Source organism: Peptoniphilus senegalensis JC140 (assembly GCF_000321025.1).
Classification (GTDB): domain Bacteria; phylum Bacillota; class Clostridia; order Tissierellales; family Peptoniphilaceae; genus Peptoniphilus_A; species Peptoniphilus_A senegalensis.
Genome location: NZ_HE610718.1, coordinates 390,021 through 447,691, shown reverse-complemented (window position 1 = coordinate 447,691; position 57,671 = coordinate 390,021). Strand labels below are relative to the sequence as shown.

At 33.0% G+C, this 57,671-nt stretch carries 57 protein-coding genes and 1 other annotated feature (1 of these 58 only partly in view); of the genes, 42 read left to right on the top strand and 15 right to left on the bottom strand.

Features of this window, described 5'->3' with window-relative positions; genetic code table 11:
- The 4 genes in view from trkA to PTSHG_RS06410 are tightly spaced (at most 4 nt apart) and all read left to right on the top strand, a layout consistent with a single transcriptional unit that may run on beyond the window.
- Nucleotides 1–1,184, top strand: the 3' portion of a protein-coding gene (gene trkA / locus PTSHG_RS06425; protein ID WP_019108069.1) for a Trk system potassium transporter TrkA. It extends 217 nt beyond the left edge of the window; 1,184 of the gene's 1,401 nt are visible here — the last part of the coding sequence; the start codon falls outside the window, past its left edge; its stop codon occupies nucleotides 1,182–1,184.
- Nucleotides 1,174–2,628 carry a TrkH family potassium uptake protein gene (locus tag PTSHG_RS06420; RefSeq protein WP_019108068.1) on the top strand — a complete coding sequence of 485 codons (1,455 nt, stop codon included), beginning with the start codon at nucleotides 1,174–1,176 and terminating at the stop codon, nucleotides 2,626–2,628. Before trkA ends, PTSHG_RS06420 begins: the two co-directional genes overlap by 11 nt.
- Nucleotides 2,628–3,995 (top strand): NAD-binding protein, encoded by a 1,368-nt coding sequence (locus PTSHG_RS06415; RefSeq protein WP_019108067.1) that lies wholly within the window; start codon nucleotides 2,628–2,630, stop codon nucleotides 3,993–3,995. The genes PTSHG_RS06420 and PTSHG_RS06415 overlap by 1 nt, the downstream gene beginning before the upstream one ends.
- A 4-nt stretch (nucleotides 3,996–3,999) precedes the next feature.
- Nucleotides 4,000–4,671, top strand: coding sequence for a uracil-DNA glycosylase (locus PTSHG_RS06410; protein WP_026088857.1), 672 nt, complete (start codon nucleotides 4,000–4,002; stop codon nucleotides 4,669–4,671).
- On the opposite strand, the gene mnmH is transcribed toward PTSHG_RS06410, so the two are convergent.
- Nucleotides 4,664–5,680 (bottom strand): tRNA 2-selenouridine(34) synthase MnmH, encoded by a 1,017-nt coding sequence (gene mnmH, locus PTSHG_RS06405; protein ID WP_019108065.1) that lies wholly within the window; start codon nucleotides 5,678–5,680, stop codon nucleotides 4,664–4,666. The two genes, PTSHG_RS06410 and mnmH, sit on opposite strands and share 8 nt — an antisense overlap.
- Nucleotides 5,681–5,819: 139 nt before the next feature.
- Here mnmH and PTSHG_RS06400 point away from each other — a divergent pair, with 139 nt between their 5' ends.
- Complete coding sequence (locus PTSHG_RS06400) at nucleotides 5,820–6,578, top strand: alpha/beta hydrolase family protein (protein ID WP_238318744.1); 759 nt, start codon at nucleotides 5,820–5,822, stop codon at nucleotides 6,576–6,578.
- Between the two features lie 84 nt (nucleotides 6,579–6,662).
- On the opposite strand, the gene rd is transcribed toward PTSHG_RS06400, so the two are convergent.
- The gene (gene rd, locus PTSHG_RS06395) at nucleotides 6,663–6,824 is read right to left on the bottom strand and encodes a rubredoxin (protein ID WP_019108063.1); all 162 of its coding nucleotides are present in this window, start codon (nucleotides 6,822–6,824) and stop codon (nucleotides 6,663–6,665) included.
- Between the two features lie 146 nt (nucleotides 6,825–6,970).
- Between rd and PTSHG_RS06390 the strand changes: the two genes are divergently transcribed.
- Nucleotides 6,971–7,396, top strand: coding sequence for an ATP-binding protein (locus PTSHG_RS06390; protein WP_019108062.1), 426 nt, complete (start codon nucleotides 6,971–6,973; stop codon nucleotides 7,394–7,396).
- Between the two features lie 211 nt (nucleotides 7,397–7,607).
- Here PTSHG_RS06390 and pepD read toward each other — a convergent pair whose 3' ends face one another.
- The gene (gene pepD / locus PTSHG_RS06385; RefSeq protein ID WP_019108061.1) at nucleotides 7,608–8,999 is read right to left on the bottom strand and encodes a beta-Ala-His dipeptidase; all 1,392 of its coding nucleotides are present in this window, start codon (nucleotides 8,997–8,999) and stop codon (nucleotides 7,608–7,610) included.
- A gap of 7 nt (nucleotides 9,000–9,006) precedes the next feature.
- Entirely contained in the window at nucleotides 9,007–10,233 is a 1,227-nt protein-coding gene (gene tyrS / locus PTSHG_RS06380; protein ID WP_019108060.1) for a tyrosine--tRNA ligase, read from the bottom strand.
- Between the two features lie 203 nt (nucleotides 10,234–10,436).
- Here tyrS and PTSHG_RS06375 point away from each other — a divergent pair, with 203 nt between their 5' ends.
- From PTSHG_RS06375 to PTSHG_RS06320, 12 genes are all read left to right on the top strand, one after another.
- The gene (locus PTSHG_RS06375; RefSeq protein WP_019108059.1) at nucleotides 10,437–11,624 is read left to right on the top strand and encodes an NAD(P)H-hydrate dehydratase; all 1,188 of its coding nucleotides are present in this window, start codon (nucleotides 10,437–10,439) and stop codon (nucleotides 11,622–11,624) included.
- 137 nt (nucleotides 11,625–11,761) lie between these two features.
- Nucleotides 11,762–12,019, top strand: coding sequence for a hypothetical protein (locus tag PTSHG_RS06370; protein ID WP_019108058.1), 258 nt, complete (start codon nucleotides 11,762–11,764; stop codon nucleotides 12,017–12,019).
- Nucleotides 12,020–12,064: 45 nt separating this feature from the next.
- Nucleotides 12,065–12,337, top strand: a complete 273-nt coding sequence (locus PTSHG_RS06365) for a hypothetical protein (protein ID WP_019108057.1) — start codon at nucleotides 12,065–12,067, stop codon at nucleotides 12,335–12,337.
- 134 nt (nucleotides 12,338–12,471) lie between these two features.
- Nucleotides 12,472–12,819 (top strand): type II toxin-antitoxin system PemK/MazF family toxin, encoded by a 348-nt coding sequence (locus tag PTSHG_RS06360; protein WP_019108056.1) that lies wholly within the window; start codon nucleotides 12,472–12,474, stop codon nucleotides 12,817–12,819.
- Between the two features lie 144 nt (nucleotides 12,820–12,963).
- Entirely contained in the window at nucleotides 12,964–13,716 is a 753-nt protein-coding gene (locus PTSHG_RS06355; protein ID WP_019108055.1) for a WecB/TagA/CpsF family glycosyltransferase, read from the top strand.
- A gap of 11 nt (nucleotides 13,717–13,727) precedes the next feature.
- On the top strand, nucleotides 13,728–15,677 hold the full coding sequence (tkt, locus tag PTSHG_RS06350) for a transketolase (protein WP_019108054.1): 1,950 nt from the start codon (nucleotides 13,728–13,730) through the stop codon (nucleotides 15,675–15,677).
- Between the two features lie 173 nt (nucleotides 15,678–15,850).
- Nucleotides 15,851–16,930, top strand: coding sequence for a hypothetical protein (locus PTSHG_RS06345; protein ID WP_019108053.1), 1,080 nt, complete (start codon nucleotides 15,851–15,853; stop codon nucleotides 16,928–16,930).
- A gap of 2 nt (nucleotides 16,931–16,932) precedes the next feature.
- Nucleotides 16,933–17,811 (top strand): mechanosensitive ion channel family protein, encoded by an 879-nt coding sequence (locus tag PTSHG_RS06340; RefSeq protein WP_019108052.1) that lies wholly within the window; start codon nucleotides 16,933–16,935, stop codon nucleotides 17,809–17,811.
- Nucleotides 17,798–18,022 carry a DUF951 domain-containing protein gene (locus PTSHG_RS06335; RefSeq protein ID WP_019108051.1) on the top strand — a complete coding sequence of 75 codons (225 nt, stop codon included), beginning with the start codon at nucleotides 17,798–17,800 and terminating at the stop codon, nucleotides 18,020–18,022. The genes PTSHG_RS06340 and PTSHG_RS06335 overlap by 14 nt, the downstream gene beginning before the upstream one ends.
- A gap of 1 nt (nucleotide 18,023) precedes the next feature.
- Entirely contained in the window at nucleotides 18,024–19,232 is a 1,209-nt protein-coding gene (gene ilvA / locus PTSHG_RS06330) for a threonine ammonia-lyase (RefSeq protein ID WP_019108050.1), read from the top strand.
- A gap of 193 nt (nucleotides 19,233–19,425) precedes the next feature.
- Nucleotides 19,426–19,869 carry an Hsp20 family protein gene (locus tag PTSHG_RS06325; RefSeq protein ID WP_019108049.1) on the top strand — a complete coding sequence of 148 codons (444 nt, stop codon included), beginning with the start codon at nucleotides 19,426–19,428 and terminating at the stop codon, nucleotides 19,867–19,869.
- Nucleotides 19,870–20,073: 204 nt separating this feature from the next.
- Nucleotides 20,074–20,304 (top strand) — a binding site (T-box leader).
- An 89-nt stretch (nucleotides 20,305–20,393) separates the two neighbouring features.
- Nucleotides 20,394–22,190: a homoserine O-acetyltransferase/O-succinyltransferase family protein gene (locus tag PTSHG_RS06320; protein WP_019108048.1), complete on the top strand. Its 1,797-nt coding sequence runs from the start codon at nucleotides 20,394–20,396 to the stop codon at nucleotides 22,188–22,190.
- Between the two features lie 55 nt (nucleotides 22,191–22,245).
- Here the strand turns inward: PTSHG_RS06320 and gap are convergent, their stop codons facing one another.
- Nucleotides 22,246–23,265: a type I glyceraldehyde-3-phosphate dehydrogenase gene (gap, locus tag PTSHG_RS06315; protein ID WP_019108047.1), complete on the bottom strand. Its 1,020-nt coding sequence runs from the start codon at nucleotides 23,263–23,265 to the stop codon at nucleotides 22,246–22,248.
- A 106-nt stretch (nucleotides 23,266–23,371) separates the two neighbouring features.
- On the opposite strand from gap, the gene PTSHG_RS06310 reads away from it, so the two are divergent.
- The 3 genes from PTSHG_RS06310 to PTSHG_RS06300 all read left to right on the top strand — a co-directional run bounded on the left by PTSHG_RS06310 (nucleotide 23,372) and on the right by PTSHG_RS06300 (nucleotide 26,405).
- Entirely contained in the window at nucleotides 23,372–23,962 is a 591-nt protein-coding gene (locus PTSHG_RS06310) for a hydrolase (RefSeq protein WP_019108046.1), read from the top strand.
- 90 nt (nucleotides 23,963–24,052) lie between these two features.
- Entirely contained in the window at nucleotides 24,053–24,277 is a 225-nt protein-coding gene (locus PTSHG_RS06305; RefSeq protein WP_019108045.1) for a preprotein translocase subunit SecG, read from the top strand.
- Nucleotides 24,278–24,401: 124 nt separating this feature from the next.
- The gene (locus PTSHG_RS06300; RefSeq protein ID WP_019108044.1) at nucleotides 24,402–26,405 is read left to right on the top strand and encodes a sodium-translocating pyrophosphatase; all 2,004 of its coding nucleotides are present in this window, start codon (nucleotides 24,402–24,404) and stop codon (nucleotides 26,403–26,405) included.
- A 39-nt stretch (nucleotides 26,406–26,444) separates the two neighbouring features.
- On the opposite strand, the gene PTSHG_RS06295 is transcribed toward PTSHG_RS06300, so the two are convergent.
- A complete protein-coding gene (locus tag PTSHG_RS06295; protein ID WP_019108043.1) occupies nucleotides 26,445–27,299 on the bottom strand; it encodes a class I SAM-dependent methyltransferase in 855 nt (284 codons plus the stop codon).
- Between the two features lie 177 nt (nucleotides 27,300–27,476).
- Here PTSHG_RS06295 and PTSHG_RS06290 point away from each other — a divergent pair, with 177 nt between their 5' ends.
- Nucleotides 27,477–27,980 carry a hypothetical protein gene (locus PTSHG_RS06290; RefSeq protein WP_019108042.1) on the top strand — a complete coding sequence of 168 codons (504 nt, stop codon included), beginning with the start codon at nucleotides 27,477–27,479 and terminating at the stop codon, nucleotides 27,978–27,980.
- 77 nt (nucleotides 27,981–28,057) lie between these two features.
- Here the strand turns inward: PTSHG_RS06290 and PTSHG_RS06285 are convergent, their stop codons facing one another.
- Nucleotides 28,058–29,485 (bottom strand): leucyl aminopeptidase, encoded by a 1,428-nt coding sequence (locus PTSHG_RS06285; protein WP_019108041.1) that lies wholly within the window; start codon nucleotides 29,483–29,485, stop codon nucleotides 28,058–28,060.
- A 189-nt stretch (nucleotides 29,486–29,674) separates the two neighbouring features.
- Here PTSHG_RS06285 and PTSHG_RS06280 point away from each other — a divergent pair, with 189 nt between their 5' ends.
- Nucleotides 29,675–30,580 (top strand): DMT family transporter, encoded by a 906-nt coding sequence (locus tag PTSHG_RS06280; protein ID WP_019108040.1) that lies wholly within the window; start codon nucleotides 29,675–29,677, stop codon nucleotides 30,578–30,580.
- 75 nt (nucleotides 30,581–30,655) lie between these two features.
- On the top strand, nucleotides 30,656–31,282 hold the full coding sequence (locus PTSHG_RS06275; RefSeq protein ID WP_019108039.1) for a cytidylate kinase-like family protein: 627 nt from the start codon (nucleotides 30,656–30,658) through the stop codon (nucleotides 31,280–31,282).
- Between the two features lie 92 nt (nucleotides 31,283–31,374).
- Here PTSHG_RS06275 and PTSHG_RS06270 read toward each other — a convergent pair whose 3' ends face one another.
- Complete coding sequence (locus tag PTSHG_RS06270; RefSeq protein ID WP_019108038.1) at nucleotides 31,375–31,983, bottom strand: DUF4230 domain-containing protein; 609 nt, start codon at nucleotides 31,981–31,983, stop codon at nucleotides 31,375–31,377.
- A 141-nt stretch (nucleotides 31,984–32,124) separates the two neighbouring features.
- On the opposite strand from PTSHG_RS06270, the gene PTSHG_RS06265 reads away from it, so the two are divergent.
- Complete coding sequence (locus PTSHG_RS06265; RefSeq protein ID WP_026088853.1) at nucleotides 32,125–33,477, top strand: hemolysin family protein; 1,353 nt, start codon at nucleotides 32,125–32,127, stop codon at nucleotides 33,475–33,477.
- A 152-nt stretch (nucleotides 33,478–33,629) separates the two neighbouring features.
- Here the strand turns inward: PTSHG_RS06265 and PTSHG_RS06260 are convergent, their stop codons facing one another.
- Nucleotides 33,630–34,619, bottom strand: a complete 990-nt coding sequence (locus tag PTSHG_RS06260) for a YeiH family protein (RefSeq protein ID WP_019108036.1) — start codon at nucleotides 34,617–34,619, stop codon at nucleotides 33,630–33,632.
- Between the two features lie 240 nt (nucleotides 34,620–34,859).
- Here PTSHG_RS06260 and PTSHG_RS06255 point away from each other — a divergent pair, with 240 nt between their 5' ends.
- The 8 genes from PTSHG_RS06255 to PTSHG_RS06220 all read left to right on the top strand — a co-directional run bounded on the left by PTSHG_RS06255 (nucleotide 34,860) and on the right by PTSHG_RS06220 (nucleotide 44,006).
- On the top strand, nucleotides 34,860–36,563 hold the full coding sequence (locus PTSHG_RS06255; protein ID WP_019108035.1) for a proline--tRNA ligase: 1,704 nt from the start codon (nucleotides 34,860–34,862) through the stop codon (nucleotides 36,561–36,563).
- 1 nt (nucleotide 36,564) lies between these two features.
- Nucleotides 36,565–36,786 carry a YdbC family protein gene (locus tag PTSHG_RS06250; RefSeq protein WP_019108034.1) on the top strand — a complete coding sequence of 74 codons (222 nt, stop codon included), beginning with the start codon at nucleotides 36,565–36,567 and terminating at the stop codon, nucleotides 36,784–36,786.
- Nucleotides 36,787–36,858: 72 nt separating this feature from the next.
- Nucleotides 36,859–38,229 carry a trigger factor gene (gene tig, locus PTSHG_RS06245; RefSeq protein WP_019108033.1) on the top strand — a complete coding sequence of 457 codons (1,371 nt, stop codon included), beginning with the start codon at nucleotides 36,859–36,861 and terminating at the stop codon, nucleotides 38,227–38,229.
- A 17-nt stretch (nucleotides 38,230–38,246) separates the two neighbouring features.
- Nucleotides 38,247–38,831 carry an ATP-dependent Clp endopeptidase proteolytic subunit ClpP gene (gene clpP, locus PTSHG_RS06240; RefSeq protein WP_019108032.1) on the top strand — a complete coding sequence of 195 codons (585 nt, stop codon included), beginning with the start codon at nucleotides 38,247–38,249 and terminating at the stop codon, nucleotides 38,829–38,831.
- Between the two features lie 8 nt (nucleotides 38,832–38,839).
- Nucleotides 38,840–40,057: an ATP-dependent Clp protease ATP-binding subunit ClpX gene (gene clpX / locus PTSHG_RS06235; RefSeq protein WP_019108031.1), complete on the top strand. Its 1,218-nt coding sequence runs from the start codon at nucleotides 38,840–38,842 to the stop codon at nucleotides 40,055–40,057.
- Nucleotides 40,058–40,101: 44 nt separating this feature from the next.
- Complete coding sequence (gene lon / locus PTSHG_RS06230; RefSeq protein WP_019108030.1) at nucleotides 40,102–42,435, top strand: endopeptidase La; 2,334 nt, start codon at nucleotides 40,102–40,104, stop codon at nucleotides 42,433–42,435.
- Complete coding sequence (gene yihA, locus PTSHG_RS06225) at nucleotides 42,422–43,021, top strand: ribosome biogenesis GTP-binding protein YihA/YsxC (protein ID WP_019108029.1); 600 nt, start codon at nucleotides 42,422–42,424, stop codon at nucleotides 43,019–43,021. Before lon ends, yihA begins: the two co-directional genes overlap by 14 nt.
- A 121-nt stretch (nucleotides 43,022–43,142) precedes the next feature.
- Complete coding sequence (locus PTSHG_RS06220; RefSeq protein ID WP_019108028.1) at nucleotides 43,143–44,006, top strand: DUF1002 domain-containing protein; 864 nt, start codon at nucleotides 43,143–43,145, stop codon at nucleotides 44,004–44,006.
- A gap of 142 nt (nucleotides 44,007–44,148) precedes the next feature.
- Here the strand turns inward: PTSHG_RS06220 and PTSHG_RS06215 are convergent, their stop codons facing one another.
- Entirely contained in the window at nucleotides 44,149–44,667 is a 519-nt protein-coding gene (locus PTSHG_RS06215; RefSeq protein ID WP_019108027.1) for a nitroreductase family protein, read from the bottom strand.
- 453 nt (nucleotides 44,668–45,120) lie between these two features.
- Here PTSHG_RS06215 and PTSHG_RS06210 point away from each other — a divergent pair, with 453 nt between their 5' ends.
- Complete coding sequence (locus tag PTSHG_RS06210; protein ID WP_019108026.1) at nucleotides 45,121–45,783, top strand: S-layer homology domain-containing protein; 663 nt, start codon at nucleotides 45,121–45,123, stop codon at nucleotides 45,781–45,783.
- A gap of 98 nt (nucleotides 45,784–45,881) precedes the next feature.
- Here the strand turns inward: PTSHG_RS06210 and PTSHG_RS06205 are convergent, their stop codons facing one another.
- The 5 genes from PTSHG_RS06205 to PTSHG_RS06185 form a co-directional block, all read right to left on the bottom strand.
- Entirely contained in the window at nucleotides 45,882–47,321 is a 1,440-nt protein-coding gene (locus tag PTSHG_RS06205) for a bifunctional metallophosphatase/5'-nucleotidase (protein WP_019108025.1), read from the bottom strand.
- Nucleotides 47,318–48,130, bottom strand: a complete 813-nt coding sequence (gene phnE / locus PTSHG_RS06200) for a phosphonate ABC transporter, permease protein PhnE (RefSeq protein WP_019108024.1) — start codon at nucleotides 48,128–48,130, stop codon at nucleotides 47,318–47,320. Before phnE (PTSHG_RS06200) ends, PTSHG_RS06205 begins: the two co-directional genes overlap by 4 nt.
- A 1-nt stretch (nucleotide 48,131) precedes the next feature.
- Complete coding sequence (phnE, locus tag PTSHG_RS06195) at nucleotides 48,132–48,953, bottom strand: phosphonate ABC transporter, permease protein PhnE (RefSeq protein WP_019108023.1); 822 nt, start codon at nucleotides 48,951–48,953, stop codon at nucleotides 48,132–48,134.
- Nucleotides 48,950–49,714 (bottom strand): phosphonate ABC transporter ATP-binding protein, encoded by a 765-nt coding sequence (gene phnC / locus PTSHG_RS06190; RefSeq protein WP_019108022.1) that lies wholly within the window; start codon nucleotides 49,712–49,714, stop codon nucleotides 48,950–48,952. The genes phnE (PTSHG_RS06195) and phnC overlap by 4 nt, the downstream gene beginning before the upstream one ends.
- A 103-nt stretch (nucleotides 49,715–49,817) precedes the next feature.
- The gene (locus tag PTSHG_RS06185; RefSeq protein WP_019108021.1) at nucleotides 49,818–50,858 is read right to left on the bottom strand and encodes a phosphate/phosphite/phosphonate ABC transporter substrate-binding protein; all 1,041 of its coding nucleotides are present in this window, start codon (nucleotides 50,856–50,858) and stop codon (nucleotides 49,818–49,820) included.
- A gap of 184 nt (nucleotides 50,859–51,042) precedes the next feature.
- Here PTSHG_RS06185 and rlmD point away from each other — a divergent pair, with 184 nt between their 5' ends.
- From rlmD to PTSHG_RS06145, 8 genes are all read left to right on the top strand, one after another.
- A complete protein-coding gene (gene rlmD, locus PTSHG_RS06180) occupies nucleotides 51,043–52,386 on the top strand; it encodes a 23S rRNA (uracil(1939)-C(5))-methyltransferase RlmD (protein WP_019108020.1) in 1,344 nt (447 codons plus the stop codon).
- Between the two features lie 225 nt (nucleotides 52,387–52,611).
- Complete coding sequence (locus PTSHG_RS10310; protein ID WP_135100604.1) at nucleotides 52,612–52,737, top strand: erythromycin resistance leader peptide; 126 nt, start codon at nucleotides 52,612–52,614, stop codon at nucleotides 52,735–52,737.
- A 57-nt stretch (nucleotides 52,738–52,794) separates the two neighbouring features.
- Entirely contained in the window at nucleotides 52,795–53,526 is a 732-nt protein-coding gene (gene erm(A) / locus PTSHG_RS06170; protein ID WP_019108019.1) for a 23S rRNA (adenine(2058)-N(6))-methyltransferase Erm(A), read from the top strand.
- A gap of 216 nt (nucleotides 53,527–53,742) precedes the next feature.
- The gene (locus PTSHG_RS06165; RefSeq protein ID WP_001176020.1) at nucleotides 53,743–54,267 is read left to right on the top strand and encodes a phosphotransferase; all 525 of its coding nucleotides are present in this window, start codon (nucleotides 53,743–53,745) and stop codon (nucleotides 54,265–54,267) included.
- A 45-nt stretch (nucleotides 54,268–54,312) separates the two neighbouring features.
- Nucleotides 54,313–54,702 carry a cytidine deaminase family protein gene (locus PTSHG_RS06160; RefSeq protein WP_001041171.1) on the top strand — a complete coding sequence of 130 codons (390 nt, stop codon included), beginning with the start codon at nucleotides 54,313–54,315 and terminating at the stop codon, nucleotides 54,700–54,702.
- Complete coding sequence (locus PTSHG_RS06155; protein ID WP_019108018.1) at nucleotides 54,693–55,385, top strand: MBL fold metallo-hydrolase; 693 nt, start codon at nucleotides 54,693–54,695, stop codon at nucleotides 55,383–55,385. The genes PTSHG_RS06160 and PTSHG_RS06155 overlap by 10 nt, the downstream gene beginning before the upstream one ends.
- Nucleotides 55,386–55,918: 533 nt before the next feature.
- The gene (locus PTSHG_RS10340; protein ID WP_019108017.1) at nucleotides 55,919–56,050 is read left to right on the top strand and encodes a hypothetical protein; all 132 of its coding nucleotides are present in this window, start codon (nucleotides 55,919–55,921) and stop codon (nucleotides 56,048–56,050) included.
- 227 nt (nucleotides 56,051–56,277) lie between these two features.
- Nucleotides 56,278–57,582: a hypothetical protein gene (locus PTSHG_RS06145; RefSeq protein ID WP_019108016.1), complete on the top strand. Its 1,305-nt coding sequence runs from the start codon at nucleotides 56,278–56,280 to the stop codon at nucleotides 57,580–57,582.
- Nucleotides 57,583–57,671: the final 89 nt, after the last annotated feature.

Sequence of the window (57,671 nt, the reverse complement as noted above, 5' to 3'; positions counted from 1 at the left end):
CTACTAATGATGAAGCAAATGTAATACTATGCACAATTTCAAAAAAACTTGGAGCAAAGTATGCCATTGCCAGAGTAAGGGATCCAGAATACAGAAAACATTTGGACTTTATATCTGAAGAACTTGAAATAGATAAAATTATAAATCCAGATTTTGCCACAGCAAGGTCAATAGTTAAGTATTTGATGAAAAGGTATCAACTATACTCCGATGAATTTGCTGGTGGAAAAGTTTCTTTGGTTGAATTTAATATTGGAAATGACCCAAATTTCATTGGGAAAAGAATTATGGATATTGAAAACATCAATGACCTCTTGATTTCTGCAATTTCAAGAAGTGGAGATGCTATAATTCCAAACGGGCGTACCGTATTAGAAGAAAATGATGTAATAATTTTAGCGGGAAAATCAGAAAACATAGAAATCTTTGATAAAGAGCATACTGGAGTAAATAAAACTAAAGCTCTTAGAAGTACAATGATATTGGGAGGAGGAAAGACTGGTCTTTATCTTGCCATGCTTCTTCTAAAGGAGAATATTGATGTTACAATAGTTGAAATAAATAGAGAGAGATGTCTTGAATTAAAAGAAATGGTTCCTGATGCAGAGATAATAAATGGCGACGGAACCGATATTACAACTTTAGAAGAGGAAATGGTCCACACATATGACTCTTTCGTAGCTGCTACTGGTATTGATGAAGCAAACTTACTTATGAGTCTTGTGGCAAAACAAACAGGAATTTATAAATCTGTTGCCAAAATTTCAAGAACTAATTACGATAAGGTTTTAGATAAATTAGATATAGATGCAGTTTTTAATACATCTTATATAACTGCCGCAGAAATGTTAAAAGAAATAAGGGGAAAGAGTTCCCTTTCACTTCACCTTTTATTAAACGGACAAGTGGAATGTGTAGAATTAATAGTAAAGGAAAAACATTTGGTATGTGGGAAAGCACTTGAAAATTTAGAGTTACCTGATGGAATTCTAATTATTGCAATAATAAGAGGTAATGAAATGATAGTGCCAAATGGAAAGACAGTTTTGGAATCAGGAGATAGAATTATTTTATTTGCAATGCACCAAGTTGCACCAAAAATGCAAAAGATTTTTTCTTCTGAAGGTAAAATAAAGGATGCAATAAATTCAATTAAGAATCGAGGAAATAAAGATGAATTATAAACTTATTTCAAAAATACTCGGTCATATTTTGTTAATAGAGACTGCCTTTATGGCACCATCTCTTATACTTAGTTTAGTAGAAAGAGATGGAAGCACCTATGGTTTCTTAATCCCAATGGCTCTTGCTGTGTTCTTGGGATTAATTTTAATTAATCTAAAAGTAAAGAAGAGGTCACTATCTCCAAGAGATGGAATTTTAATAGTAACAGCATCATGGATATTAGTTTCTCTTGTGGGAGCAATTCCACTTTATATAGCAGCAGATATGACTTATGTTGATTCTTTTTTTGAAATTGTATCTGGGTTTACTACAACAGGTGCGACAGTTATATCAAATATAGAATCATTTCCAAGATCAGTGATTTTTTGGAGATCTATAACTCACTGGATTGGAGGTATGGGAATATTAGTATTTACGGTTGGACTTCTTCCAAAGTTAGGAGTAGGTGGCTTTCAAATTTTTAAAGCAGAATCTCCAGGACCAGTGGCAGGAAAAATCGAGTCTACAATTTCTCAATCATCAAAGAGACTTTATATTATTTATATTATTTTATCAGCGGTACTTTTTGTTTGTTTAAAGATTGCAGGAATGTCAGTGTTTGATTCCTTGGTACACACTTTTGGCGTATTGGGAACAGGTGGATTTTCTTCTTATGGAGATTCTTTTATGAGTTATAAGGGAAATGCAGTTCACTTTATTCTTTCATTCTTTATGTTTTTGAGTGCAACAAACTTTACAATTTACTCTTTGATTTCAAGAAAAAAATTTAAAGAGGTTTTACAAAATGATGAGTTAAAGCTCTGGATTTTAATTACGCTTGGTTCGATTATTTTAATAGCAATTGATTTATTTTTAAATGGTTATAGTTCAGCTTTTATGGCATTTAGAGATTCAGCTTTTCAAGTTACCTCTATATCATCAACATCAGGCTTTGCCAATGCGGATTACGAGTTGTGGCCAAGTTTTTCAAAATTTATTTTGTTAATACTTATGATCTTTGGAGGATGTGCAGGTTCAACTGGTGGAGGAATAAAAATCACGAGAATTTCTCTTCTTTTAAAATTGATAAAACGAGAAATGAAAAGGGCAACACATCCAAAGGCAGTTCTTCCAATTAGCGCCGACGGAAAAATATTATCCGATGAAGTTGTCCTTGGAATAAATGCCTATCTTGGGACTTATTTTATAATAGCAATAATATCTACGGGAATTGTAACACTTTCTGGAGTAGATGTAATAACTGGTTTTTCTTCTGTTGCAACAACCCTTTCAAATGTAGGTCCAGGCTTTGGTGGCATAGGACCAACTAAAAATTTTGAGTTTTATAATGACTTTTTTAAATTGTATTTTAGTGTACTTATGCTTTTAGGAAGACTTGAATTTTTCACAATTTTGGCATTATTCACAAGAGGTAGACATAGAAAGGATATTATTAAGTTATAATGAAAATTTTAATTATTGGATCAGGAAAAGTTGGCTCTACAATTGCAAATACTTTAAGCCTAGAAAAATTTGACATAGATATAGTTGATAGGGATGAATCAAACTTTGAGAGTATTACAAACTCTGTGACAAAGATAAAAGGCGATGTGTTAGATGAAAATTTTATGCTAACTATGGATTTAGAGTCCTATGATTATGCCATAATAGCAACAAATAGCGACAAGACAAATCTAATAATGGCATCTATCTTTAAAAATTTAGATGTTAAGTTAATTTTACGTCTCGATGAAATGGAAAATATTTCTGAAATTGGCATCATAAAAAATTCCCTTCCAAATGTTGTAAATATTTTTAATAGAAATCTTGAGAGCGCAAAGCTTGCCACGAAATTAATAGGTTCATCAAATTATTATGAAGCAGATTATTTTGGCAAGGGCAAGATTGAAGTTACAGGCCACTATATAGATATGGAAGAAGAGTTTGAGAATGTAAAGATAAAAGATATTGGATCTCTATCTACAATTTTAGTAGTTGGCATACTTAGAGAGGGAGACCTAATAGTGCCCGATGGAGAAACTATTTTAAAAAGCGGCGACTATATGTATTTAATGGGTCTTTCCAAGGACATAATGAACTTCAAATACTCACACTTTGCCAGAAAAGAAAGATATGATGTGAGAGATGTTGTCATTGCATCTGGAGATATGATTTTTAATAGAATTATTTCTAATCTTGAAAATGTAAATTTAAAGATAATAGAAAGCGACAGAGAAAAATTTGAAAATTATAGAAGAGAACTAACTAGAGCTTTTGTTGTAAATAAAAATTTGAAGAATGACAAAATCTTTAAAGAAGAAGATATTTCAAAGGAAGCAGTTTTCATTTCCATGACTGATTCAGATGAACTCAACATAGTTCTTGGCCTTATGGCTAGGAATCATGGCATATCAAGGAATATAGTTTTTCAAAAGGACAATAACTATGATAGCATTCTAGAGAGTCTTGCAATTTATAGAGTAATCGACACTAAAGTAATTGTGGCAAATGAAATTATTAAAGCAATTAATACAGACATGAAGGTCTCAATAAACTATATGTTTGGCGGCAAGGCACAAGTTTATGAAATTAAAATTCCAGATGATTTTATTTATATTGGCAAAAAATTATCTGAAATTAATCTTCACAGAGAAATTATTATTGGAGGCATAATAAGGTATGACAATTCTGCAGTTATACCTAGGGGTAACACAAGAATTGAAAAGGGCGATAGACTTGTAATTTTCTCAACTAACGAGAGCAGGAAAGAGTTAGAAGAACTAATTGACCCTAGCCTAAAGAAGAGCATTTTTGATTTTTTCAGGAGATGATTTTGTGAAAGAAATTTTTAAAAATGATTGGCAAGAAATTTTGCAAGATGAGTTTGAAAAAGATTATTACAAGGACCTCAGAAAACTTTTAATTGAAGAATATAAGCATTACGAAATTTTTCCGAGAGCAGAGAATATTTTTAATGCCTTTCACTACACAGCCTACAAGGATTTAAAAGTCCTAATACTTGGTCAAGACCCCTATCACAATGTAGGTCAAGCTCATGGACTTGCCTTCTCCGTAAAGAATGGAGTAAAGATTCCTCCTTCTCTACAAAATATTTATAAGGAATTAAATTCTGACTTGGGTATTCCAATAGCAAATACGGGCTACTTAAAGTCATGGGCAGACGAAGGCATCATGCTCTTAAACACAACCTTAACTGTGAGAGCACATCAGCCTATGAGCCATGCAAAAATTGGTTGGGAAATTTTTACTAACGCAGTTATAGAAAAGATAAGCGAAAAAAAAGAGCCTGTGGTCTATATACTCTGGGGCAATCATGCCAAGGCTCGCAAAAAATTTATAAACAATAAAAACCATCTAATAATAGAAGGTGTGCATCCATCTCCACTCTCTGCCAACAAAGGTTTCTTTGGTTCAAAGCCTTTCTCTCGTGCCAATGAATTTTTAAGAGAAAGAGGAGTTACTCCACCTTCATGGCAAGTTAAATAGAATTTTTAAAATTTAAAATATTTTTTATTACAGCAGAATCATTTGTAATGTGCGAATCATCTTTGCTGTAATTTTTTTTGTAATGAGAATCGTAATAATTTGACAAGAGGTCGCCAATCAAAAAATCATAATCGCCCTCATAAAATTTTTTCAGGTATAAATCTTCCTTTTCTTGAGAAATAAATTTTTTGATTTCAATTAAGGACTTATAAATTTCATCTTTATTTGACAAATTGTAGTCTCTTTTTATCCTGTCAATTCTATTTTCTATTTCATCTTCGATAACAATTTTTTTTCCAGAAGAAATTTTTTCAATTAAAGTTTTTGGAAGCTGAATATTTCCAATTTTTGAACTTTCTCCTTCAGTGAAGAAAAATTTTTCATCCCTGTCTAAGGCTTCAAAGAGAAGGGACTCAAAATATTTTTGTGAAGGCTGATTTGTTAGACCTATGCCACCAAATATAGAACCTCTGTGGTTGGCAAGTTTTTCTAAATCGAGGACAGGATAAGATTCATTTAACTTATTTAAAATTTCAGTTTTCCCAACACCAGTTTTGCCATGAAGGACAAGAAAGTTTTTTTCTGAAATTAAATTATCTAAGTGGCAGCTAATAAATTTTCTGTAGGATTTGTAGCCGCCAAGAAGTTTTTTGACTTCTACATTTAAGGTGCGAAGAAAAGTAAAAAATACAGTTGAACGATAACCGCCGCGAGAGCAATAAATAATCACGTGGTCATAATTTTTTGTGAGAGCTAAAACTTTTTTGTAATAGCAAGGGAGTTTATCCTTGGCACAATTTATGCCAAGGTATTTTGCCTTTTCCACACTTTCCTTAACATAGCAAGTTCCCACAACTTTTCTCTCGTCATCATCAAGAATGGGAAGATTAATTGCTCCTGGGATTTTATTTTCTGCAAATTCAGAAGGACTTCTCATATCTACAAAAATTATGGACTCGCCCATTTTTTTCATTTCATATATTTCATTGTAAGTTAATTCGTATTTCAAAGTATCACCTATAATTAATATATCACTAAAATTTCTCCTTTAAAATAAAATTGATAAAGTAATATAAAGTGATAAGAAATTTTCTTTTGTCCTTCTTTTAGTTATAATGTATGTGAGGTGAATTATGGAGTATTTAAAAATGAATTATTCAGATATAAAGAAAATAAAAATAGGAGATGTGCCAGCAATAATTATTGAACCAAGGGAAAAAACTAATAAGACAATAGTTTTTTATCACGGCTGGGGTTCTTCCAAGGAGAGACAAATTTTCCGTGGAAATATTTTTGCGAGCTATGGCTATAGGGTAATCCTTCCAGAAGCTCGCTACCATGGAGAAAGAAATAAGATAAATTTAGACCATGAGGACAAGGACATGGAAGCCAAATACATTTTAAAAGTTATTATGCACAACATAGAGGAGGCACCTTCTATATTTAAGTATATAGGGGAAAATTATCCAGAAAGTCAAATTGCAGTAGGCGGTCACTCTATGGGTGCAATAACGGCTGGAGGTCTCTATGCCTTTAAGAAGGATTTGAAGATGGCATTTATCTTTAATGGTGTGAACAATTGGATGGCACTTGTTGATGCTGTAAATAAAATTAAAAACCAAGAAAAAATTGAGGAGGAAGAGTTTAGGATTAACGAATTTTTCCTAGACATGGACCCAATGAGGATTCCAGAAGTATTTAAGGATAGAGCCATGGTCTTATATAATGGTGCAAATGATGAAGTTATAGACCCCAAAGGTCAAGAGTCATTTGCAAAAGAAGTGGAAAAAGTTTATGATGACAAAAATCTTTTGGACTTTCAAATTTTTGAGATGACTGCACATCAAGTAACTACGCAAATGATTGAATCATCAATTATATTTTCTAAAGAAGTTGCGAACTTCTAATAGATAAGGAAAAATTATTAAAATAAAGAAAGCTTATTAATAAATTGTACAAAAAAAGAAGGCTCGTGCCTTCTTTAATTATAATTATTCAGCTGGTTCAAAATCAGATTTTTCAGCTCCACAAAGTGGGCATACCCAATCTTCTGGTAGTTTTTCAAAAGCTGTTCCAGCTTCTATTCCGTTATCTTCGTCGCCTACTTCTGGGTCATAAATATATCCGCAAAGTGAACATTCATATTTTTGCATTTTATTTTCCTCCTATTAAAATTACTTATAAAATTACTTGCTTATACAAGCCTAAATCCATTATAACAAATTGATAAATATAATACAGTAAAATTTTAAAATTAATGAAATTGGGAAAAAATTTTTGGGTTTAAAGAGGGGAAGTAATGGGTAATTTTCTAATAGATGGAGTGAGAATTATGGATACTTTATATAGATTTAAAGGATTTGTCAATAGTGATTTATCTTTAATAAAAAATTTTTTGGATTCAGCTCTTATGGATTTGAATTCATTTATATCCGACCAAGAAAAATTATTTGACATAAAAGTAATTTTAAATGAGCTTGTTATTAATGGAGCCATGCATGGAAATCAAGAAGACCTTAACAAAAAAGTCTTTTTAAAATTAATTTTGGATAGTGAATCTTTAAAAATAATTGTAAAAGATGAGGGAAGAGGTGTAGATTTTGACACATCTCTATATGACTGCACCCAAAAAAACTGTAATGGCAGAGGACTTTTAATAGTTGAGGCACTTACTGACCAATTGATTTTAAATGAAAACGAAGTAATAGCAATAAAAAATTTGTAGAATTTTGCCAAGTTTTTTATTTGAAGTTTGGATTACTTTACGCAATTTTAATATAATACATATTGAGGAAACCTTTTTGGTTTCTTTTTTTATTTTTAAAATCTTTTATTAGACTTAAATTTATAAGTTTCAAAAAGGGATTTATCATAAAAATTTATAAGAAAAAAAGAGACGCAAGGAAAATGCGTCTCAAAAATCTTTATTTTTAAATTTATAGGTTCTTTAGGACTTTTCTTAGATGTTCGTAAACTCTCTCTGTAGAAGAAATTGATAAAGTTTCTTTTTGTGAGTGAGCTCCTCTAATGTCTGGTCCAATAGAAATAATATCAAGATCCCTATTCTTTTCGAAGAATACTCCACATTCAAGTCCACCGTGAGTGAACTCTTCTTCCATTTCAACGCCTTTCATTTCTTTGTATATGTCTTTTACAATTTCTCTAAATTTAGATTCTTTTTTGTATTCCCATTCAGGATATGGATTTTCAAATTCAGCTTCTGCACCAAATTTTTTAACTATATCCAGATAAATATTTCCAAAGTCTTCAGAAAGTGAAGAGGATGCAAATCTTAGAGAAACAAAAACATCTACTGTATCGCCTAATAATTTTACTATTGCAAGGTTTGATGATGATTCAAGAACTTTTTTAGCCTCGTCAATAAATGTGTGAGGTCCAGTTGGAAGTTCAAGTAAATATTTTGTAAGTTTAACAGTATCTTCTGCTGTCAAAATTTTCCCACTGTGAGAAATTTTTTCACATTCAATTATTAATTCTCCTTCAACATCTTTAAATTTATCCTTTGCAAATTCTATGGCATCCTTTAGTTTATTTTCGTCACATACAAGGGAAACTTTACCTTCTCTTGGGATTGCATTTTGCTTTGTGCCACAGTCTATATTAATTAGTTTTGCATCATCAACCTTATTTAAAATTTCTGCAATAACTTTAATCATGTTGCCCTTATTGTTGGCAATTTCCATGCCGGAGTGGCCGCCCAAAAAGCCATGAAGGTTAAGTGAAAAAGCATCGCCTGAGTAGTCTTCTCTTTCAACTTTTAATTTTGAATGGAGTAGCTTTCCGCCAGCAGATGAAACTGTTAAGATGCCTTCTTCTTCTGAGTCGATGTTGATTACATACTTGCCTTCAAGATATTTTGCATCAAGGTTCTTTGCTCCGTGCATATCAGTTTCTTCAGACACAGTTACAAGAATTTTAAGTGGACCATGTTCTTCTTCTGCAAGTGCCATTGCCATAGCAACACCAATGCCGTCATCAGCTCCAAGTGTTGTTTCATTGGCGTGAAGCTTGTCGCCATCAACTATTAGTTCAATTGGGTCAGTTAAAAAGTTGTGGTCTGAGTCCTTTCCCTTTTCGCACACCATGTCCATGTGACCTTGTAAAATTACTTTTTCTCTATCTTCCATGCCCTTTGTTGCAGGCACTTCCATAATTATATTTAAAGAATCGTCTTGAACAACATCATAGCCAGCATCTTCTCCAAATTTTTTTAAAAAGTCGGAGACAGCTTTTTCGTTTCCTGATTCTCTAGGAATAAGTGATAATTTTTCAAAATAATCAAAAACTTTTTTTGGTTCTAAATTCATATTAACCTCACTTTAAAATAACTTTGTGATAAACTTTCTTTCCCTTTCTAATTATAATTTCGCCATTTTTGAAATCATCTTTAGTAAGTTCTAGCTTAGGATCACTTATTTTTTCATCGTCAATGGAAACTCCACCTTGAGTTATTAGTCTTCTGCCTTCAGAATTTGTCTTAATAAGACCGAGTTCAGTCATTAAATTTAAAATTCCTACAGGTTCATTGAATTTATCGGCTGGCATTTCTGTTGCAGGAATATCTTCAGAATCTTTTTCTCCACCAAAAAGTGAATGTGAAGCGTCAAGGGCAGCTTTGGCAGCTTCTTCGCCGTGAATGTCCTTTACAACTTCGTAAGCCAAAACTTCCTTAGCCTTATTTATTTCTGCACCTTCTAATTTTTCATATTCAGCAATTTTATCAAGTGGAAGCATAGTAAGAAGCTTCATAAATTTAATTACATCACGATCGTCACAGTTTCTTAGGTATTGGAACATTTCATAAGGAGTAGTTTTTTCTGGGTCAAGCCAAATTGCTCCAGCCATAGTCTTGCCCATCTTGATACCAGCTGCAGTAGTCAAAAGTTTAAAAGTCATGGCATAAACTTTGTCATTTTCTAATTTCCTTACGAGTTCATAGCCACCAAGTATGTTTGACCATTGGTCTGAGCCGCCAACTTCTAGCTTGCAGTGATGTTTTCTATAAAGGTACAAGAAGTCATAAGATTGCATAAGCATATAAGAAAATTCAAAGAAAGTAAGCCCTTGTTCCATTCTGTTTTTGTAGCAGTCAAATTGTAGCATCCTATTAACAGAGAAGTGCACGCCAATTTCTCTTACAAATTCCAAGAAATTTAACTTTAAAAGCCAGTCTGCATTGTTTTCGATGATTCCCTTGCCATTAGAAAAATCTAAAAAATTTGAAATTTGTTCTTTAAATCTATTTGCATTGTAGTCGATAGTTTCTCTATCCATAAGAGTTCTCATGTCGCTCTTGCCAGATGGGTCGCCAATAGTTGTAGTTCCACCACCAAGTAGAGCTATTGGAATATGACCTGCCCTTTGCATGTGTTGCATAACTCTAATTTGAATGAAGTGACCAAGAGTTAGAGAGTCAGCAGTTGCATCAAAGCCAACATAAAAAGTTACAGGTTCTCTGCCAAGCATTTCCCTTAATTCATCTTCATAAGTGCATTGGTCTAGGTAACCTCTCTCACTTAAAATATCATATACATTTTCCATAAATTCCTCCAAAAAAATAAAAAGAGGCCTTGGGATGAAAGGACGCATTCGTGGTACCACCTTTCTTCGCCGAGGCCTCAAAAATTATTAGACTCCAATATTGTAATTCAGCTTGCGCCTACTGTATATCTTCATCGTCTTATATTCATACTATTTATGATATAATAATCGAAAATAAATAAATTGTCAAATGGGGCGAGATTTTGATAGGCATAGATATAGTAGAAGTAAATAGAATAAAAAAAATAATGAGAGACCATGAAAATTTCTTGGCAAAAGTTTTTAACGAAGATGAAATAAAGAGAATTGAGAAGAGAAAAAATCCCTACGAGAGAATAGCAGGCATGTATGCTGCCAAAGAAGCAGTGGCAAAGGCAATGACAACGGGCATTGGCAAAATTTCCTTTCATGATATAAAAATAAAATATATAGAAAATCTTCCTCATGCAGAAGTTTTTAACAAAAAATTTTATCTATCCATTAGCCACGAGAAAAATTATGCAGTGGCTGTGGCAAAATTATGTGAAGATTCTCCAGAAAAAATTTTTGATGAAAAAATAATTTTAGATGAAGAATTAAAAGCCATTTGGAAAAATAGAGATGAGGATAGCCACAAGGGCGACTTCGGAAAAATTGCTATAGTGGGCGGCTCTCTTGGCATGACTGGTTCATCCTATTTATCATCAAATGCAGCCCTAAAATCAGGGGCAGGTCTTGTCTATAATCTTGTTCCACGAGAAATTTTTGACATCATGTCCATAAAATTCATTGAGCCAATAGCAAAGTCCTTTGATGACCTTGATGAAATGGAAAAATTCTTAGGGGGAATGGATGCCATAGCCATGGGTCCAGGCATGGGACTAGGAGATTATGGAAGGTCAGTCTTTGGAAAAATAATAAATACGGAAAAAAATCTCTTGATAGATGCTGACGGCTTAAATATTTTGTCACAAAATCTAAACTTGTTGGAAGAGAGAAAAAGTTTTACCACGATTTTAACTCCTCACGAAGGAGAGTTTGCAAGACTGACTGGTTTATCCCTAGAAGAAATAAAAAATAATCGCAAAAGACTTGCAGTGGAATTTGCAAAAAAATATAAGCTGATTTTAGTTTTGAAAGGGCACAATACCATTGTCACAGATGGAGAAAGAGTCTATATAAATAAAACTGGAAACTCTGGAATGGCGACAGGAGGTTCAGGGGACGTCTTGACGGGAATAATTTCTGCCTTTATGAAAAATTATTCTTTATTTGACGCGGCAAGGCTTGGAGTTTATGTTCACGGACTTTCTGGAGACAGCTACGCAAGTAAAAATTCTAAGACCAGCCTAAGGGCAAGGGACCTAATAGAAAATCTAAGCACAGTTTTTAAAAATTTTGAAGAAAATTAAATTTGTTTTTTAATTTTTTTGATTTATAATAAATTTAAAGCAATGTAACCTAAAGCATAATTTAATATTTACATGTAAATATTATAAAAAACCGAAAATTAATTTATTATAAAAATAAAGGCAGATGAAGAAATATTATGAAATCATATCCATTTAAAGTCCATGCCTTTTGGAAGATCCTAAACATTTTTGTTGTAATCACAATGTCCCAGGCTCTCAAAAATCATAGAGGTCCAATAATTATAGCCTTGCCTGGTTTATTTGCTCTTGTCTTAAATTTTATTAGGATAAAAAAAGAAAGGGATAATTGGAGCAAGGGATACAAGATAGCCATGGGTATTTATGTAGCAGTTTTAAGTTTATTTACCCTTGGAATGGTTAGAATGTCAATGTAAAGAAATAGCCTGAGAAAAGCTCAGGCTATTTTTAAAGGAGTTATTATGTTTAAAAATAGAAAAATACTTTTTATAATTTTATTTGCCCTTGACCTTATTTATACATATTTTGCAATCACTGGAGTGGCAGAATTTTTTCACAGGTTTAGAGGGCCAATCTATGTACAAGTTCTCTGGTTTGTAGTAGTTTTTGCACCGGCAATTGTTCACTACCTACCAGGAGGAACAAAATATAATTTAAAGGAAACAATGAAATATACCATTCCTTTATTTATTATGATTGCAATAAATTTTGTAATGCCAATGTATTTGAAATAAACTTATTAGATTTTTGTAAAAAATAAAATAAATTTCTATTATCTGTATATAATTATGAAAATTGTGTTAGAATAATATAAAGGTTGTTCATAGTTCAATCTTTAAAATCTCTCTTGCCTTAAAAGGTGAAAATTATGATGATAAAAAGAGGGGATATATTCTATGCCGACCTGTCGCCAGTTATTGGATCTGAACAGGGAGGAGTAAGGCCCGTAGTTGTTGTTCAAAATGACATTGGTAATAAGTACTCGCCTACTACAATTGTTGCGGCAATTACATCTCAACTAAATAAGGCGAAGTTACCAACACACGTTAATGTTAGAGCTAAAGATGTTCCGCTTCCAAAAAATTCTGTAATTCTTTTGGAACAGTTAAGGACAATCGACAAAAAGAGGTTGAGAGAGAAAATCGGTAAGTTCGACAAAGATGTTATGGACGAGGTTGACGCTGCAATAAAAGTTAGTTTGGCGATGAAATATTGAACAGCATACATATTTAAAAGACTAGGTCTCATTTGACCTGGTCTTTTTCTTTGCAAAAATTCTTTACAGTTTTTAAGCCTTGTAAAATTATTTACTTATAGAAATAGAGATACCTATGTGATAAACTTATTAGCGGAGAGATATATGGAAAAGATAAAAATTTTTGGAGTTGAAATTTTTAATATTGATAATAAGGAGTGTGAAAATATTTTAAGGACCTTCTTAAAGGGGGAGGGCCTTAAAAAGATTTACACGCCAAATACAGAGATTGTCATGGCAGCGAAGAGAGATGAAGAGCTTAGAACTCTTGTTAATTCAGGGGATTTAATTTTGGCTGATGGCATTGGTCTTATCTACGCATCTAAAATGAGGAAGAAGCCTTTAAAGGAAAGAGTCACAGGTTTTGATACTTCTATTAAACTTCTTGAACTTGCAGATGAGGTGGGACTTAATTTATATTTTTTAGGTGGCAAGGAAGGTGTGGCAGAGGATGCCGCAAGGTCTGTCAATGAAAAGTATAAAAATCTTCACGTTGCAGGTTATCACAATGGTTATTTCAATTCTAGGATAGATGGCGAAATATCGCAGGAAGAAAAAAAGATAATTGAAGAGATAAATTCTAAAGATATTGACATTGTTTTTGTTGGCTTTGGCTTTCCCCGTCAGGAAAAGTGGATTGACGAGTTTAAAGATGATTTAAAGGCTAAAGTCATCATAGGAAATGGTGGTGTCCTTGATATTTTATCTGGCAGGGCAAATAGGGCGCCAGAGATTTTTATTAAGCTTGGGCTGGAGTGGCTCTACAGACTTATAAAAAACCCATCGAGGATAAAGAGACAAATTGATTTGCCAAAGTTTTTGTTAGCAGTTATGAGAGATAAAAATTCAGTTGAGTGAGGAGTGGAATTTTGAATATCGAAAATAAAGCAGTTAATACTATAAGAATGCTGTCAGTGGATCAAATTGAAAGTGCAAACTCAGGTCACCCTGGTCTTCCATTAGGTGCTGCGCCAATGGCGTATGCACTTTTTAAAAATCACTTAGTAAGAGATTCTAAGGACTTAGATTGGGAAAATAGAGACAGATTTATTTTGTCTGCCGGACATGGTTCTGCTCTTTTGTATTCACTTTTTTATCTATTTGATTATGGGCTTGGTCTTGATGATTTAAAAAACTTTAGACAACTTGACTCAAAGACTCCGGGACACCCAGAGTATGGTCACACTAGGGGTGTTGAGGCAACTACTGGTCCTCTTGGTCAAGGTATTTCTATGGCTGTTGGAATGGCCCTTGCAGAGGAAAAACTTGCTGCCCTTTATAACAAAGAAGATTTAAAACTTGTAGATCACTATACTTATGCCCTAGTTGGCGATGGATGTTTAATGGAAGGAATTTCCAACGAAGCATCTTCTCTTGCAGGTACATTAAAATTAAGTAAATTAATTGTACTTTACGATTCAAATAAAATTTCTATTGAAGGTTCAACTGATCTTGCCTTCTCAGAAGATGTTCGCAAGAGATATGAAGCTCTTGGCTGGGACACTTTTGTAGTTCGTGATGGAAATAATTTAGATGAAATAAATGAAAAAATTGAAGAGGCAAAAAAATCAGAAAGACCTGCACTAATTGAAGTGAAGACAAAAATTGGCTACGGCTCACCTAGAGAAGATTCTGCAAAGGCTCATGGCGAACCTCTTGGTCAAGAAAACATAAAGACAACTCGTGAATTTTTTGAACTTCCAGACGAAGATTTTTATGTAGCAGATGATGTGAGAGACCACTTCAAAAAAATTGTAGAAGAAAACACAAGAAAAGCTTCTGAAAAGAAAAAAATTGAAGAGGAATATGCTAAAAAATATCCAAAGGACTATGAAGATTATAAGGCTTCCTTTAATCCAGAAAAGAAAGAATTACTAGAAGATTCTTACTACGATTCCTTCACAAAGGACATGTCAACTCGTAGTGTATCTGGAGAAGTTTTAAATAAAATTGCAAAAGATGATCTTCACATTTTTGGTGGCTCAGCAGACCTCGGTCCATCTAATAAGACTATGTTAAAGGGAGAAGAATATTTTTCAGCTGAAAATAGATCTGGCAGAAACTTAACCTTTGGCGTTCGTGAAAATGCTATGGGAGCAATCACTAATGGAATTTTACTTCACGGCGGACTAAAAACTTATGCGGCAACATTTTTAGTATTTAGCGATTATTTAAAACCAACAATTAGACTTGCTGCCCTAATGAACTTACCTAATGTCTACATCTTTACTCACGACTCCATTGGAGTTGGAGAAGACGGTCCTACACATGAACCAATTGAACACTTGGCTATGTTAAGGTCAATCCCTGGCGTCATTGTTTTGAGGCCGGCTGATGGAAGAGAGACTGCGGCAGCGCTTAACCTTGCCTTTAATTCCAAGAACACACCTGTTGTTCTTGCCCTTTCAAGACAAAACTTGCCACAACTTGAAAACTCATCAAGAGATATTATGAAGGGCGCCTACATTATAAAAGAAGAAGAGGGCGAATTAGAAAAAATTGTAATCGCCACAGGATCTGAAGTTTCTCTTGCTCTTGAAGCGGCAGAAGGATTAAAGGGTGTGCGTGTAGTTTCAATGCCTTCTATGGAACTTTTTGATGGGCAATCATCTGAATACAAGGAAAAAATATTGCCTTCAAAGGTTACAAAGAGGATTTCTCTTGAAGCACTTTCATCCTTTGGCTGGCACAAGTACATTGGCATGAAGGGAATGGCAATTTCCATTGATACCTTTGGTGCAAGTGGAAAAGGTTCAGAAGTATTTGAAAGATTTGGATTTACAGCAGAAAATATTAGAAGAAAGATAGAAGAATTTTAAAAAATTTTTTAGAAAAGAAGGAGGGTAACCTCCTTTTTTATTTGAGTTATGAAATGAATTTAAAAAAATAAAAATTTTAAAGTTTGAGATGTGCTAAGAGTACATCTCTTTTTAGTTGTAAAAAAATGCAAAAATAAAGTTATAAATGTTATAATTAAGTTGGGAGTGATATTTTGAAATTAAAGAAAAATCACGCAATAATTTTAGTTTTATTAATAATCTTTTTTGGATTTATATATTTTAACTACAAAAACTTTTCTAAGGACAGAACCATAGTTAGGCTTAAAGGTGTAAGTGTAAATGAGCAAATAGAAGATTTTTCCATTGCATCTAAGTCAGTTTTTTTATGGGCTGATCCAGTTTTATATATTACAGATAAAGATGGCAACATAATAAAAAAAATTCAGAGAGAAGACGAAAACATCGAGGCATTTTTTGCCAATAACTATGCCTTTTTATACGAAAGAGATTTAGGTAAAGTGCACATGTATTCTGAAATGGGCGAACTCCTTTCTACGACAGATGTAAAGGGCGAAGTTTTTAACATTTCCTATGAAAATGCAAATATTATTTTTCATGTAATTGACGATAAAAATGAAATTTTATACTTAATGGGCAATGATTCTACCCTAACAGAAATTTATAGAACGGGAAATCAAATTTTAACTCACGATATTTTAGATTCGAAAAACCTTTCTGTTGCAGAGATTAAAAATGACGCAAGTGGATACTCTTCTCTTATTTATTCTCTTGACAAGGGCAACAAAAAGAGCAAAGTCCTAAATCATGAGATAGTATTTTTTGTGAAGAGGGACAAGAGGTCTGTGCTTGCCTTGACTGACAAGTCTATTTATAGATTTATGGATGAGGGAAAAATTTATGAGGATAAAATTCCCAATGTATCTGATGTCTTAGTGGAAGGAAGAGATACTTATATTCTCCATTCGGGCATTATCACGAAATATAATTATGCTCTAAAGGCTGGAGAGAAAAAAATAATTGCAGCCAATGTAGACAAGATGGAAAATGTTTCAGGCTCTATTTATGTCTATGGTCCAAGTGATGTTGGTGGAGAAATAGGAAATCGAGGAGAGTTTTACACTAGACTTGGATATTCTTTGGACAAAATTAAAATCAACGGACTTTTAATTGGTGCTCTTAGAAATGGAGAGCTAAATCTTTACTCTGTTGTAAATTCAAATTCAGTTAGAGAAGATGAAAATAAAATAGAGACCACTTATAAAGAGGTGTAAAAGTGAATTTAGACAAAAATACAGACATTGTGGCAAATGAAGCGGATAAGGCACTGCAGTCTACCTTTGAAGGACTTGGATCTTGGCAGAGACTTGCTGTAGTTCTTGCAATTATAGTTGGGATTTTTATAATTTTGCAGGTAATTGATAGATTTATAGACGGACAGTTAAAGTCAGAAAAGATAAAGCTAAAAGGCTCCTACAATAGAATTGTCACAGTAACTAATTTAATAAAGAGGATTATAAAAATTATATTAATTTTTATTGGTGTGACAATAATTATGAGTGTATTTAAAATTTCAATTGCACCTATACTTGCAACTCTTGGTGTATTTTCACTGGCAATAGGTGTTGGTGCCCAAAGTCTTGTCAAGGATTTAATCAATGGATTCTTTATAATTTTTGAGGATCAATATTCTGTTGGAGATTTAGTTGAAATTGAAGGAATAGAAGGCATAGTTGAAGACTTAGGGCTTAGAGTTACAAAAATTCGTGACTTTAATAAAATACTTCATGTAATTCCTAACAGCAATATTTCAATTGTTTCAAACAAGGAAAGGGCAAATGTTAGGACGAGAATTGATTTTTATGTAGACAATTCCGCTGACCCATCCTTTGTTGAAGAAAAAATAAATGAAGCGCTAGAAAAGTATAAGAAGAGCAAGGAAATGATAGTGGGGCCAAATCTTTGGGGTGTCACTGAAAATGACAAATATGCTTACAAGATGAGCCTAGTTTATTATACAAAGCAAGGTCAACAATATGATTTAGAGTATGCAATTAGATCAGAGATTTTAAAAACTATGCAGAGAGAAAATATTAAGATGCCAATTATTAGAAATGAGTTAATTAAAGGGGAGGACAACAATGCTTTACTATAATCTTGGAGATATTGTAACCCTAAAAAAGGGACATCCCTGTGGAGAAAATAGATGGGAAATAGTGAGAAAGGGTGCAGATATAAAATTAAAGTGCCTTGGATGTGAAAGACTTATTTGGATGAGTCGAATGGATTTTGAAAAAAGGGTTAGAAAAATTTTAGAAGATGATAAATTTGTTAGTATAGTCCATCACAAGAAAGAAGGAGAATAGTATGGATGTAAAAGAAATTTATGATGCAAGGGAAAGATTAAAGGGTCATATTAAAGAGACACCAGTAGTTTATGCACCAAATCTAGGAGAAGATGTTTACTTAAAGGTAGAAGTTTTGCAAGACACAGGCTCTTTTAAACTTAGAGGAGCTTATAACAAAATCGCAACTTTAACTGACGAAGAAGCAGAAAAAGGAGTTGTGGCTTGTTCTGCAGGAAATCACGCCCAAGGAGTAGCAAAGTCTGCAACAGAAAGAGGAATAAGGTCAATTATCTGTATGCCTTTCCACGCACCGCTTTCAAAGGTTCAAGCAACAAGAAATTATGGAGCAGAAGTAGAGCTTATTAAAGATTCCTTTGATGATGCAGCAGCCTATGCGGCAAAACTTTCTAAGGAAGAAGGCTTAACTTTTATAGCACCTTTTGATGATGAAAAAGTTATTGCAGGACAAGGAACTATTGGACTTGAAATTTTAGAAAAAATTCCTGATGTAGATATTATAGTTGTGCCAATAGGTGGTGGCGGACTTATCTCTGGAGTCGCACTTGCAGCAAAAAGTATTAATCCTGATGTGAAAGTTATTGGGGTTCAAACAAAAATCTCTCCAAGTATGTATGAATCAGTTAAAGAAGGAAAAATATTAACTGTAAAGGGTGGCTCAACAATTGCCGACGGCATTGCAGTAAAAACTCCAGGTAAGATTACTTATGATATTGTAAGAGAATATGTAGATGAAATTGTTTTAGTAACTGAAGGGGAAATCTCCTCAGCAATACTTACACTTCTTGAAAAAAATAAAATTATAACAGAAGGTGCAGCAGCATCAACAGTTGCAGCCTTGATGTACAAGAAATTTAGCCACAAAGGTAAAAAAGTTTGCTGTGTACTTTCTGGTGGAAACATTGATGTAACAAGAGTTTCAAAGGTTATTGAAAAGGGTCTTTACAAGACTAATAGAAGAATGGAACTTAAAATTAAATTAAATGACCAACCAGGAGAAATGACTAGAATGACAAAGCTTCTTGAAAGAGAAGGAGCTAACATTGTTAGAATTGGTCAAAATATAGATGTTATTGGAGATACAATTGACTCAATGATAGTAAGCGTTGTTATAGATACAAAGGACAAGGCACATCAAGAACAAATTATTACAGAGCTAAATCAAAACTTCTATGTATTTAAGGCAAATTATAATGACACACAATTTTAAAATAAATTAGCTTAAAGAGAAAGAGGGTGCGCTCTCTTTTTTTCTTTGCCATAGAATTTTAAAAATTTTCTTAAAGAAAGTCAAAAAAAGTCAAAAATGCTATTGACATTCTTTGACCTACGTCCTATACTAAAGATAGTTAGCAGATAAATTAATTGGCTGCTAATAACATTAATAAAAGGGGAGTTTTTAAATGAGTATTAGACCTTATGAAAAAAATAATTTGAGAGATACAAGATTTGATGATTTTTATGATATGATTGATTCCTTCTTTAACGATGATTTTACACCTCAAAGAGCAATGAGATCTGCTACTTTTAAGGTTGATGTAATTGACGAAGATAAGGACTACAAAGTAGAAGCAGAGCTTCCTGGATTTTCTAAAGATGAAATTGATATAGATTTTGAAGATGGCAAACTTACAATTTCAGCTGAAAAAAATGAAGAAGTTAATGAAGAAAATAAAGAAAAAAATTACATTCACAGAGAGAGAAAGTCATCAAAGATGATTAGAAGAATGTTCTTCAAAGATATTGACGAAGAAAATATGATTGCAAAGCTTGAAGGAGGAATTTTGGAAATTATAATTCCTAAAAAAGCTGAAGAAAAGAAAAACAAAAAAATTGAAATCAAATAATTTTTTGAGATAAAAATTATAACTTGATAAGTACAATTTAGAATATTCATAAATAATCCAAAAATAATAATTTAAGACCGAGGGCGACCTCGGTTTTTTAATTGATTTTTATAGGGTATTACAATAAGAATTTTATAGATATTTGAAATTTTACAATAAAGTTATTTGACATAAATATTATTAGGTGCTATCATAGTATAAAATTTAAACTCAACAGAGAGAAGAGTAACTTGTTGGACTGATTACAGAGAGCTTCGTTAGGTGAAAGAAGTAGAAGAAAAATAAGCGAACATGGTCTTTCTCGAGGGCTTGTCGATATTTAGATGAGCACGGGTGCACCCGTTATAGTGATAGAGTATGATAGTACTTGAAGAGTCTTCTATTGTGAGATAGAAGAGAATTAAGGTGGTAACACGAATAGCTTTCGTCCTTATTGGGACGGGAGCTTTTTTTATTTTTAATAAAGCGACCAAAATTTTAAATTTACTCACAAGTACAAAATTTTAGAAAAGAGAGGAATAAAAATGCCACTAATAGTACCTAAGGATTTAATAGTTGAAGAAGTTTTAGAGAGAGAAAATATTTTTACAATGAGGGACTCCTCTGCAAAAGAGCAAGACATAAGACCACTTAACATTGCCATTGTAAACTTAATGCCCAAAAAAGAAGAGACAGAGCTTCAACTTTTGAGGATGCTATCAAATACTGCCCTTCAAATAAATATTGACCTTGTGAGAATGGAGTCCTATAATCCAACAAATAGTGATGTCAAAAGACTTAATGCCTTTTACAAAACTTATGAGGACATAAAGAATAATAAGTACGACGCAATGATAATAACTGGAGCGCCAATTGAAACTATTGCCTATGAAGAAATTAAATATTGGGAGGAATTAAAGACAATTTTTGAATTTGCCAAAGAAAATGTCTATTCAACAATGTTTATATGTTGGTCTGCACAGGCAGCCCTCTATCATTATTATAATATCGAGCACAAAGTTTCTAAGGGAAAAATATTTGGTGTCTTTGAATTTGACAAGTTAAAGGACAATAAAATTGTAAAGGGTTTTGACGATACTTTTTTAGTTCCAACTTCAAGACACACCTATGTGGATATAGAAGATTTTTATGACTTTCCAGATTTAGAAGTTCTTGCAGCAAGACCTGACACAGGAGTTTCTCTTGTAACAACAAAGGATAACCGCTTTGTATTTAATTTTGGTCACTGGGAATATGACAAGGACACTCTACACAATGAATACATCAGAGATATTTCCCAAGGCAAAAAAATTGCTCCACCTAAAAATTATTATGAGGACAATGACCCAAAGAAGGAAATAAAAATTAGATGGAGATCTTCAGGCAATTTATTTTTCTCCAATTGGCTCAATTACTGCGTATATCAAGAAACACCTTTTGCCATAGAGACAATAGAAGGTAAGTCTGTTTCAAAATTTGGCGGCTCATCTTTAAAGGATGCAGGTCAGTTTGCTAAGGTTAAAAAAATAATTTTTTCTAAGGAAGACAGAGATGTCATTGTAGTTTCTGCTCCAGGCAGAAGATTTAAAGAGGACACGAAAATCACAGATGAATTAATTTCTCTATCTGACAAAAATAAAAAAATTGATGACCTTGAAAAAATTATAAAATCTCTTGAAGAAGAGTTAAAAGTCCAAGAAGCCTATAGAGACACTCAGCTTGAAAAAGTCAAAAGGAGATTTCTTTCTATTGCAGAAGAATTAAAGTTAGAAGATTTTTGGGACGATGAACTAAAATTTGTATTTGATGAAATAAAAAATTCTAGGGATAAGGACTTTATAGTCAGCAGAGGGGAATATCTAAACGCAAAACTTCTTTCACGTTACTTGGGATATGATTTTATAGATGCCAAGGACATAATAATTTTTGACGAAGCTGGAAAAGTTGACTTAGAAAAATCAGCTAAGGCAATAAGAGTTAACATTGGAGAAAAGAAAAAGGCAGTTGTGCCAGGTTTTTATGGCAGCGACAAAAATGGAGACATTGTAACTTTTATAAGAGGAGGCAGCGACTACACAGGAAGCCTAATTGCCTATGCTCTAGATTCAAAAGTTTATGAAAATTGGACGGATGTAAATGGAATAATGACATCAGACCCCAATAGAGATCCCAATGCAAAGACAATTGACAAGCTAAATTTTAAGGAGCTGAAGGAAATAATAGATGGTGGTGCTGAGGTTTATCAAGGAGATGCCATAAAGCCCGTTGAAGAAAAAAATATTATGATAAAGATTTTAAATACAAATAATCCTAGAAATCACGGAACAGTTATTAAAGACTAAAAAAAAGAGCCAGAGTTGAAAAAACTTTGGCTCCTTTTAAAATAATTTGTAAAAATTATAGAGATTCTGCAATTTTTTCTGTCAAATCAATAACTCTTTCAGTGTAACCCCATTCGTTGTCATACCAAGAGATTAGTTTAACCATTTTTCCATTAACTGTTGTAAGAAGTGAATCGAAAATAGAAGAGTGAGTGTTGCCTATGATGTCAGAGGAAACAAGTTCGTCTTCAGAATATTCAAGGATTCCCTTTAATTCATTTTCAGCTGCCTTTTTAATTGCTGCGTTGATTTCTTCTGCTGTTGCTTCTTTTTCAAGTTCAAAAGTAACATCAACAAGAGAGCCAGTTGGAACGGGAACTCTTAGGGCAAAACCAGTTAAAATTCCTTCAACTTCTGGGATAACTTTTCCGACAGCCTTAGCTGCACCAGTTGATGTAGGAATAATATTTTCTGCACCCATTCTTGCACGGCGCATATCTTTTTTGTGAACTCCATCGTGAATATTTTGGTCATTAGTGTAAGCGTGAACTGTGGACATAAGTCCCTTCTTAATTCCAAAGTTTTCTAAAATAACTTTTGTAACTGGAGCAAGACAGTTTGTAGTACAAGATGCGTTGGAAATAATGTCATGTACAGCTGGGTCATATTTGTCATCATTAACTCCCATTACAACTGTAAGCATATTGCCCTTGCCTGGAGAAGTTAAGACAACTTTTTTTGCTCCACTTGTTAGATGTCCTCTAGCCTTGTCTTCATCTTTGAAGGCACCTGAAGAGTCAATAACAATATCAACGCCAAGTTCCTTCCAATTCATTTGGTCTGGAGTTTTTGATTCAACAAAAGTAACTTTTTTTCCATTGATAATCATTCCGTCATCAGTAAATTCAATTTCACCAGGGAATTTTCTATAAATAGAATCAAATTTAAATAAGTGAGTTCTTTCCTTTAAAGTTTTTTCTAAATTTCTAACGGCTACATGAGTAACTTCGAAGTTACAATCCTCTCTTAGAGCCCAAATTCTAAGAGCATCTCTACCAATTCTTCCAAATCCCATTATGCCAACATTTTTTTTCATAAAAAACCTCCGTAATCATTGCATTCTTATATTAATTATAACACAAGTAGAAAAAAGTGAAATTCAAAAATTATTGTGATAATATAGGTAAAAAGGAAGTGGCAATATGAATAGTGGAATAAGTAGAGAAGATGCTTTAAAACTTTTAAAAGAATACAACAAAGAGGAGTTTCACATTAGACACGCCTTAACTCTTGAAAGTGTTATGGGCTTTTTTGCAGATGAGTTTGACAAGGACAATTTGGACTTTTGGAAGATGGCAGGACTTCTTCACGATGTTGATTATGAAAAATATCCTGAAGAACATTTGAAGAACACGCCAGAAATTTTAAAGGGTACAGGTGGAAGTGATGAATTAGTTCATGCAATTTTATCTCATGGGCACGGTCTATGTTCAAGCGTGGAGCCAGAGCTTTTTATGGAAAAGGTCCTCTTTGCAGTAGATGAGCTTACAGGTTTAATCTACGCAGCATCTCTCATGAGACCATCTAAGAGCACTAAGGATATGAATTTAAAAAGCGTAAAGAAAAAGTTCAAAGACAAAAAATTTGCTGAAGGTTGCTCTCGCGATGTAATAAAAAAAGGCGCAGAAAATTTAGGTTGGGAGCTTGATGATTTAATAGGAAAAACTCTTATTGCAATGCAAGATAGGGAAGATTTAATTGAAAATTCTTTAAAAAATGAGACAAACTGTTAAAAAGTTACCAAAAATCCTATAAATTCGTTGATTAGGAAGCCTTGCTGTGTTAGAATTTATATGTTATAGAAATTTAAGGGAGGTAGTAGTTTGCAAACTTTATTATCTATTATAATTATTGTTGCCAGCATTATTATAATAACAATAGTGGCACAAATGGAATCAGATCAAGCTGGACTTGGAACTCTTCAAGGTGAAGAGACAAGCATGTGGGGATCTCACAAGGGTTCAAGTAAAAAAGATATCCAAAACAGAATTGTGATTGGTTCAAGCATCGTTTTTGCACTTGCACTTATTATATTAGCTGCAATTTAATTAAAATTAGGAAGAAATTAGAAATGATATTTTTTCTACTTCCTATAGTGATCGTTATTGCAATTGTATTTTTGTTGGCGAGTCTTTTATAATACATTGCAATTAAAATTTAAGGAGGATTATAATGAATATTTTATATTTAGCTCCTATAGCCGGCGTTTTGGCATTATTGTTTGCTTTTTATAAGGCAAGCTTCGTGTCAAGACAAGATGCCGGAAATGAAAGAATGAAGGAAATTTCTTCTTACATTTCAGAAGGAGCTATGGCATTTTTGACAAGGGAATATAAGGCTCTTGTTGTTTTTGTAATTGTACTTGCAATTATCTTGGCAGTAGGACTTAAATCAATTCCAACTGCTATTTGTTTCGTTGTTGGAGCTATCTTTTCAGTAGCTGCTGGTTATGTTGGTATGAAAGTTGCCACAAAGGCAAATGTTAGAACAACTAACGCAGCATGGAAGGGTGGACTAGGTAAAGCACTTGACGTAGCCTTTTCAGGTGGAGTTGTAATGGGAATGTGCGTTGTTGGTTTAGGAATCATTGGTATTACTTGCGCATACTTCTTAACAAATGGACAAACTGAAATCATTACAGGATTTTCACTTGGAGCATCATCTATTGCACTTTTTGCAAGAGTTGGTGGTGGTATTTATACTAAGGCAGCAGACGTTGGAGCTGACCTTGTAGGTAAAGTTGAAGCTGGAATCCCAGAAGACGACCCAAGAAACCCTGCTGTTATCGCTGATAACGTAGGAGATAACGTTGGAGACGTTGCTGGAATGGGCGCTGACTTATTTGAATCTTATGTAGGAGCACTTTTATCAGTTATAACTCTTGGAGTAGTAGCTTATGGAGATGATGGCGTTACATTTGGTCTTCTTGTTGCAACAGTTGGTATCTTAGCATCAATTGTAGCTGCTTTCTTTGTAAAGGGAGACAAAAACCCACAAAAAGCTCTTAACGCAGGAGAATATGTATCAGCTGCAGTAACAATGATTGCTTCAGCAGTTTTATCAAATATAATTTTCGGAAGCTTTGCACCTTTTGCACCAGTAATTATTGGGATTGCAGTTGGTCTTATTATTTCTAAATTCACAGAATATTACACGGCTGATGATTATGCACCAGTAAAGAGAATTGGAGCTGAATCACAAACTGGAGCTTCTACAAATATTATTTCTGGACTTTCTGTTGGTATGATGTCAACAGTTGGACCTATTATAGTAATCGCAATTGGAATTATTGCTTCTTACCTTGGAGCAGGCGGAGCAAGTGATTCAATAATTGGACTTTACGGAATTTCACTAGCAGCTGTTGGTATGCTTTCAACAACTGGTATGACAATTGCTGTAGATGCTTACGGACCAATTGCTGATAACGCTGGTGGTATTGCAGAAATGTGTGAACTACCAGAAGATGTTCGTGAAATAACAGACTCACTTGACTCAGTTGGTAATACAACTGCAGCAATAGGAAAGGGATTTGCAATTGGCTCAGCAGCACTTACTGCCCTTGCACTTTTCGTTTCTTATATCAACGCAACTGGACTTAGTGGAATTGACATTTCTAAACCACAAGTTATAGCTGCAACTTTCGTTGGTGGTATGCTTCCATTTGCTTTCTCTGCACTAACAATGTCAGCAGTAGGTAATGCAGCATCAGAAATGATTGACGAAGTAAGAAGACAATTTAGAGAAATCCCTGGAATCATGGAAGGCAAAGGAACTCCTGACTATGCAAAATGTGTAGACATTTCAACAGGAGCAGCCTTAAAACAAATGATTGTGCCAGGACTTATCGCGGTAGTAGTTCCTATAGTAGTTGGACTTTTACTTGGAACTGAAGCTCTAGGTGGACTTCAAGCAGGTGCACTTGTAACAGGCGTACTAATGGCAATATTTATGTCAAACGCTGGTGGAGCTTGGGACAATGCTAAGAAATACATCGAAGGTGGAGCACACGGTGGTAAAGGTTCAGAAGCTCACAAGGCAGCTGTAACTGGAGATACTGTTGGTGACCCATTCAAAGATACATCAGGACCTTCTCTTAATATCTTAATCAAACTAATCACTGTTGTATCCCTTGTATTCGCACCACTATTTGTTGCATACGGCGGAATATTCCTATAAAAAAATTAACCTCTTGAAGATTATCTTCGAGAGGTTTTTTTAAATAAAATCAATTTTAACTATATTCATTTTAAGGATAGCATCACAAAGTTTAGCAAGAATTCTGTGAGAAATTTTTATATTTCTACATTTCATATTATAATATCCCAACATATAAGGTCTTGATGAAATTTTTATATTATTAGACAAATTCAGCTCTCTTTTAGGATTATCTAAATAAAATAGTCCTTTCACATTTGAAATATTCATGTTTTTTAAAGTTGTTTTCATAAGTTTTATTCCAAACTTTCCAACAGTATCAAAAATAATACAAGCGTCTTTATATTTTTTTGACAGTTCAAGTAATAAATTTTCTACTTCACTTCTCTTAAAATAATGAAATACTCCTGCTGCAAAAAATATAATTCCCTCTTTATTATTTAGTTTACTCATCCAGCAAAAGTTTTTTAAATCACAAGAAATATTTATTTCTCTAGGGCTTGGAGGGATTAATTTATTTCGAAGGGAAATCACATCTGGGAAATCTATATTTACAAATTTGCAAAGACCATTGTCACAAAATTTTCCTGTTTCATCTAAACCACAGCCTAAATTGACAATTGTTGCATAAGGATATTTTTCTAAATATTTTTTAATTTCCCAAATAAAATCCAATTGACGCATAGCGGCTTCTAAAGCACCAAATTCGTATAAAAGAGAATTTTTCTTTCTTTCAAGTTCAGAAAAATCGTAGTCTAAATTATTACATAATTGATTAGCAGAAGGATCAGAATAAAGTTCTGGAAATTTTTCAGAGCAAATTTTCCTGCCATACAAGGGAACAATTAAAGTTTCTTGGATGGAATTTCTTGCTATATGTAGCTTATTTATAAAAATCACTCCTTTTTCAAACATTATAGCACCAACAATTTCTTGAAAATAAAAATTTTATGGTTTAAATTTTTAAAAATACAAATTAAATTAGATTAGTAAACGTGAATAAGAATAAATTTGACAAGCAAAGGACTCCTATATATAGTTTAATTAGATAAGGAGATAGACGGCTTGCTATTTTTAATGGAGGTATTATTGATGCGAAAAAAAGTAGGAATAGCTTTGATAATTATTTTATCTTTATCATTATTAATATACTTTGGTGGAAAAACTAATAAAGAGAAATTAAATAATAAGAATGATTCCAATGTTATGAGTGAAGAAGTAAAAGCAAATATTATCAATAAAAATTCCAATGACCTTTATAGAGATGTAATTATAAGTCAAAATAAGAACTTCTATGGAAGAAAGTTGAATAGCAAATTTTCTTTTACAATGTTACTGGAAAAAGATGATAAAATAAAATTTAAAGACCCAAAAGATTATGAAATTAATTATAGAATATTAGAAGATGGAAAAATGAAAGAATTTTATGAATATCAAATTCTCTCAGAAGATTTTGAACTTACTAAAGATTATCAAGGGATAGAACATTTTAATTTTTACCTCACTTACTCTATAAGAGAAGAGAGAGGAAAATCAGAAAACAGGGGACCAGAGATTTATAGCTTGCATGGGAAAATAAATTTAGAAGATATATGAGAACTCATCTTAGAGATAAGATGGGTTTTTTGATTGAGAAAAACCACTAGCCTTGGCCAGTGGTTCTAGTTAAATTTTTAGCAATCTGTTGGGTCGAGGAGGTTATTTAAAGTCTTTACATGAATGCCTGTTGCATTCTTTGGAAGGTAGCCTGATTTTTTATTTCTGTAAGCTGTTGCGGCTATGTCAAGATGAACCCAAGGTGTTCCTTCTTTTACAAACTCGCCAACAAATAATCCTGCTGTAACAGAGCCTGCATCTCTACCTGAAGTGTTCTTTATGTCTGCAACCTCTGACTTGTTTAATTTTTTGTAATCTTCATCATAAGGGAAGGCCCAAATTTTTTCGCCAGATAATTTTCCTGCTTCAAGGACTTCATTGTAGAAGTCTTGGTTATTTGTAACAGCACCAGTGTAAACTTCTCCAAGGGCAATTGTAACAGCACCAGTAAGTGTTGCAAGGTCAATTATTTTTTCTGCTTCTAAATCATTTGTGGCATAGTGAACTGCATCAGCAAGGGTTATTCTTCCTTCGGCATCTGTGTTTGCCACTTCAATAGTAAGCCCCTTCATGGAGTCAATTACATCGCCAGACTTGTAAGATGTGCCAGAAATCATATTTTCACAAGCTGCAACAACTCCAACGACATTTACCTTAGCCTTGTTCTTTGCAAGGGCATAAATTGTGCCAATAACTGTGCCTGCACCACCCATATCGCAGTGCATATAGTTCATGCCAGATGGTGTTTTTATATTGTAGCCACCAGAGTCGTAAGTTAGTCCCTTTCCAACTAGGGCAATTTTTTCTGTTTCAGCATTATTATATTCCATAACGATTAGTCTTGGACGGTTAGTAGCGCCTGCGGCAACTCTTAAAAATGCCTTCATGCCAATTTTTTCAATTTCATCTTCTTCATAAACCTTTACCTTTACGCCAAGCTTTTCTAATTTTTCTTTTGCAATATTTGCAAGGCTTTCTGGATAAATAACATTAGCTCTTTCATTTACAAGGTCTCTTGCAAGGAAGACTCCATCCATAATATTTTCCATTTTATTTAAGCCAGCACGAAGTTTTTCTTCAGGGCCCTTAAAGGCAGTATAGTTAACTGTAAGTTCAAAGTCAGCTTTCTTTTCTTTAACATCAGTTTTCTTTGTGAACTCATACTCTCCTTGGCGAAGCCCTTCATAGGCTGCCATAATAGTTTTTCTGTTGCACATACCAAGGTCTGGCATTTTTATCTCAGCTTTATGTTCTTCATTGTCTCTTAAAATATTTCCTAGTTCAAAGAAAATATTTCTCACATCTTCAAGATCTATTTCATCGTCCCCAAGTCCCATAAAAATTTCTGAGTCATCATCGAAACTTGGAAGATATAGACTTTCCTTAAACTTATAAGAAAATTTTTTCTTTTCAAGATATTCCTTAATTTCACATGGAAGTTCCCCATCTTTTTTAACAAAGTGGACTTTTAATCCGCCTTCTTTATACAAATTAAATTTAATCATATTTCACCTCTACCTTAATTATACATGAGATTTAAAAAAGGTCTAATCTTAATGATTAAAGATAAAAAGAAAATATACTTAATACATTACTATTTTTTCGAGATAAATTATGATATGATTAAAATATAAAATAATAGCATCAATTTAGTTAATAAATGCTGGATTGGTGTTTTTTTGGGTGGTGTTTTAATGGGTAAAGAATTTAAAGCTTCAATATTATTATTTATTACTTCAATAATTTGGGGACTCGCCTTTGTGGCACAGACAAAGGGCATGGAGTACATAGGACCTTTTACATTTACGGCAGCAAGATCTGTGATAGCTATAATTTTTTTGTACCTAACATATATATTTTTTAATAAAACATCAAAAACTTATAGAGAACAAAAATTTGATATGAATAAAACTTTAAGAGGGGGAGTTCTTTGCGGGCTTGTCTTTACGGTTGCAATGAATCTTCAACAGTATGGACTAGTTTATACAACAGCGGGAAAGGCAAGCTTTCTAACTGCACTTTATATTGTATTTATTCCTATTATTGGAATATTTTTAGGAAAGAGAATAAACAGAAAACTTTTTATATGTATAGTCCTTGCCATGGCAGGAACTTATTTAATGTCTGTCAAGGGAAGCCTTAATATGAATATTGGAGATATAATTACTATTCTATCTGCCATTGTTTTTGCCGTACATATTTTAATGCTATCGGAGTTTTCTAAGGAAACAAATGCGGTTTTGGTTTCTATGTTGCAATTTATAGTTTGTGGAATTATTTCTTTAATTATGGCGCTTTTATTTGAGGATATAAGTATGGACACTATTTTAAAGTCTTATGTGCCTATTTTGTATGTAGGGATTTTATCATCGGGAGTTGGTTTTACAATTCAGCTAATGGCATTAAAGGATCTAGATCCAGTTATTGCATCAATGATATCTTCCTTGGAATCGGTTTTTGGTGCAATATTTGGTTGGATTATACTTTCACAAAAAATGAGTGAAAAAGAAATTTTTGGAGCAATAATTATTTTTGTGGCGACACTTGTGGCACAACTGCCTATAGAAAAGTTTTTAAAGAAAAAAATTACAAGTTCTTGAAAATTTTCACAAGAATTTTATATTAATTAAAAAAGATTTCACACTGGAGTTATATAATGTTTGAGAGGTGAAAATATGTCACTATTTGAAAAAATTTTCCAAAAGGCTGGTAAGAAGATAATTACCATTGACGGAGAGTATGGCAGCGGTGCTAACGAAATTGCAAAAAAAGTTGCTGACAAATTAAACTATGAGCTTTACGACGAGAAGTTAATTGAACTCATGAGCCTTGAAGGAAAGGTAAAACCTGAAGAGATAAAAAAAGACGATTCCTTTTTACAAGGAACTATTTACGATTTATATAGACAAAATTACTCCTATTCACAAGAAGACATAGCCACTAATGACGCAGCCTTTCTCTTGGATTCAAGGACTATAAGAGAAATTGCAAAAAGTAAAAAAGCAGTAATCTTTGGCAAATGTGGAGATTTTGTCTTGGAAGACTTCCCCAAATTATCTGTATTTATTTACGCTTCTCAGGAATTTAAGGAAGAGAGAATTTTAAATACTTACAAGGTAAAACAAGAAAAACTTCAACTAAAACTTGAAAGAGAAAACAACAGAAGGTCAAATCATTACGGAAGAAATACAGGAAAAACTTGGGGCGATAGAGAAAACTATGACCTCTTAATAAATTCATCTGCTTTCGACTTCGAGAGCGTGACAAATTTAATTGTAGAAATGTCACAAAATAAGAGATAATTTTAACTCAACTTAATTTACTATTTTAGATTATTCTAATTATAATAAGAGGACATTCATGTGAGAATGCCCTCTTTTATTTGAGTAAAAATCTATTTTAAATTTTTATCTATTGTAACCCTTATATTGTATTTACTTAAAAGAGTGTCGCTCAAGAGAGTTTCTTCTATTGCTTCTTTCGCTTCTTCATCAGCATCCTTCAAGAGACCCTTTTTTATGGCAGTTTCTTCAACGTCTTTCTTTTGGTCTTTGGAGAAGTCGTTGTAGTCTTCAATGTCAATTCTATTAAAAATAGATTCTCTCTCGTCAAAAACCTTTAATGAGTCCTCATAGATTTCGTGGCTCAAGATTTTTGCTGGTGGGATTTTTACTTGAATTTCCTCTTTTGTCAAATTAACTTCCATCTTTTCAAGGTCAACTCCAGCATGAATTACGCCATCATAGGCTACGATAAATTTTTTTGATGTGAAAGGAATTTTATAGCCGTAAAAAGTATTTTGATTTTCAAATTGTCCCATGTTTGTGTAGTGATATTTAAGTGTTGTGAGTTCTTTTACGCTTACTAATTTATTATAAATCAAACTAGTTGTAATAGTGGGCTCCATTTCAGCTCTCATAGTTTTTTTGCCAGCAAAAAAAGTTGCGGTTAATGCTATTGCAATTAAAACTATCAAAATAATTAGTTTCTTAATTTTTTTCATTTAACACCTCCATGATTAAAATAATTATAACATAAAAAACTTTAATAAAAATTCTTTGAATTCATTCTTTTTCTGTTATAATCACAAATTCTTTGATATAATTAGTCTAAATTAGTAAAAAAGATATGGAGGAATATGTTAATGGACGATGGCGCCTTGTGGGCTAAGCTCATATTAATCGCAATACTTACAGGCATAAACGCATTTTTTGCGTCAGCTGAAATGGCAATGGTTTCAGTAAATAATAACAAGATAAAAGAAATGGCAGAAGAGGGAGACAAAAGGGCAAAGACTTTACTCTCTATTTCATCTGACCAAACGAGATTTTTGTCTACAATACAAGTTGCAATAACACTAGCTGGATTTTTCTCATCTGGTTCTGCAGCTACAAGTATCTCACAAGTTTTTGGAAGATTTTTGTCAACTTATGGCATACCTTATGGTGGGACAGTGTCCTTTATTTTGGTAACATTTTTGCTATCTTATATCACACTTGTCTTTGGAGAACTTGTGCCAAAGAGAATTGCACTTCAAAATTCTGAAAAAGTTGCACTTAAATCAAGTAATGTAATTGCCTTTGCGTCAAAAATATTTTATCCCTTTGTAAAACTTTTGTCCTTCTCAACGGCATTAGTTTTAAAGATGATGGGCAAATATTCAGAAGATGTTGAAGAAAAAATTTCAGAAGAAGAATTAAAATCTTATATAAAGGTTTCAACTCAGCAAGGAGTAATAAACTCGGCTGGGGAAGAGATGATAGTAAACATTATGGACTTTGATGACAAGTTGGCATACGAAATAATGACGCCAAGGACATCAATTTACATGGTGGACTATGACGAATTTACTACAGATACAGTTACAGAAATATTAAAGATGGGCTACTCAAGAATGCCAGTATTTAGAGAAAACACAGACAACATCTTGGGAACAGTTTACATCAAAGACCTTTTTGTAGAATATGCAAAAAATGACTATGAGTTCATAAACTTGGACAAGTGTATAAAGTCGCCTTACTTTGTACCTGAAACGAAAAAAATTGATATGCTCTTAAAGGAACTTCAAGCATCAAAAAATTATGTGGCAATACTAATTGATGAGTACGGTGGATTTTCTGGCATGGTAACTGTAGAAGACATAGTAGAAGAAATTGTTGGCGAAATCGAAGACGAGTACGACAAGGAAAATCACTCGCTAGAAAAAATATCTGACAACGAATATATAGTTGATGGTTCAATGGACATCGAAGACATAAATGATGAACTTGGCACATCACTTTATTCAGAAAACCATGAGACAATTTCAGGCCTAATAATTGAAAAACTTGGCTTTATACCAGAAGAAAATGAAAAGAAAAAGCTTAGCGTAAAGACTTCTGGCTGTATATTGACAGAACTCGCGGTGGCAGATAAGAGAATAGTTAAGGCTAGTGTCAAGGTAATACCAGAAGAACAAGAAGAAGCAAAGAGAGAATACAAAGAATTTAATTCATAAAAATTTTTATAATAATAAAAAACTAAAAGTCCGCAAGGGCTTTTATTTTTTGCCTGTGAAAAATAAAATTATGTTAAAAATAACAAAAAAAGAAGTTTAACTTGTAAAAGATGCAAATTAAACTTCTTTTTCTTTTATTAAATTTTAATATTTTACCAAATGCAAAGTAGGTGCTGCATCAAGAGACTGACGCAAATAATTCCTATCCAACAAAGAGCACCCTCTATGATTGCCTTGCCGCCACGAGAGATTAAATTTTTTATATCTGTGTTAAGACCAATTGCTGACATTGCCATTATGATGAAAAATTTTGAAAAAAATTTCATTGCTGACAAGAAAGATTCTGGTAGCGGCAATACTGTTGTTACTATTGATGCAAGTAGGAAAAATAAAATAAATGTTGGAAAAGCTTTTAAGGGGCTAACTTTTTCAGTATTTTCCTTTGATTTTATTATTCCAAGCACAAGAGTTATTGGAATAATTGCAAGAGTTCTCGTTAATTTTACAATTGTTGCATAATTAAGGGCAGTGTCATCATTAAACATTGTTGACCAAGTTCCTGACGCTGCTACAACTGAAGATGTGTCATTAATTGCTGTGCCTGCCCACATACCAAATCCTGTGTGAGTCATGCCAAGTTTTACTCCAAGTGTTGGGAAGATTAGGGCAGCGATTATATTAAATAAAAATATTACGGAAATTGATGTTGCAATATCTTCGTCTTTTGCCTTTATTACTGGTGCTGTTGCGGCAATTGCTGAGCCGCCACAAATTGATGAGCCAACACCAATTAGGGTTGCCACATCTGAATCAATTTTTAAAACTTTTGCAGCCACAAAGGAAATTATAAGTGCAGTGGAAATTGTTGAGAGAATAATAAGTAGTGATGACTTGCCCACAACTATAATCTCTCCTAGGTTTAGTCCAAAGCCTAAGAGTACAACAGCAAGTTGCAAAACTTTTTTTGATGTGAATTTTATTCCAGCTTCAAAGGACTCAGGTCTATTAAAATTATTTAAGATAATTCCAAAGAGTATTCCAAAGACAGGACCTCCTATAACTGGAAAGTTTTTGCCTAAAAAGTAGGCACAAGTTGCGATAAGGGCAGAAAATATAATGCCCTTAATATCTTTTTTATTCATTATAATGTCCTCCTATTTATTTTTTATGAAATAATTATCTATTATACATTAAAATTGGAAAAATTTTTGTGACTTTTGTAAAAGTATTTTCTTTAAGCCTTAAAAAACTAAAAAATTTGTACAAAAATGTGAAGTATTACAAGCTTTATAGTATAATAAAAATAGCGTGCCACGAGATTTTTTCAGAAAACTTGTGGAAATTTATTTTATTTATTATAATACTTTTATTATGGAGGTAATATGAGATTATCAAAACTTTATATGCCAACTCTTAGGGAGGATCCACAAGATGCAGAGATTGCATCACACAAGTTTCTTCTAAGAGCAGGTATGATTAGAAAATCTGCTAGTGGTATCTATACATACTTGCCACTTGGCTATAGATCTATTCGAAAAATTGAAAATATAGTTCGTGAAGAGATGGATAGAGCTGGTGCAATGGAAATTTTAATGTCAGCTATCCAACCTGCTGAAATTTGGAAAGAGTCTGGTAGATGGGAAAAGTTTGGTCCAGAAATGTTTAAGTTAAAGGACAGAAATGACAGAGAGTTTTGCCTTGGACCAACTGCGGAAGAATATTTTACCACGCTTATTAGAGACGAAGTTAAATCTTACAAGGATCTTCCTCTAAATTTATACCAAATTCAAACTAAGTACAGAGACGAAAAGAGACCTAGATTTGGAATAAACAGAGCTAGAGAATTTTCCATGAAAGATGCCTATACTTTTGACACTTCGCCAGAGACGCTTCACGAGGCTTACATGAATATGTATGAGGCTTATGAAAGAATTTTTGACAGATTAGAGCTTGACTATAAAATTGTTGAAGGGGACAATGGTGCTATGGGTGGCACTGGCTCACACGAATTTATCGCCCTTTCTGAAACTGGAGAAGGTGTAATAGTATATTCTGAGTCTGGAAAATTTGGAGCAACTGAAGAAAAAGCTCCAGTTGAATATATTATTCCAGAAAGAGAAGAAAAGAAAGAATTAGAGAAAGTTCATACGCCTAATTCAAGCACAATCGAAGAGGTTTCAGAGTTTTTAAAAGTTGATAAAAAGAAATGTGCCAAGGCAATTGACTTAATGCTTGGCGATGAACCCGTTTTAGTATTTATTCCTGGCGATAGAGAATTAAATTTTGCAAAGCTTGTTGCTTACACTGGAGTTGCTGAACACGACATAAGAATGATGGAAGACTCTGACATTGAGGCTATAAAATCTATCAAAGGTTACACTGGACCTATTGGTCTTGATGTTAGGATGATTTTCGACAAGAGAGTTACAGAAATGGATAACCTTATTGTTGGAGCTAATGAAAGTGAATACCACTACATCAACGCAAATTATGGTAGAGACTTTGAGGGCGAAGTTGTAGAGGATCTTCTTCTTGTTGCTGAAGGAGACAAAGTTCCTGAAACTGATGAAGAATACAAATTTGCAAGAGGCATTGAAGTGGGAAATATATTCAAATTGGGTACAAAATATTCAGAATCCTTAAATGCAACTTATCTTGATGAAAATGGCAAGGCAAATTACTTTTACATGGGCTCTTATGGCGTTGGAATCACAAGATCTGTAACGGCAGTCATAGAACAAAATCATGACGATAATGGAATTATCTGGCCAGTGGCTGTAGCACCTTATGAGGCAATTGTTACAATAGTAAATGTTAAGGATGAAGATCAAGTTACCCTTGGAGAAAAAATTTATGAAGAATTAAAGACTAAGGGAATCGAAGTTCTTCTTGACGACAGAAAGGAAAGAGCTGGAGTTAAGTTTAAGGATAGAGATCTAATTGGTATTCCATTAAGAATAACTTGCGGCAAAAAATCTTCTGAAGGCATGGTTGAATATTCAACTAGAAGAGAAATGGAAAATTCTGAAATTTCTTCTGAAGATGCAATAAAAAATGTTTTAAATGAAGTAGAAAAGGTTAGATAGTATGAGCGATTTTAAATTTGAAATTACAGAGCACTTGGGAGTTTTATCTGAAAGTGCCAAGGGCTGGACTAAGGAGCTTAACAAGGTTTCCTTCAATGACAGACCTGCTAAGTATGACTTGAGAGAGTGGGACCCAAATCACGAAAAAATGTCCAAGGGAGTTACTCTTAATGATGAAGAGATGGAAATTCTCTCTAAAATCCTAAAGGATAGAGGGATTTAATATATTTTTAAAATAACTTATGTTATAATATAGAGATGTTAAAAAACGCCATAGAGCGAGGAGGCAATTAAAATGGAAATTAAAAAGAAAGAAAATAACACTGTCTTTTTTGATATTGTTTTAAAAAGAGAAGATATAAATAATGCTGAGACAGAAGTGTACAAGAAAAATAAAAAACACTTCCAAATTCCTGGATTTAGAAAAGGTCATGTTCCTAGAAAGATGATTGAAAATATGTATGGCAAAGATGTATTCTTTGAAGATGCTATTAACGAACTTCTTCCTGCTGAATATGAAAAAGCTATAAAGGAACTAGATTTAAAAGTTGTTGACCAACCTAATATTGACATTGACGAAGAAAGCGTAGAAAAGGGCGAAGATTTAACTGTAAAGGTTTCAGTTGATGTTAAACCTGAAGTTGAGCTTAAAGGCTACGAAGGAATCGAAATTGAAGATCCAACTCTTGAAGTAACTGACGAACTTATTGATTCTGAAGTTGAAAACGAAAGAGCAATGAATGCAAGAATTATAAATGTTGATGACAGAGCTGTAGAAGATGGCGACACTGTAAATATCGACTTCAAGGGTTCTGTTGATGGAAAATATTTTGATGGTGGAGAAGCTGAAAGCCAAGACCTTAAAATTGGTTCAAACACTTTTATTCCAGGTTTTGAAGAACAATTAATTGGCCACGAAATTGGCGAAGAATTTGACATTACTGTTAAATTCCCAGAAGATTATCATCAAAAAGATTTAGCTGGAAAAGATGCAAAATTTGAAATTAAATTAAATAGTATTTCTTATGAAGAACTTCCAGAACTTGATGATGAATTTGTAAAGGATATTTCTGAATTTGACACTCTTGATGAATTTAAAGCTGACATCAGAAAGAAGAAGGAAGAAGAATTCAAGACAACTTCTGAAATGGAAAAACAAAGAAGAGCTATTGATAAAATTGGCGAAATGGTAGATGTAGAAATTCCTGAGGGAATGATCAATGCACAAATTGATGACATGATTAGAAATTATGACCAAAGCCTAAGAGCTCAAGGTATTAGCTTTGAAGACTACATCAAGATGATTGGTCAAAGTCTTGACGATTTCAAAAAAACTATGAGACCTGAAGCAGAAAGAACTGTTAAGAACGATCTTGCACTTGAAGCTCTTGTAAAAGATTTAGCTATTGAAATAAGTGACGAAGAAATCGAAGAAGAAGTTAATAAAGTAGTTGAGGAATACTTTAAAGATGACAAAGAACACATGGAAAAAATGAGAGAATATATGTTAAATCAAAACAAGGAAGTTGTAAGAGACGACCTTCAAAAGAGAAAGGCAATTGACACTCTTGTTGAAAAAGCAAAATTTGTTGAACCAAAGGAAACTACTGAAGAAGAAATTAAAGAAGAAGTAAAAAAAGATAAAGAAGAAAAAGAAGATAAATAATCAGAGGATGTGATTACATGGCATTAGTGCCAATGGTAGTAGAACAAACTAATAGGGGCGAGAGGTCTTATGACATTTACTCAAGGCTTTTAAAGGATAGAATTATTTTTGCAAGTGGCGAAGTAAATGATACTATGGCTGACCTTATTGTTGCACAACTTTTATTTTTAGAATCTGAAGATCCAAATAAGGACATCCAACTTTATATAAATTCGCCTGGTGGTTCTGTTTCTGCAGGCTTTGCCATTTATGACACTATGAATTATATTAAGCCAGATGTTTCAACAATTTGCATCGGAATGGCTGCATCTATGGGAGCATTTTTGCTTGCCTCAGGTGCTAAGGGAAAGAGATTTGCTCTCCCTAATTCTGACATTATGATCCACCAACCTTCTGGTGGGGCACAAGGTCAAGCAAGTGACATTCAAATCAATGCAGAAAAGATTTTAAAAATTAGAAAAAAATTAAATGAAATTTTAGCTGAAAGAACTGGTCAAGATCTTGAAAAAATCGAAAGAGATACAGATAGAGATTATTGGCTATCTTCTGAAGAAGCAAAAAAATATGGTTTAATCGATAAAGTTATAGAAAAAAGGGTTTGAGGTGAGATATGTCAAATACAGATGAAATTTTAAGATGTTCATTCTGTGGCAAAACGCAAAACCAAGTGAATAGATTAATCGCCGGACCTAATGTAAATATTTGTGATGAGTGTATCGAAAGATGTCACACAATTTTAGAAGCTGAACTTCCTGTAGAGATGGATAAAGATTTTGAGCTTAAAAAGCCAGCTGAAATAAAAGAAATTTTAGACCAATATGTTGTAAAACAAGAGGATGCCAAGCGTGCTCTTGCCGTTGCAGTTTATAATCACTACAAGAGAATATCATCTTCCAAAAAAGTTAATCCAGATATAGAATTACAAAAATCCAATATTCTTATGATTGGGCCAACTGGTTCAGGTAAAACTTTACTTGCACAAACTCTTGCCAGACTCTTAAATGTTCCCTTTGCCATTGCCGATGCCACAACTTTAACTGAGGCTGGTTATGTTGGCGAAGATGTTGAAAATATTATTTTGAAATTAATTCAAAATGCTGATTACGACATTGAAAGGGCAGAAAAGGGAATTATTTACATTGACGAAATAGATAAAATTGCCAGAAAATCTGAAAATGTGTCTATCACAAGAGATGTAAGTGGAGAAGGTGTCCAACAGGCACTTTTAAAAATTATTGAAGGCACTGTTGCCAATGTTCCGCCACAAGGTGGCAGAAAGCATCCTTCTCAAGAATTTATTCAAGTTGACACCACAAATATTTTATTTATTGTTGGTGGTGCCTTTGACGGAATTGACAAAATTATAGAAAATAGAACTGCTAAGTCATCTATGGGCTTTGGTTCTGAACTAATAGATAAGAAGGCCAATAGAGAAAATATTCTTAAAAAAGTTGAGACTGAAGACTTGTTAAAGTTTGGACTTATACCAGAACTTATAGGAAGACTTCCTGTGACTATCACTCTTGAAGAATTAGACGAAGATGCTCTAGTGGAAATTTTGACTAAGCCAAAGAACGCCCTTGTGAAACAATACAAAGAGCTATTAAAATTTGACGATGTAGATTTAATTTTCGATGACGATGCCCTAAAATATATTGCTAGAAAGGCAATTGAAAAGAAGGCAGGAGCTAGAGGATTAAGAGGAGTTATCGAAAACACAATTATGAATGTGATGTACGAAATTCCTTCAAGAGACGACATCAAGGCAGTTAAAATAACTAAAGAATCAGTAGAAGGTACAGAGTCTGCTGAGTTAATAAAAAAATAAATTAATTTAGCCGTGCTTGCCACGGCTTTTTTAGAAGGTGAAAAATGGAAAATTTAAAATTACCACTTATCCCACTTCGAGATTTAGTAATCTTTCCCCACATGGTCATGCACTTTGATTGCGGTAGAAAAATTTCTGTAAACGCAATTGAAAGGTCGGAAATGCAAGACTCAAAAATATTTTTGGTGGCACAAAGAGAATTAGAAGTAGAAGATCCAAAGAGAGAAGACCTCTTTGATATTGGGACTGTGGCAACTATAAAACAAATTTTGAAACTCCCAGGTGGAGTTGTTAGGGTACTTGTTGAAGGCGAAGAGAGGGCAAAAATCTCAAAGCTTGACATTAGCAAGGAGATAATTGAAGCTGATATAGAGATCCTAGAAGAAGAGGAAGTTGACTACAATGAAGATGACGAAATCGAGGCGGCACTTCGCCTTGCCTTAAGTGATTTGGAATCTTACGCATCTCTTGATGAAAAATTTTTCCCAGGACTATTATCTAATATTGCTGACACAGATGACCCTTCAAGGTTTATCGACACAGTTGTTGGATACCTAAACTTTAAACTTGAGGAGTATCAAATATTACTTGAGACTACAGACATTTATGAGAGACTTGTCGCTTTTCATGAGATAATGAAAAAGGAAATTGACATTCTTTCCATAGAAAAAAACATCAATGACCAAGTGAAAAAGAAAATGGATGACATCCAAAGAGAATACTATTTAAAGGAACAGCTTCGAGTTATTCACAAGGAACTTGGCGATGGAGAAGATGAGGGCGAATTCACAGAAGTCTACAAGAAAAAAATTGAAGAGAAAAATCTCCCTGAGGAAGTGAGAGAAAAGGCATTAAGTGAAATTAAAAAACTTAGAAACTTAAATTCACAGTCTCCAGATTATTCAATGCTCATAAATTATTTGGATTGGATAATTGATCTTCCTTGGCTTGATGCTGGAGAGGAAAAAGTAAAATTAAGCGATGCTAGAAAAGTTTTAAATGAAGAACATTACGGACTTAAAAATGTAAAAGAGAGAATTTTAGAATTTATAGCTGTAAGAATTTTATCTGGAGACAAGAGTAGAGGGCCAATACTTTGTCTAGTGGGACCTCCTGGAGTTGGTAAAACATCAATTGCTCAGTCAATTGCAAATGCACTTAATAAGGAATTTGTTCGCATGAGCCTTGGTGGTGTAACTGACGAAGCAGAAATAAGAGGACACAGAAGGACTTACATTGGCGCACTTCCAGGAAGAATTATTTCCCTCATGAAAAAAGCTGGCAAAAATGACCCAGTATTTTTATTTGATGAGATAGATAAAATAGGAAATGACTTTAAGGGAGATCCTGCCTCTGCACTACTTGAAGTTCTTGATCCAGAGCAAAATAATTCCTTTACAGATAGGTATATGGAGCTTCCCTTTGATTTATCCAATGTATTTTTTATAGCGACGGCAAACACAAGGCAGACTATTCCAAGACCACTTCTTGATAGAATGGAAGTAATCGAGTTAGGTGGCTATACGCCAAATGAAAAATTAAATATTGCAAAAAAATATTTAGTTTCAAAACAAATTTCTGAAAATGGTTTAAAAAAGGAAAATATTAATATTTCTGAAAAAGCCCTAAAGGACATAATTGATTACTATACTCGTGAGTCTGGAGTGAGAGGTTTAGAAAAACAAATTTCTAAAATCGTGAGAAAGTCTGCTCTAAAAATTGTGGAAGAAGATTTAGATAAAGTTTCTGTGTCCACGAGGAATATTTCTGACTTTCTTGGCGAAAAAATTTATTTAATAAATGAGCGAGAAAAAAATTCTGAAGTTGGATCAGTTAATGGACTTGCATGGACAGAAGTAGGTGGCACTACCCTTGTTATTGAGACAACTGTCATGCCTGGCAAGGGAAAACTAACACTTACAGGTTCTCTTGGCGATGTTATGAAGGAATCAGCCATAGCGGCCATTTCTCACATTGCATCTAATGCGGAGGACTTTAAAATTGACGCAAACTTTAGAAGCGATAAGGACATTCACATTCATGTGCCAGAAGGTGCAGTACCAAAGGATGGACCTTCAGCAGGAATTACAATTGCCACATCAGTTTTATCAGCCCTTACAAAAAGACCAGTGAGAAGTGATGTTGCCATGACTGGAGAAATTACACTTAGGGGCAAAGTCCTTCCAATTGGTGGACTAAAAGAAAAACTTTTAGCTGCAGAAAGATATGGAGTTAAGACTGTGATTATTCCAGAAGAGAACAAGAGAGACTTAAAGGAAATAGAAGAGGCAGCAGTGGAAAGGTTAGAGATAAAAACTGTTTCAACTTTTAAAGAAGTTGCAGAGATTGCGATAGGTGATTTTAGTGAAGATAAGTAAAGCAGAACTAGAAAAAGTTGCAGTTTTGGAAAAACAATATCCTGTGGCAAATCTTCCTGAATTTGCTTTTGCAGGAAGGTCTAATGTGGGAAAGTCATCTTTTATAAATGCCATGTTAAATAGAAAAAATCTTGCGAGGACATCTTCCACGCCGGGAAAAACTAGGACAATTAATTTTTATAAGGTAAATGATGACCTTCGCCTTGTGGATTTACCTGGTTACGGCTACGCAAAAGTTGCAAAGACTGAAAAGGAAAAGTGGGCAGGCATAATCAACAGATACCTTGAGAATAGAGAAAATCTTTTGGAGACAATTCTCTTGGTGGATATTAGACATGAGCCAACTGCTTTGGATAAGCAAATGTATGACTACATTATTCACTCAGGCTTTTCAGGCATAGTCATTGCAACAAAAAAGGATAAAATAAAAAAATCACAATTGGATAAACATATTTCTGTGATTGCAAAAAAACTTGGCGTTGAGCACAGAGAAAATATAATCCCATTCTCTTCATCACAAAAAGATGAAGTCAAGGATATGTGGTTTATCTTTGAAGATATATTGAGCTTTCACAAGGAAAAATAAAGTAAAATAAGAGCTTGGGAGAGCTCTTTTTTTAATTGTGTTTAATTGATAGTAAAAAATTTCACATAATTTTTAAATATTATACATATACTAATGTTAGTATAAAAAAACGGAGGAGATTATGAAAATTAAAAATAAAATTATGGTTGCCTTACTTTCAATTTTGATGCTACCAAGTGTAGTTTTTGCCAAGGAAGGCGATGAAATAGTAACTCTTGGAGCTGATTTAAAGGAAGAGCAAAAAAGTGAAATGCTTCGTGATATGAAGGCAGATGAAAATGCAAAGATTATTGAAGTAACAAATAAGGAAGAGTACAAATATTTAGGCGATGTTCTTTCTTCAAAGGAAATAGGAAATAAGGCAATTTCATCAGCTATAGTTAGATACAAAAAAGCTGGCAGTGGGATAAATATTGAACTTTCAGACAACATCAGAGTTGTAGGAGAAGAGGCCTTTTTAAATGCCCTTAACACTGTGGGAATAGAAGATGCCGACATTTATGTAACGGCACCAGGAAAGGTAAGCGGCACAGCTGCCCTAACTGGTATTTTAAAATCTTATGAAGAAAATACAGGCAAGAAGCTCCCAGAAGACTTGAAAAAAGTTGCCAACGAAGAATTAGTTGTGCAAACAAAACTTTCTGAAGAGCTTGGCGATGAAAAGACTAATGACATAATTTATCAAGTGAAAGATGCCATGGCAAAAAATATGCCTAAAGATGAAAATGAAGTTAGACTTATTATAGAAAATGTAACAAATAACTATGACATCAACTTGACAAAGAGCCAAGAGGACAAGCTCGTAAGTTTATTTAATAACATGAAAGATGCAGATGTAGATTGGAATAGACTAGCAGATACTGCTGTTAAATACAAAGACAAGGCATCAAAATTTTTAAACTCTCCTGAAGGAGAAAAAGCTGTTGAAAATACAAAGAGCTTTTTAGAAAAATTTATCGACTTTATAGTTTCACTTTTTAAATAATTTAAGATAGTAAAAAAGATTCACCTGTATGATATTAAGGAGAATCTTTTTTTATACACTTTCATATTTTAGTAAAAAAAATCCGGCGAACTGGATTTAATTATTTTTCATGTTAATAAAAATTTTACATTTTATAAAAATTTTAGAACTTATTGTAGTGGACTTTTGAAGATATATCAAATTCTTCGTGGTCTTTTGTGCCAGATTTTTTATAGCCAATAGGAATTATACATTGAGCCCTGTAAGGTTTTTTTACACCAAAGTTTTCAGCAAAATATTCTTCGTAAGAAATTCTACCAGCAGTGTTTCCTTCTTTTACATTTATCCAAGAAGATGAAAGCCCTTCTTCTTCAAGAAGTAGTTGAAGATAAGCTGCTGTAAGGGATGCTTCTTCTACCCAAGTTTTGCAAATGTCTGTGTTTGCTATTACTATTACAAGGACTGGAGCATCTTTTAGGTATAAAGTTGCAAAGGAATCCATATTTGAAAGTTCTTCAATTTTATCTTTGTCATCTACAATTATAAATTCAACGGGATGGGAGTTGCCATTTGATGGGCCCATAGATGCGTACATCAAAAGTTCTTCTAGTTTTTCTCTGTCAACTTCTTTATCTTTATATTTTCTAACTGTTCTTCTCTTTAAAATTATATCTTTTAACAAAATATCACCTCAACTACATTCTACCATAAAAAGATAATAAAGTAATCTGTGCAAATATATTCATAATATCTTTAAAAAAACATTTAATTTGTGTAAATAATAGGATTTAAAAGGCTTTAAATTATGAAAAAATTTTTTGAAAATATTTTCATAAAGGCTTGACAAAAATAATTAACTAAAGTAAAATATACATGAAGTGAAAACTTCATCATCTTTTTTCTTCCCTTAGAGAACAGTTATAAATTTACATAATCTGTTCTCTTTTATTTTGCAAAAAATTAAAATATTTTATAAATAATATTAAAACTACCATCGAGAATAAATCCCCAAATTAAGACGATAGAGGCAATATTTCAGCAATATTACAATAAGAATTCTTTGTAACATAAACTTAAAATAGATTATGTTTCAAAAAGAGATTATTAAGTTATAATAATACTGAAGGTGATAAAAATGAAGATTTTTAAAAAGACTTCATTGATCATTATCTCCACAGCATTGATTTTAACAAGCACTGTATTTGCAAAATCCTTTAGAGACACAAGGGGTCATTGGGCAGAATCATCTGTTGATTTTATAACTGACAAGGGAATTATGTCAGGCTATGAGGACAATACGTTTAAACCAAACGAAAACATGACTAGAGTTGAGTTTTACGCCACAGTAAATTCTTTGGCAGGCTATGACAAGACTTACACAGTAACTTTTTCTGATGTAAACACTTCTGACTGGTTTTATAGCGATGTAGCTAAGGGCATCAAGGCAGGGTATATTACACCAAATACGGGAAAGTTAAATCCAGAGAGAGAAATTACAAGAGAAGAGGTTGCAGAAATCCTTGGCTATGTCTATTCATTGCCACAAAAGGAGGGCGCAACTAATGAGTTTGGAGACAGAGCCAAAATTAGTGAATCGGCAAGAGGTTATGTAGGCGCCTTAGTCGATGCAGGAATACTAAGAGGCTACTCTGATGGAAATTTCTATCCTAGAAGATCAATTAGGAGATCAGAAGCGGCTACGCTCTTTAGGTCGATGATTTCTAATTACAACTATCCACAAAAGAAAGCTCTAAATAATAGTAAAATTAAATTTGGAAGCAGAAATCTCTACGAATAAGACAGGCGACTGTCTTATTTTTTTGCATTTTTTCAAATTCACGCAATTTTCTAAAAATAAAAAAAGAGACTTGCTTTGTCCAAGTCTCGATTCAATAATTATAAATTTCTAAAATAATCTAATAATATTTCCGATATTTCTTTGTCATAATTTTTTAAGACTTTGAGATTTTTATACATATCAAAGCCACCAGCTCCCGTTGCCCTATAATTATTCATTACGATGGAAAATTTGTCATCATCTACAACTTCTCTTCCCTTAAAATAAATTTTTCCAATCCTTTGTCCAGCTTCTTTTTTTAAGTCGAGATCAAAATCTATTCCATAAAAGAAATCAAAGTTGTAGTGTTCTTCCTTAGGTTCCAAAAATCTTTTTGAAATTTTGTAATTTCCATCATACTCAATGTATGTGTAGTTTTGTTCGAGAGCTTCTCTTAGAGTTTTGCCGTCAATTTCAAGGACTAGAGCTGTGTTTGGAAATCTGTAAGTGTTTAATACATCTCTAGTAGTTAGATTTTTTTTGAACCCAGTAATCACATTGGCAAAGGAAGTGATTGAAATATCGGCGCTAGTGTATTCAAGTTGGATTTTATTTATTAAATCGGAAAGATCAGACCCTTCTATTGCCATATTTATTTTATCATCAGGAAGATAGTCACGAGAAAGCCTTGCAATTGGCTCATCTAAATAGTCTTGCACCTTTTCTTCTACATCTCTATATTTTTCTTCTAAAGAATTTTCTCCAAGTTTTGGCTCTATAAAGGATGCAGAAACTTTTTTCTCGCCAGTTTCTATTTCTATCATGGCAGCCTTCATTCCATTGGCAGGACTTTCTACGGCAAAGGTCTTATTGATCTCGCCAGATAATTCCATATGTTGGTGCCCAGCGAGGATTAAGTCGTAGTCAAGCTCATTTGCGATTTTTCCACCAACATTTTCACTTGTGTCTGATAATTTTTTGCCAGTCTTTAAATCTATCTCGTAGCCGCCGTGATAAATTAAAATATTAAAATCAGTTTTTTCTTCTTTTAATTTTTTTAAAACTTCCTTGGCAGCGCTAAAGGCATCTCTTATTTCAAAATTTTCTAAATTTTCTTTTCTTTCCCAAAGATTTACCCAGTCTGTGACAATGCCGGCTATGCCAACTTTATAGCTCTCTATTTCTTTTATGGCATAGGGAGAAAATTTTATATGAGAAGTTTTGTCAGTGACATTTGCACAAAGTAATTTCCCCTTCATATTTTCTACATAAGATTTTAAATAATCGTAACCATAATTAAAATCGTGATTACCAAGGGTGTAGTAGTCAACATTTTGCATTATGTCTGCTATTATATCTGAGTCTAAAAATTCTTTTACATAGTAGGCAAAGGATGAACCCTGAAGGGTGTCGCCTCCGTCAGTTAAAATTGTAAATTCATCTTTTTTGATATTGTTTAAAAGAGAGAGATAGCCAGTAGCTTTTCTCTCTCTATCCAAATAATCTGTGGGGAAAAAATATCCATGTAAATCGGATGTATGAATTATTTTTATTTTCATTTTTCACCTACTAATTTTGCTCTAATCTTTGTTGAGAAAAATTCTATAAATAAAACTAGAATAATAAGTCCTAAAAGGATTGCACCAACTTCTTGCCACTTGTAGGAATTTATGGCAAACATAAGTGGAGAGCCTATACCTCCGGCACCAACGAGTCCAAGGACTGCTGCGTCTCTTAAATTTATGTCGAAACGATAAATTGTTGTAGATGCAAAGTTTGCCCAAAGTTGCGGAATTATTCCAAAGCGAATTTTTTGGAAAGTTGTTGCACCTATTGATGAGAAGGACTCAAGTATGGACTTGTTTAAGTTCATAATGTTGTCGGAAAATAATTTTGTAAGCATCCCTATTGAGGTAAAGCTCATAGTCATGAGTCCGGCAAAGGGTCCAGGGCCTGTAACTCTTATAAACATCAGACCATAAACTATTGATGGGATTGTCCTTATTAATATTATAAGAATTCTCACAAGGTAAGCTATTGGGGCAGCAACAATATTTGATGAAGCCAAAAAGCTTAGGGGAATTGCAATTATTGAGCCAACGAGAGTGCCCAAAAAGGCAATACATATTGTCTCAAGCAAAAGATAAGGAACGCCCTTTTTTGTCAAATTAAATAGCATTTCTCTTTTTGGACTTAAAATGCCCTTTATTATATTTTTTGCAACGTCCATGCCTTCTTTTGTTGCAGACTCAAAATTAATTACATTTGAGGACCAAATTATCATAAATAAAACTATGGCGATTATCATGAAAATATATCCATGATTTTTAGGTTCAGATTTTAATTTTTGTATTACTTTTTCTGACATATTAATTCAACTTTCTTCTAAAGTGTGCACTGATATTTTCTATGACAAATACTGTTACAAGCAGTGTCAAAAGTATCATACCAACGCGGTTATAATCTCTCCAGTTAATGTTTTCGTTAATAAGTAGACCTAATCCACCTGCTCCTACATAACCAAGGATGGCAGCGTATCTGACGTTACCTTCAAAGTTGTAAAGAGCCGTTGAAAGGTAAAAAGGCAAAATTTCTGGCACAATAGATTTAAAAAATGCCATTGCTCTAGTAAAGCCCATGGATATCATCGCCTCAAAAGCTCCCATGTTAACTGTTTCAATTTGTTCGTAAGTTAGTTTTCCAACATAGGAGAAGGAAAATAAAAAGATTGCAACAGTACCTGCAAAGGCGCCAAGTCCAAATACATAAGTAGCTATAAGTGCAGACACAAGTGTTGGAATTGTACGAAGAATTGAAAATAATAGTTTTACAATCCAGTTAATAATTTTGCTCTTGACCATATTATGAGATGCCAAAAAAGCAAAGGGAACAGCAACAATTGCACCGAGAAAGGAGCCCAAGAAGGACATCTTTATTGTGTCTAAAAGTGGTCCCACCACTGAAGAGAAATAGGAAAAGTTTGGCTTAAACATTGGCGATAATATTGCAAAAAGTTTGTGGAAATTTTTTATCAAAGTGTTCAATGAAAATCCTGTTACTTTAACTGAAAGTGCCGTAAATAATATCAAAGCAATTATTATTGGAATAGTAAAACCAGGATATTCATAAATTTCTTTTCCTGAACTTGTTATATATTTTTTTGGTTTAAAAATTTTGTAGTAGAGGTTCATATTTCCTCCATTTTTATCTCTTCAAAGGAATCTCCGTAAATAGATTTTAAAACTTTGTCATCAACATCTTTGGAAGGTCCATAATAAATTATTTCGCCGTCACGAACGCCAAGAACTTTTGTGGCATATTCAAGGGCAAGTTCTACGTGGTGAATATTTAAAAGAATTGTTATGCCAAGATTTTCGTTAATCTTTTTAAAATAATCCATAACTTGTCTTGCTGTAACGGGGTCAAGGCTCGCAACAGGCTCGTCAGCAAGGATAATGCTTGGGTTTTGCACAAGAGTTCTTGCTAGAGCAACTCTTTGTTGTTGTCCGCCAGAAAGATTATCGGCTCTTTCAAAAGCCTTGTCCAAGATGTCAACTTGTTCAAGAGCTTCAAGGGCTTTTATCTTGCATTCCTTTGGGTAGACTCCGAAAATAGATTGAAATAGATTCAAATCAGGAACAAAGGAAGACATGACATTTTTTATTACAGAAATTCTTTCAACTAAGTTAAAGGATTGGAAAATCATGCCAATATTTCTCCTAAACTTTCTAAGTTCCTTTCCCTTTAAACTTTTAACATCAACTCCATCCACAGTAAGTGTCCCAGAATTTATGTCGTGCATCTTATTTATAGTTCTAATTAAAGTGGACTTGCCGGCACCACTTCGTCCTATTATGGCAACAAATTCGCCATCGGCAATAGTTAAATTAATGTCTTTTAGAGCCTTAAATCCACCAGGATATACTTTATCTACATTCTTAAATTCAATCATAATACTCCTTATAAAAAAGAGCTTCAATTTTGAAGCCCTTTCTTAATTTTCATATTCTCTTAAAAGATTAAAAAATTTTATTTAGACAAATAAAATAACTTTATTAGTTTTTAAGTTCTTTTAAAAGGTTTTGTGCTTCTCTTTCGCCATCGTAATCAGAATCTTTTGCAACTTGGTAGCCTTCGTGGCTGTAAATTGAAATAATCTTTTTACCTTCTTCAGTATTTCCAATTTCGATGAAGGAATCAGAAAGAGCTTTTTTAAATTCATCTGTCATAATTTCTGAGTTTTTAGAAACTGAAATTGTGTCGTTGAAAATTTTATCAGTAACGCCAATTACATTAGTTTCATCCCAGATTGATGCGGATTTTTTAAATTCACTTTGCCATTTTTCGGCGTTGTCAATTCTAACATCTGCAAAGCCAACCATTACATCAACTTGACCAGAAGCAAGTCTTGCCATAGATGATGGATAAGAATCAGATTGCACAATAGATGGGAGGTCAGTTAGACCCTTTTCATAATTCTTTTGTAACCAAAGGTATGGGTAGATGTAACCAGCAGAAGAAGATGAACCCATTACAGACCATTTAGCACTTGAAAGATCTTCCCAAGTTAATTCTCCGCCATTATTTACTTTAGCTGCAAGTTCTTTACCCTTTTCAGAAGGTCCAGCAATTACAAGAGCTCTATAGAAGTTCACTTGTTCGTCAACTTGTTCAGTAGGTTTCTTGTCATTCCAGTCTTTTGGATTGTCAGAGTCAACAGAAAGTCCCTTTCTAGTTGCAGTAAGAAGAACTTCAGCACCATCGTCATAGATTGCATAAGTTCCGCCAGGGATAAATCCAACATCAACTGTACCAGCACTTAGAGCTTCACCAGTCGCTTCGTAGTTAGTTCCAACTGTGATGTCAATATTTTTAACATCATAACCTTTTTCAGCAAGCTTAGCCTTTAAGATTTCCTTTAAAGGTTCAGTTTGAGTTACAATTTCTTCAGGCTCTCTTGATGGAACAAATTGAATTTTCAACTCTTCAATTGCATTTTTTTCTCCTTCAGCCTTTGCCTCTTCTTTTTTGTTACCGCCACAAGCAGTAAGAGTCATTAGCATTGCAAGGAGTAATACTAACCATGTTTTTTTCATAAAATACCTCCAAAAATATATATGGGCTTGCCCATAAAACAAAGTCTTATCAATAACATTATACCAAAAAATAAAAAATAAATATTAAAGTAATGTAAAAAAATAAAAATTATTATTTTTTGAGATTTTATAGAATTGAGGCAAATTATATAATTTGATATAATTTTTCCTAAGGAGTGAAGAAATGAGCATAATAGTAAAAATAGATGAAGCAAAATTTCCAAACCTATCAAGAGGAAAATTTGAAGATAGAAAATACGAATTTAAAGGTGGAATAATCGGTCAAAGAGTTGAGATAAAGCCAAGAGGAAAGAGGTCAAAGAAGGCAAAGCTTTTAAATGTAATAGAAAGATCAGAGCTGGAAAGAGGAAACCCCTGCCCTCACTTTGAAAAGTGTGGCGGCTGCACTTACCAAACCTTAAAATATGAAGATGAATTAAAGTATAAAAAAGAATTAATTGAAAAATTATTTATGGAAAATGGAATAGAAAGAGAGCTTGAAATAATACCTTCTCCAGTTCACGAGTTTTACAGAAATAAAATGGAGTACACCTTTGGCGACGAGTACAAAGACGGACCCATCGCCCTTGGACTTCATGTCAAAAACAGATTTCACGAGATAGTAAACACCGCTGAATGCAACATTGTAGATGCAGATTTTAATAAAATTAGAAGCGAAGTGCGAAATTATTTTGAAAAAATTGGAGAAAAACATTACAACAGAAAAACACATGAAGGATTTTTGCGTCATCTCTTAATAAGAAAGGCGACAAAAACAGGCGAGATAATGATTCTTCTTGCCACATCAACTCAAAGTGAGCTAAATAAAGATGAATTTATAAAATTTCTCTTGGGATTAGACCTTGAAGGCAAAATAGTGAGCATTTTCCATGTAAAAAATGATTCACTATCAGATGCAATTGTGCCAGAAGAAATAAATTTAATCTACGGAAAAGATCACATTGAAGAAGAAGTCCTTGGACTCAAATTTAAAATAAGTCCTTTCTCATTTTTCCAAACAAATACGAGGTCGGCTGAAGTTCTATATACAATGGCAAGAGAAAAAATTGACGCAAAAGATAAATTAGTCTTCGACCTATATTCAGGAACAGGAACAATAACCCAAATTTTGGCAGAATCAGCAAAAAAAGTTATTGGAGTAGAAATAGTAGAAGAAGCAGTAGAAGCAGCAAGAGAAAATGCAGTCCTAAACAAAATAGAAAATGTAGAATTTATAGCAGAAGATGTCCTAAAAGTCTTAGATGACTTGGACGAGAACCCTGATTTAATAGTCTTAGACCCGCCGAGAGAAGGAATAAATCCAAAGGCAATAGAAAAAATAATCGACTTTGCACCAGAAAAATTTCTCTATATATCCTGTAACCCCGTAACCCTTGTCCGTGACCTAGGCGTCTTTGGCGATAGAGGCTATAGCATAGAAGAAATAGAAATAGTAGACCAATTCCCAAAAACATCGCACGTTGAAGCAGCAATTCTGATGACGTATTGTGGTTTGGACAAGGAATAATAGGAGTCAACCACAACATGTAGTGGTTTGAGTACGAAAATTGGGTCAAAAACAGGCTAAAAAATACCGTTTTTTGACCCTTTTAAATAGGGCATTTGACAGATGACATTTGATGTTTCGGTATTAAAAATCCATAGGGTGAGGTAGATTAGCACAGAACTTTATTGAATAGAGAAATTAAAAGTGATATAATCAGTTGCATAAGGAGGAGTTAAATATGTGTACATGTATTGCAGTAGTAGATATTACTTTATCTCATTTATAATGAAAAAAATTAAAGGAGGTAAAGGTATGGGTATGTTTTCTATATTTGTTATTGAGAGATTTAATTATCAACCAAACCAAAAATAATTGGTTATAATGAGCTCTTAAGATTAGTTCATTATAACCGGCAAGGAGAAGGTTATAATGAAACAGAAAAACCCGAAAAATACGCAAAATTTCATTACATCTAAAAAGCATGTAAAGGAAATATTAAAATATACGAATATCAATAAACAAGATAAAATAATAGAAATTGGGTCAGGAAAAGGACATTTTACCAAGGAACTTGTGGAAATGAGTCAACGGGTGAATGCTATAGAGATTGATGAAGGTTTATGTCATGCCACGAAAAAAGCAGTTGAACCTTTTCAGAATATAAAAGTTATTCATGAGGATATTTTGAAGTTTAGCTTTCCTAAAAATACAGACTATAAAATATTTGGTAATATTCCCTACAATATTAGTACTGATATTGTAAAAAAGATTGCTTTTGATAGTCAAGCGAAATATAGCTACCTTATTGTAGAGAGGGGATTTGCTAAAAGGTTGCAAAATACCCAACGAGCTTTAGGTTTGCTGTTAATGGTGGAAATGGATATAAAAATTCTTAAAAAAGTGCCACGAGCATATTTTCACCCTAAGCCTAATGTAGATTCTGTATTGATTGTACTTGAAAGGCATAAACCATTTATTTTAAAGAAGGACTACAAAAAGTATAGATTTTTCGTTTATAAATGGGTAAACAGGGAATATCATGTTCTTTTTACTAAAAATCAATTAAGACAGGTGCTGAAGCATGCGAATATTACTGATCTTGATAAATTATCCAATGAACAATTTTTGTCTGTTTTCAATAGTTACAAATTATTTCAATAAATTAAAAATAATTAAGCGTTCTCTAACTTTAAGAGAACGCTTAATCTTATTACATTGAAAAATGCATTCTATTATTTTCAATTATTATGATATAACATAACTATCATTTTACTTATTTGCATATTTGCACGAAAATATAGTTATCGACGACTATTCTGATAATAGCAACTAATATAGTCAATGATAACTCAAAATTTATTGATATAGTAGGTATATGTGCAACTAATTAGGGAAGATTTTAGTTTGCCATTTCTGAAACAGCTAAAACAAGTATTGCGTAAAGAATGCGCCAGTCTTCCCATGGACTTAAAATGCTTGCTTGGGGCACACATAAAACCCCTTGAACAATCTATTGACAGAGTTGAAGGACTGTCGGAGATTCTAAGACGAAGTAATCCTAAAATGGCCCTATGCCATACAGATATTCATAATTGGAACTTGATGCAACGGGATGAGCAGTTAGTTCTAATTGACTGGGAAGGCTTGAAATTGGCTCCAGTAAAAGCTGATCTCATGTTTTTTGTTGATAAGCCATATTATGATGTATTTATGAACATATACCTGAAATTACACAAAGATTTTTTAATCAATACGGATGCTTTGTTATTCTATCATATTAGACGTAAACTAGAAGATATATGGGAGTTTATTGAACAACTTTTATATGACAATCAAGAGGATAAGGAAAGAAATGAAACTATAAAAGTTCTTGATGGTGAACTGAATAACTTAGTGTTTTGAAAAAAGAATAACGTATTATTAAGCTAAATAATATTGGAGAAGAAAATGAATAAACAAGAATTATATCAAATTGCTTTCAGTATAATTAATCATAAAAAGTTACGGAACTTTGGAACTTCAGGGCATGTTGCGTGCGCGTTGGAGACAAATAGCGGTAACATCTTTACAGGAATATGCATTGACTTGCCCTGTTCTATTGGCTTATGCGCTGAACAGTCAGCTATTGCTGAAATGGTAAAGAACAATGAAACTGCAATCAAAAGGATTATCGCTGTATTTGAAGATGGGAGTATACTTCCACCATGTGGAAGGTGCAGAGAGTTTATTGCACAGATAGATAATCAAAATATAGAGACCCAAATTGTATTACCTGAAATGGAAGAAGTGTTGCTGAAAGATTTATTACCAGAAAGGTGGGATGGCAAATGGAACTGAAAAAGATAACTAGCAGGGTCTTTTATTATCCACATCAACCAGAAACTGATAGGCCTATGTTGGCATACTTAAATGGAGATAAAATTGCACTTGCCATTGATGCAGGAAATTCAGCAGACCATGTTGATGAATTTTATAAATCCCTAGAAATCGAGGACCTAAAGAAGCCAGATTTTACTGTCATCACTCATTGGCACTGGGACCATACCTTTGGAATGCATAAAATTCACGGATTGTCCATTGCACACCATAAAACCAACGAGTTTTTGAAACAGGAAAGAGCCAAACTATCTGACAGTGCATATATAAAATTTTTGATAAATGATGATGAGTGCCTAGCTAGAGAATATGTAGATAATAAAAGAATTATTGCCGTTCTATCGGATATCCAATTTGAAAAAGAGCTTACCCTTAATCTCGGTGGAATAACCGCAATGATTTTTCATACGGTTTCACCCCATTCGGAAGATACGGTGCTTATCTATATTCCTGAGGAAAAAATATTGTTCTTGGGAGATTCAACAAGCGAGGATTTCTACAATGATGGGTATATGGATAAAGAAAAATTAATGTCATTAACAAATTTGATAGAAAGTTTCGACTGTAAGTATTGTATTTTAAGTCATGCAGAGCCTCTAACTAAATCAGATTTATTAGATTACTTAAAATCCATTCTAAAATAATAATCCATGAGGTGTATTGATATGTTCCCGTCTACCGATAGCTCCAAAAACGCAGTGGATATGTTCCCGAGAACGGACACACTCAAATGACATTCATTCTATCCTCTCAAGCCACGTCGAGAGTGTAGTATTGATGTCAAGAAAATAAGATAAGAGGCTATAAGACTGTTGAAATCAATGGCTTTTAGAATTTTAGAAGAAATCTTAAAAGCCATTTTTCTTTTTGAAAAATACCTTGTGGGAACGTATTAATCGTAAAAAGCGTTGGGGTGTGTACACAGGATAGATATTTATAAGGAGAGCGAACAAGGTAGATGCATCTTTAAGAATAACATTTCAAGGATATAAGAGTTAGTGGTCTACAATTAAAATTGATCTTGAATTTAACATATTAGCTTTTCAAAAAAAGAAGAAAATGTAGTCCGCTATGGTTTTATTAAAAGTTTATCAAAGACTTAGGTGATATATATAACATAAAAGAAATTACCTTTGACAGATAGGGAGTAGTTCTGATTTTTCAAAACTTAGAAGGCATGAGATTTACAGTAGTTCTCTTTGGAAAGGGATTTAAAGATATGTCTTTACCAACAAAAGAATTAATGAAACTAACCCTTAAAAGAAAAATAGCCCATGGAAGTCATCCAGTTCTAAGGTGGATGATGTAAAATATCTTTATACGAACAGATCCTGCTAAAAACATAAAGGCAGACAAGGAAAAATCTACAGAAAAGCTAGACGGTGCTATTGCTATAATCATGGCTCTTGATAGGGCAATAAGATTTGGCAATGATTCTAATGAGTTTATATATGATGATAGGGGATTGATTGTTTTTCATAACTATTACGGATATAATATTGACAAAGTATATTTGCGAATCTAGGAGGTAATAGTATGGATGCTAAAAATTTTAAAATTTGGTTAACAGAAAATGACATGGATAATAATGAACTTTTTAGGGAGTCTCTAAAATGTTACTCCATAAATGCGAACAGAGCATCTTATTTATTATCATATTTGGGCTTTTTGGATTATATAAAAAATTTGATTATTCAATTTGATGGAGTACCTAATTCATATAAAGAAGAATCAAGTGATGAATGTGCACAGAGTAAATGGAAAAAACGAAAAGAAAATCTGTATATAGATAGCAAGTGGGAAGAGCAAGTAATAGGCTATATTCTGGAAAACGATAAAAGTAATATTTTTAGATTAAAGAATGAGATTATAAAAGAGTTTGAAACAAAAAGAATTATTAGGAATGCTTGTGCTCATAATAAAAAGAGGCCCGTAACTACGTCGACCATTGAAGATTTATGGGATTTTATAGTGTATTCTAATCCATATTTCGTTATAAATGGAACAGATGAATTATTTAAAGAAAATTTACAAAAAATATTGGATTTTCTTTCTTTTAAAGATTATAAAGAAGAGATAAAAGTGGTTTATAATTACTACTCAAAATTACAGAACAATGAGAGAGAAAAGTGTTTTGATTTTTTATTAAAATTGTTAGAAGAAAAAATAACTGAACTAAATAGTAGTGAGGCATTGAAACGTTTAAATATTTTATTAGAATACGTATTAGAAAATAAGGAAAATGAAGAGTACATTTGGATTAAGAATAAAGACAAAGCAATTGATATTTATTTCTTTCTAAATTTGGAAGGATATAATGATTTAAGAAATGAAAAAAAAGATATAATAAAATATTCTTATGAGAATAGCGATGATATAATTGAGATTCTTTATAAATCAACAAATAATTGCAAGATTAATAATTTCATTTTTTTAATTTATTTAGATAATAATTTTTTTAAATGGTGGAATATTTTAGATAAAGTAACAAGTAAAAAATATGATTTAGTTTTGGAAAAAGAAATAAAAGAAATATTAATAGACAAAAATAATATAATGCAGATGTGCAAAAATTTAGAGTGTTTATATTATTATAACAATGGATATACTACAAAAAGTACAAATACTCTTGATTTTCTAAAATATCATGAGTATCTTAATAAAATAAAAATAATTTTTGAATTAATGATAGAATTTAATATTGAGAATGAATATATTAATGATTTAAAATCTCGATGTAAAAAAATATTAGGTAATGAGCATGAAAGGGATAACTTTGGAAGATTATTTGATTTATTTGAGAATAATAGAAATCTATCGGATTGGATACACAAAGCGTAATATCTATTATATTAAATGACAAGTAATTTGATTGTAGGTCATGAATACTTCAACATAATACTTATTAAGATCTAAAAAAGTAGGTACTA

What these genes read in the sequence shown, in the direction of transcription:
- PTSHG_RS06420 (WP_019108068.1), top strand. Translation starts at nt 1,174, where the DNA reads ATGAATTATAAACTTATTTCAAAAATACTCGGTCATATTTTGTTAATA.
- PTSHG_RS06415 (WP_019108067.1), top strand. Translation starts at nt 2,628, where the DNA reads ATGAAAATTTTAATTATTGGATCAGGAAAAGTTGGCTCTACAATTGCA.
- PTSHG_RS06400 (WP_238318744.1), top strand. Translation starts at nt 5,820, where the DNA reads ATGAATTATTCAGATATAAAGAAAATAAAAATAGGAGATGTGCCAGCA.
- rd (WP_019108063.1), bottom strand. Translation starts at nt 6,824, where the DNA reads ATGCAAAAATATGAATGTTCACTTTGCGGATATATTTATGACCCAGAA.
- PTSHG_RS06390 (WP_019108062.1), top strand. Translation starts at nt 6,971, where the DNA reads ATGGGTAATTTTCTAATAGATGGAGTGAGAATTATGGATACTTTATAT.
- pepD (WP_019108061.1), bottom strand. Translation starts at nt 8,999, where the DNA reads ATGAATTTAGAACCAAAAAAAGTTTTTGATTATTTTGAAAAATTATCA.
- tyrS (WP_019108060.1), bottom strand. Translation starts at nt 10,233, where the DNA reads ATGGAAAATGTATATGATATTTTAAGTGAGAGAGGTTACCTAGACCAA.
- PTSHG_RS06370 (WP_019108058.1), top strand. Translation starts at nt 11,762, where the DNA reads ATGAAATCATATCCATTTAAAGTCCATGCCTTTTGGAAGATCCTAAAC.
- PTSHG_RS06365 (WP_019108057.1), top strand. Translation starts at nt 12,065, where the DNA reads ATGTTTAAAAATAGAAAAATACTTTTTATAATTTTATTTGCCCTTGAC.
- PTSHG_RS06360 (WP_019108056.1), top strand. Translation starts at nt 12,472, where the DNA reads ATGATGATAAAAAGAGGGGATATATTCTATGCCGACCTGTCGCCAGTT.
- PTSHG_RS06355 (WP_019108055.1), top strand. Translation starts at nt 12,964, where the DNA reads ATGGAAAAGATAAAAATTTTTGGAGTTGAAATTTTTAATATTGATAAT.
- PTSHG_RS06335 (WP_019108051.1), top strand. Translation starts at nt 17,798, where the DNA reads ATGCTTTACTATAATCTTGGAGATATTGTAACCCTAAAAAAGGGACAT.
- ilvA (WP_019108050.1), top strand. Translation starts at nt 18,024, where the DNA reads ATGGATGTAAAAGAAATTTATGATGCAAGGGAAAGATTAAAGGGTCAT.
- PTSHG_RS06325 (WP_019108049.1), top strand. Translation starts at nt 19,426, where the DNA reads ATGAGTATTAGACCTTATGAAAAAAATAATTTGAGAGATACAAGATTT.
- PTSHG_RS06320 (WP_019108048.1), top strand. Translation starts at nt 20,394, where the DNA reads ATGCCACTAATAGTACCTAAGGATTTAATAGTTGAAGAAGTTTTAGAG.
- gap (WP_019108047.1), bottom strand. Translation starts at nt 23,265, where the DNA reads ATGAAAAAAAATGTTGGCATAATGGGATTTGGAAGAATTGGTAGAGAT.
- PTSHG_RS06310 (WP_019108046.1), top strand. Translation starts at nt 23,372, where the DNA reads ATGAATAGTGGAATAAGTAGAGAAGATGCTTTAAAACTTTTAAAAGAA.
- PTSHG_RS06300 (WP_019108044.1), top strand. Translation starts at nt 24,402, where the DNA reads ATGAATATTTTATATTTAGCTCCTATAGCCGGCGTTTTGGCATTATTG.
- PTSHG_RS06295 (WP_019108043.1), bottom strand. Translation starts at nt 27,299, where the DNA reads ATGTTTGAAAAAGGAGTGATTTTTATAAATAAGCTACATATAGCAAGA.
- PTSHG_RS06290 (WP_019108042.1), top strand. Translation starts at nt 27,477, where the DNA reads ATGCGAAAAAAAGTAGGAATAGCTTTGATAATTATTTTATCTTTATCA.
- PTSHG_RS06285 (WP_019108041.1), bottom strand. Translation starts at nt 29,485, where the DNA reads ATGATTAAATTTAATTTGTATAAAGAAGGCGGATTAAAAGTCCACTTT.
- PTSHG_RS06280 (WP_019108040.1), top strand. Translation starts at nt 29,675, where the DNA reads ATGGGTAAAGAATTTAAAGCTTCAATATTATTATTTATTACTTCAATA.
- PTSHG_RS06275 (WP_019108039.1), top strand. Translation starts at nt 30,656, where the DNA reads ATGTCACTATTTGAAAAAATTTTCCAAAAGGCTGGTAAGAAGATAATT.
- PTSHG_RS06270 (WP_019108038.1), bottom strand. Translation starts at nt 31,983, where the DNA reads ATGAAAAAAATTAAGAAACTAATTATTTTGATAGTTTTAATTGCAATA.
- PTSHG_RS06265 (WP_026088853.1), top strand. Translation starts at nt 32,125, where the DNA reads ATGGACGATGGCGCCTTGTGGGCTAAGCTCATATTAATCGCAATACTT.
- PTSHG_RS06260 (WP_019108036.1), bottom strand. Translation starts at nt 34,619, where the DNA reads ATGAATAAAAAAGATATTAAGGGCATTATATTTTCTGCCCTTATCGCA.
- PTSHG_RS06255 (WP_019108035.1), top strand. Translation starts at nt 34,860, where the DNA reads ATGAGATTATCAAAACTTTATATGCCAACTCTTAGGGAGGATCCACAA.
- PTSHG_RS06250 (WP_019108034.1), top strand. Translation starts at nt 36,565, where the DNA reads ATGAGCGATTTTAAATTTGAAATTACAGAGCACTTGGGAGTTTTATCT.
- tig (WP_019108033.1), top strand. Translation starts at nt 36,859, where the DNA reads ATGGAAATTAAAAAGAAAGAAAATAACACTGTCTTTTTTGATATTGTT.
- clpP (WP_019108032.1), top strand. Translation starts at nt 38,247, where the DNA reads ATGGCATTAGTGCCAATGGTAGTAGAACAAACTAATAGGGGCGAGAGG.
- clpX (WP_019108031.1), top strand. Translation starts at nt 38,840, where the DNA reads ATGTCAAATACAGATGAAATTTTAAGATGTTCATTCTGTGGCAAAACG.
- lon (WP_019108030.1), top strand. Translation starts at nt 40,102, where the DNA reads ATGGAAAATTTAAAATTACCACTTATCCCACTTCGAGATTTAGTAATC.
- PTSHG_RS06220 (WP_019108028.1), top strand. Translation starts at nt 43,143, where the DNA reads ATGAAAATTAAAAATAAAATTATGGTTGCCTTACTTTCAATTTTGATG.
- PTSHG_RS06210 (WP_019108026.1), top strand. Translation starts at nt 45,121, where the DNA reads ATGAAGATTTTTAAAAAGACTTCATTGATCATTATCTCCACAGCATTG.
- PTSHG_RS06205 (WP_019108025.1), bottom strand. Translation starts at nt 47,321, where the DNA reads ATGAAAATAAAAATAATTCATACATCCGATTTACATGGATATTTTTTC.
- phnE (WP_019108024.1), bottom strand. Translation starts at nt 48,130, where the DNA reads ATGTCAGAAAAAGTAATACAAAAATTAAAATCTGAACCTAAAAATCAT.
- phnE (WP_019108023.1), bottom strand. Translation starts at nt 48,953, where the DNA reads ATGAACCTCTACTACAAAATTTTTAAACCAAAAAAATATATAACAAGT.
- phnC (WP_019108022.1), bottom strand. Translation starts at nt 49,714, where the DNA reads ATGATTGAATTTAAGAATGTAGATAAAGTATATCCTGGTGGATTTAAG.
- PTSHG_RS06185 (WP_019108021.1), bottom strand. Translation starts at nt 50,858, where the DNA reads ATGAAAAAAACATGGTTAGTATTACTCCTTGCAATGCTAATGACTCTT.
- rlmD (WP_019108020.1), top strand. Translation starts at nt 51,043, where the DNA reads ATGAGCATAATAGTAAAAATAGATGAAGCAAAATTTCCAAACCTATCA.
- PTSHG_RS10310 (WP_135100604.1), top strand. Translation starts at nt 52,612, where the DNA reads ATGTATTGCAGTAGTAGATATTACTTTATCTCATTTATAATGAAAAAA.
- PTSHG_RS06160 (WP_001041171.1), top strand. Translation starts at nt 54,313, where the DNA reads ATGAATAAACAAGAATTATATCAAATTGCTTTCAGTATAATTAATCAT.
- PTSHG_RS06155 (WP_019108018.1), top strand. Translation starts at nt 54,693, where the DNA reads ATGGAACTGAAAAAGATAACTAGCAGGGTCTTTTATTATCCACATCAA.
- PTSHG_RS10340 (WP_019108017.1), top strand. Translation starts at nt 55,919, where the DNA reads ATGAGATTTACAGTAGTTCTCTTTGGAAAGGGATTTAAAGATATGTCT.
- PTSHG_RS06145 (WP_019108016.1), top strand. Translation starts at nt 56,278, where the DNA reads ATGGATGCTAAAAATTTTAAAATTTGGTTAACAGAAAATGACATGGAT.